A 57,671-nucleotide genomic window follows, 5' to 3' on the forward strand; every position below is an offset into this window, starting at 1 on the left:
TCCCGCTTGCCCGGAAAGTGGATGTGGAAGCAAAGGACGAATTGCTTTCATCTGTTCTGCAACGAACCTTATATCCTATTGCCTTAGGATATAAATTGCTGGATGAAAACGTAATTGCTATCATGAAGGAAGGGAGTTCCGCCGCGCCCCCAACGATTTATGCAGATACCATAAGATCGGTCAGGGGCCAGGTCATTGACGCAGACGGGAAACCCCTCGTGAACGCGACCATTAGTATCCGGCGGACAGGCAAAGGTACGGCTACCGATGAATTCGGAACCTTTACGCTCAATGCCAGCCTGGGGGATACTTTACAGGTTTCGATGGTCGGGCTGATCGGTCAGAACCTCCGGATTACCAGTTTCAAAGTATTGACGATTACCTTGCAGGCCAGCACCGATAAGTTAAATGAAGTAGTGGTGGTAGGGTACGGCAAACAGAAGAAAATCACGGTAACAGGCTCGGTTGCCTCCGTGAATATGATGGATATGCGGACACCCGTTGCCAATCTTTCCAATGCGCTGGCAGGGAAGGTGGCCGGGGTAATTTCCGTACAGTCAAGCGGAGAGCCTGGTTATGATAATTCGATGTTTACCATCAGAGGGGTAGGGACCTTTACCGGAAATTCATCTCCCCTTATAATAGTAGACGGCGTTCAACGTGATGATGTCAACAGTACTTATGGCGGTGCTTTCAATAATATCGATCCGGAAGATATTGCCAGCATTTCCCTGTTAAAGGATGCATCTTCAACCGCCATGTACGGAGCCAAAGGCGCAAACGGAGTATTGATCATTACCACGAAAAGAGGGGTTGCCGGCAAAGCGAAGATCTCGTTAAAATCGGAAACCGGGATGACCGGGTTTACGAAAACCCCTAAAATGCTGGATGGGATCAGTTATATGAAACTGCTGAACGAAGCGGAAGTCAATATGGGTAACCCGGCCAAATATTCGGATGAGCTAATACAGAAAACAGCCAGCGGACTGGACCCTTATTTATATCCAAACGTAGATTGGATGAATACCGTATATAGAAAAAATTCTTCCCTGACCAATGCCAATCTGAACGTCAGCGGAGGCAGCGAATCCGTTCGCTATTTTCTATCGGCCTCTTTTTACAATCAGGACGGGCCTTATAAAGTGTCTAATCTGAATGGTTATAATCCAAACCTGAATTATAAGCGTTATGATTTCCGGAGCAATGTAGATGTTAATATAACCAAAACCACCCTGTTGCAATTGAACCTTGGGGCCATGTTGGTCAATGCCCGGTACCCGGGAATCTCCGCTGCGCATATCTGGTATCTGTCCTATGCCACCACCCCGGTGGGCTTCCCTATTCGTTATCCCGATGGGAAATGGTCCGGTCCGGTAAATAACGGAGGTAATAATCCCCTGAACGAAGTACAGAATAATGGCTATAGTACTGAGTTCAAGCCTTCCGTCCAATCCGTATTCACGCTCACCCAGAAACTGGACTTCCTGACCAAAGGACTGGAAGCCTATGGTCGTTTCTCTTTTGACAGTTATGGGGAGTTCGATAATAAAAGGATCGGTCTTAATGATCTTTGGCATGCCTCGGGGAGAGATGAAAATGGTCAGTTGGTTTTTGGAAACCCCGTAAGGGTAGGTCAGCAATTCCTGGATTACAGCCGGGACGCAACCGGCGAACGGATTATGTACCTGGAAGGAAATATTAACTATAATAAGAGTCTGGGGGAACACCATATTGGTGTTATGGCTCTGTATAATATGCGCAACCGGCTGGTAAGTACGGCCCAGGATGCCATACGTTCGATTCCTTTCAGGAACCAGGCCATGGCAGGCAGATTAACCTATTCCTACAATGATAAATACCTGGCCGAAGTAAATGCGGGATATACCGGCTCTGAAAATTTTGAAAAAGGAAAAAAATTCGGTTTTTTTCCAGCAGTTTCCGCAGGATGGGTGATATCGAGGGAAGGTTTTTTTGACGGCCTGGCTAATACCGTAACGCTGTTGAAAATAAGAGGGTCATACGGCGTGGTGGGAAACGATCAGATCGGAGATCCAACCCAGGTTAACCGGTTCCCTTATCTGACACAGATCGGTGGAGGAAACTCAACCGGCTTTGGATTGAGCGGGTACTATTATGGGGGTCAGACGGAAAATGTGATCGGCGTACAGAACCTTACCTGGGAAAAATCCCATAAAACCGATCTGGGCCTTGAAATAGGGATCGTAAACAAGTTCAGCCTGATCGTGGATTATTTTAATGATAAAAGAAAGAATATCCTTATTCAAAGAAGTACTGTTTCGTCCATTGCCGGTTACAGCGGCTCTAAAATATTTGCCAACCTGGGAGAAATGAATAATTACGGTTTGGATGCCAGCGTCGAATACAATGACCGGTTCGGTAAGACGGGATTGCGATTATATGGTAATGTTACCTATAGCCGGAATAAGATCGTGTTCCAGGATGAACCGAATAGAAAGTATGCTTACCAGCGGGGCACAGGGCATCGTTACGGGGATTTTACAGCCTATGTATCAGATGGTCTGTTCACTGATCAAAATGACATCGATAACAGTCCTGTACAGAAATTTGAATTGTACATGCATCCTGGGGATGTTAAATACAAGAATCTGAATCCGAAAGATGATAATGTTATAGACACCTATGACTGGAATTATACCGGCAAGTCCTGGTTTCCCAGTTGGCTTTACGGTGCAGGTTTCACGGTTGATTATCATCATTTCGATCTGTCGATGTTCTTTCAGGGCACGCTCGATGCAGGGATTATGGCCAATGGGTCCTGGTTTGACGGTAGCGGCTGGGGAGCAGGCGGAGTTGGGGTAATTCCTTTCTCCGGCATCGGACAGTACCCCAATAATACCCTGGCCAACGTGGCGGACAGATGGACTGCCGCCAACCCCAGGGAGGATGCTTATTATCCCCGATTGACCTTAGGCAGTCTTTCCGACAATAATTATCAAAGCAGTACCCGTTGGCTAAAGAACGGAGCTTATCTGAGATTTAAACAAGCCTCTCTGGGATATACGCTTAGTTCTGAAACGTTAAAGAAGGCGGGCCTGTCCACGCTATATTTTTACTTGTCCGGTCAAAATCTGCTGACCTTCAGCAAGTTTAAACTTTGGGATCCGGAATTAGGATCTAACGGGGCGAAGTATCCGATCACCAGAATGGTAACCTGTGGTATCAGGGCTCAATTTTAGTATCCCTAAATTAAATTATTATGATTCGTTTTATCAAACATATTCTTTCTTTCAGCTGTCCGGTTTTATGTGCTGCCATACTTAGCACGGGCTGCACCAAATACCTGGACAAAAAACCAGACAACCTCCTTACCTCAGATATGCTGTGGCAGACAAAGGCCAATGCGGAATCCTACCTGTACCAGGTTTACGGGTATGTTCAGGCTTATCAGGACGATTATACCGTACTGGGTGCCAGCGATGAAACCTCCTGCAGTGTCCAGGGGGTAAATGTCCGGAAAATGGTGGCCGGCAACTGGAATCCCCAGAGCGGGTACTGGGATAATTTTGGATCTTATTATTCCGGGATCCGGCAATCCATAGTCTTTGAAAATAATGTCGACAAGGTGCCCTCCAATCTGATGAGCGATACCCTTAAAAAACAATATAAATCAGAGGTTATCTTTTTAAGGGCCTGGTTCTACTGGAAGCTGCTTCGTCAATATGGTCCGGTTGTGAAATTGACCAATACCTTAAGCCTGAACGATGATTACAACAAATATCCCCGTGCCCCGCTGGATACCTGCGTGGATCATATTAACCAGTTGCTGGATCAGGCTGCCCAAGGACTTCCTGCCGTATGGGCGTCCTCCTCTAATTACGGAAGACCTACCAAGTCTTCCTGTCTGGCTGTAAAATCGCAGCTTGCGCTTCTTGTTGCCAGCCCACTTTGGAATGGTAATCCCCGGTTTGCCGGTTTCAAAAATAAAGATGGCATTTCGCTGGCTCCAATCCAATATGATGCGGGTAAATGGAAGAAAGCCGCTGACGCCGCCAAAGCGGTGATAGATCTTCATGTAAATAAGCTCTTTACCAATCTGGATGAAGGGGATGCCAGTTTTGATCCGTACCTCTCCTGCAGGGATGTATTCCTGACCAACTGGAATGAGGAGATCCTGTTCTCCACCAATATGGCAGGGACCTGGCAATGGGGTTTTGAAAAAAGAGCCGCTCCTGCTCCAGGGGGTTACAATATGCAAAATGCCACCCAAAATGTGGTGGATGCCTTTTATATGCGCAATGGCCGGACTATCGATGATCCCGTATCGGGCTATACGGAGACTGGTTTTGCCCAATTAGATGATCCGGCTGGTTACGGACAGGGGAAGGATGGAGTCAACAGAGGTTATATTACGGGGAATGCCAGCATGTATGTAGGTCGTGAACCACGTTTCTATGTGGATATCCAATATAATGGAAAACCGGTTTTACCGGCGCCTAATTCGGACGACCGGGATTTTTTCTCCTCGGATAACAACAAGGACGGCAGGGGAAGGGCTGAATTCTATTATGGCGGCAAATCCGGAGTGGGCTCCAATAATAATGGGGATATAACCGGTTATGATGTATTGAAGAATATCAGTCCTGCCTCCAATATCCGGTATGATCAGGCCGCTTACCGGCCATTTATACACATCCGCTACGCAGAAATTCTCCTCAATTACGCTGAAGCCTTAAATGAATCCGATCCGGGGAATCCCGATATCCTGAACTACCTGAATATGGTAAGGCAAAGGGCCGGCATTCCCAATCTGGAAACAGTTTACCCGTCTGCGGTCAGCGATCAGAATGAAATGCGGAAATATATACTACGGGAAAGACAGGTTGAATTATGTTTTGAAAGCGACCGGTATTTTACCCTGATCAGGAGGCAGATGATGGGGAATCCGGAAGTAACGGCTATCTACCGGATGAATACCATCGCCAATGATAATAACCTCGGTTTTGCCTTTACCGGATATTCCACGAAGATCCTTTTGCAGAACCGGTATTGGGATGATAAAATGTATTTGTTCCCCATTTCTCAAGGCGAGATCGACAGGGATAATGCGCTGGTTCAAAATCCTGGATGGTAATGTCATGATCGCGGGATGGTGAAATCCTTTCCGGGAATGGCAGGAAAAATATTTTTTAATACTAATCAAACGTTATGATAAAGAAAATAATTACCAGCATCCTGACCGGCTGTCTTTTTGTGACCGGTTTCTGGAGCTGTAAGAAGAATAATGAATTTACACATTCTGCCGGAGCCCCTATGACCATCGACAATTTTACGCCAACCGAAGGCGGGGGCACCACCGAAATGCTGATCACGGGCAGTAATTTCTCTGCCGATTCCGCAAAAATAAAAGTTACGATCAATGGTCTGCCGCTTGCGATTGTTGCTGTCAATGGCAACCAGGTCATGGCCGTGGTGCCCAAAAGATGCGGGTCCGGCCATGTGGTCGTCAGTATCGGAAATGACAGCGTGGTAAGCACCGGAATATTTAATTATAAATTTTTACGAAAGGTATCCACCCTGGCCGGCAGCGGAAAGGCAGGATTCCAGAATGCGCAGGGGACAGATGCTCAATTCGACTTCAGCAGCCAGGCCTGGTACAGAAGTCTTGGTTTAGCGGTAGATGATAACCTGAATGTTTATTTGGCTGATCCGGGCAATCATTGTATCCGAAAAATAGATAGTCTGGGGAATGTGACTACGCTGGCTGGTAATCCGAACAGCAGCGGTTATGCAGATGGTCAGGGTACTGCCGCAAAATTCAGCATTCCCTACGATGTGACGGTAGATGCGGAGGGCAATGTCTGGTCCGCCGATCCTGGAAATTGGGATATCCGGAAAATATCACCCGACGGAACGGCGACGACCTGGGCTTGGGCCACTCAGGACCCCTGGGCTGTGGCATTCGATAAAACAACCGGTTTCGTGTATTATACAGGCGCCAACAGTCCCGGCAGTATTTATCAGCTTACCGCTCAATGGACAAGCACAGAGGTAGTTTCCGGTCTTAATTACCCGGCCGGTATTGGTTTTGACAGGAGCGGGAATTTATATGCAGCCATCAATGGGGATCAGGTAGTCGAACAATTTAAGGCGGGAACCTGGGAAGGAAACATCATTGCCGGAACACCGGGCGCTGCCGGATATCTGAACGGATCCGGTACTACCGCGAAATTTTCATATCCCTGGGGTTTGGCCGTGGATGCACCGGGCAATGTATATGTAGCAGGGAACGGAACATGGGACAGCGGAACTTCTAATGCAGACCAATCCATACGCATAATAGAAGCGGGAACATGGGAGGTCAGCACTTTTGCCGGCAGCGGTTCGGCCGGATATGTGGATGCCGTTGGAGAGGCCGCATCTTTTAGCGGGCCGACCGGGGTTGCGGTGGATAAGAACGGCACAGTCTATGTGCTGGACAAAAATAATAACCGGATAAGAAAAATCATATCTGAATAAAACAGGATCAGTTTTATGGAAAAAAATCGCACCAGGATATTATTTTTCTTTTTTTTCGTACTGGCCTGCAGCAAAAACAGTAGTGCCCCGCCTACCACCGGGAACGGTAATCCGGCAACCGCCACCCATACGTATTATGTGGCTCCCGGTGGCAGTGATACCAATGCAGGAACGCTGAACGCTCCCTTCAGAAGTATCAATACTGCCTTAACAAATGCCGTTCCCGGTGATACGATATTTGCCCGCAATGGAACCTACGGAGAAAAAATTGTTTTCCCGAAATCCGGAAGACTGAATAAAATTATTTCCCTGAAGGCATATCCCGGGGAAATTCCTGTCATCGATGGCTCAGGTCTTTCTATTTCAGGTACAGAGGCCCTGGTCAGCATCAGGAATGTCAGTTATATCTTATTCGAGGGATTCGATGTTTGTAATTATATAAGTACCACTCCCTGGGTAAGCATAAATGGTATCAGGGTTGAACAAGGGGCGGGGAATATTCAGATCCGACGGAACAGGATCTATAATATTCAACATAATGTGAAAGCCTCGGATGGAAGGAGCGGTCATGCCATTGAGATAATCGGTAATACGGCTGCCGTCATGACGAATATCCTGGTGGAGGAAAATGAAATACATGATTGCCATACCGGATATAGCGAGAATCTTACGATTAACGGCTATGTAGACGGATTTGAGGTAAGGAAGAACAAAATTTATAATGGGGAGAATATCGGCATCGATGCGGCAGGAGGCTACGGGGCCAACCCGAACCCTGTCTTTAATTATGCCAGAAATGGAATCATCAGCGATAATGAAATTTATAATATCGACATGACCACCAGCCCTGTGGGAAGGGTGGATGGGGCAGGCGTGGGCCACGGGGCCATCGGTATTTACCTGGACGGCTCACGGCATATTACCGTAGAAAGGAATAATGTGCATGACTGTGACAGAGGAATCGGTATCGTCAGTGAAACCAATAATTTTCCTGCCATTAAAAATATCGTCCGGAATAATTTTGTTGCCGGGAGCTGGGGTAATGGAATCTATCTGGGCAGTTATGCCAACTATACCGGGAACGGAACAGATAGCTGCAGTGTGGTGAACAATACTCTTTTTTATAATGATAAGGGGTTAAGTAATACCGGCTACCTGGAAGGAGCAATAAGGCTGATGGAATTGTGTACACATACGGTGATTAAAAATAATATTGTTTACGTCAGACCTGAAAGAGGGTTGTTCCTTAACAAACAATCCGCATCGGGTTCCAATATCGAGATCGATCATAATCTGTATTATTCCACCGGCGTTCAGCAATGGATATGGAATGGGACAGCTTATACTGACCTTAAGACCTGGCAGGATGCTGGGGGAAATGACGCCGTTTCGACAGTAGGTACCGATCCTCAATTTGTGAGTACGGTAACGCCGGACCTGCATATTCAGGCTGCATCGCCGGCAAAGAATTCGGGATTGGTCATTGGGGCGGACATAAACGGAAGCACGGATATCGATGGTAACCCGCGGATCGTCAACGACAAGATCAGCAAAGGGGCACAGCAATAAGCTTAAATAGCATGCAAACACTTCACATAAACAGACTGACAGCGGGTAAAGGATTTTTACTTTTTTTACTTTTAGTATTTTTTTTATTCGGGAACGTAAAGGCCCAATCTTCGACCATCAAAGCCGCCCCGAATAGCTGCCGGATCGGTTTTGCAAATATCGATGCCAGGGACCGGCAAAAGAACTATCCGGGAACAGGAGCCGGACAGAAGGCCGGGCCGGAACCGGAGGCATCTTATCCTGAATGGTTTGTCATCGCCTGGAAAGGGGAGAAGGTGCATACCCGATTGCTGATCCGCAGCGAAGGACGGTTGACCGGTATCCGTATAAAAGCCGGGGTCCTGAAAAATAAAAAAGGGGATCGTATTGCCGCTTCCCTTATTACTACGGGTTTCATCGAATACGTAATGACGGACGGGTTGAACAGCGCCGGTAGCGGTTGCGGGATCCCCCCATCGTCAACATTTGATTCTTCCTGGGTGGAAGACAGGATCGACAGCAACCCGGTTAAGGATCTGGTTGCCAATACCAGCCAGCCGGTCTGGCTCAGTATTGCCGTTCCCGGAGATCTGCCTTCCGGTCTTTATAAAGGAAACCTGCAGGTATATAAAGAGGGTAAACCTGTTTCAGAAACGATCTCCTATACGGTTCAGGTAACCGGACAGGTATTGCCGGAACCCCGTAACTGGAAATTTCATCTGGACCTTTGGCAGAACCCCTATTCCATTGCAAGGGTCCATGGTGTAAAGCCCTGGTCGAAAGCCCATTTCGACGCCATGCGGCCTTATATAAAAATGCTGGCAGAGGCTGGCCAGAAAGCCGTCACTGTCAGTATGATCCATGACCCCTGGCGTGGACAGACCAGGGATATTTACAGTTCCATGATCAAATGGACCAAAAAAAAGAAGGGAACATGGGCGTATGATTACAGCATCTTCGATCAATGGGTGGAATTCATGCAGACAGGGGGTATAGGAAAATTGATCAATTGTTATAGTATGGAACCGTGGAATCATACCTTTTATTTTTATGATGAAACGTCAGGAAAGGACAGCTTCGTGATTGCCAAACCTGGTAGTCCCGCCTACGATGCTCACTGGCGGCCTATGCTGCTTGATTTTAAAAAACATCTGCTTCAAAAGGGCTGGTTTGCCAAGACGGCCATTGCTATGGACGAGCGGCCTTTGGAAGATATGCAACAGATCATTTCGCTGATCCGTAGCATCGATCCCAACTGGAAGATCTCCCTGGCCGGGTCATATCATAAAATGATCGAGAAAGATATTTATGATTACAGTATCGGGTCTTCGGATTCCTTTGATTTGTCAACAATGAACAGACGCATCCGGGAAGGAAAGCCAACCACTTATTATACCTGCTGCACGGAAGGATACCCAAATACGTTTACCTTTTCTCCTCCAGCTGAATCGGCCTGGCTGGGCTGGTATGCAGCCGCTAAAAAGTACAATGGTTATTTACGCTGGGCCTATAATTGCTGGCCGGAAGAGCCGCTGAGGGATTCCCGTTTTCGAAGCTGGTCGGCAGGGGATACCTATCTGGTTTATCCCGGCGCCCTTAGTTCTGTCCGGATGGAAAGGATGATTGAAGGGATTCAGGATTATGAAAAAATAAATATTCTGAAGGAAGGGTTTATCCGTAATAAACAAACGGTGGAATTAAACAGACTGGAGCAGGTCCTTGAGGGTTTTGAGCTCAGCGCATTAAAAACCCGCGCGGCCGGTGACATGTTGAGAAAGGGCAAAGCGGTGATCGATTCCCTGCAATTAATCCTGCCCTGATATGCCTGTGAAACGACCTACCCTACAAAAGATGGCCCGCCAGCTAGGGGTTTCCGTTTCAACGGTATCCAGGGCCCTCCAGGACCATGGCAGCATCGGTCTGGGAACCAAACTCAAGGTCAGGCAACTGGCAGAAAAATTGAATTACGAACGGAACGAAACGGCAATTTTCTTTAAACAACAAAAAAAATTTACTATCGGGGTCATACTGCCGGAGCTCTCCGAATCGTTTTTTTCAACGGCCATGAATGGCATAGAGGAAACTGCCAATAGCAACGGGTATATGGTTTTGGTGGCCCAATCCCATGATATGGAGGAAAGGGAAAAAAAGGCAGTTCTGACCATGAAGGACCACCGGATAGATGGCCTGATCATCTCCCTGTCCAAGAACACATCCTCCTATGAACATTTTGAGCCGTTAAAAAAGCATTCCATCCCTGTTGTTTTTTTTGACAGGATCCCGGATAGAGCAGCCATGCCGGATCTTGCTTCGATTCATTATATTTCATGCGATATGCAGTCCGGCACCTTGCAGGCCATTGATTTTTTATTTGGAAAAGGCCATCGTGTCATCGGAATGATCAATGGCCCCCCAAAATTATTTGCCAGCGGAGAAAGGTCGGACGGATATAAATCTGCGATGGAAAAAAACGATATCGGATTCGACCGGGAACTGATCGTTGCTACGGATCTTACCGGCGAAAGTACCCGGGAAGCCATGCGCAAATTACTGTCCTTGGAAAAAAGACCCACCGCCATCCTGGTCTTTAATGATTATGTGGCTTTGGATGCCATACAATATGCCCGGCAGCAGAAACTTCGGATCAATAAAGACATCTCCTTCGTGAGTTATTCCAATCTTCCCATCAATAATTATATGGCCTATCCACCGCTTGCTTCAGTGGAGCAATACCCATACCAGCAAGGGAAAAAGGCTACAGAGACCTTGCTGGAGATACTGAGGAACGCTAAAGATGGAAAGGATACAGCGGCAAACTACCATATCCAGTTAGCATCGAAGTTGATCGTTCATCGCCTGTAACGCCATCCCCAAATCTATAGGATTAAAAAAATATATCTATAAATAGTAATATTTTATTAATATATAAGTTATTACACTTACTGAATTCTTAGTTTTTTATGTATGGGTAAATAAGAAAAGTTTCATTTTGGGAAAATAAGGCCGGATTTGGGAATGGATTTAATGACCCTTATTGCGTAAGTTGTTGGTAATCATATCAAGTTAATTTTGGAATAATAATGGAATTATAAGTTTTCATAAGGTCATTCAAAGGCCTCCAAATCCAATATTTTTTTTTGAATTTATTAGAATTCAAAATTTCATGAAAAACCCTTTTTGAACCCAATAGTCTATGAAACAATTTCTACTCTTTCTAGGGCTGCTAATCCTTGTGCAAACCCTGAGATCCCAAACATCTTATACCTGGAATGGTACCTTATCGACAGCCTGGAACACTCCTGGAAACTGGACACCAAATGGTATTCCCGGAGCCGCGGATAATGTCACGATTGTAACGGGCGGCAATAATTGTCTGTTAAATGCCAATGCAGGGATCACCAACTTCAAACTCACCACCGGTACGCTTGATTTGGGGGGATTTATCCTAACCGTTGGCGGAACAACTGCAACTTTTACCACTGGTACCGTACAAAATGGTACGCTGACGGTTTCCGGTGCGTCAACTACCGCCTTTGGGAATGGGCCGGTTGTGATGAATTGTATCGTATCCATAAATTCGGCTGCAGTAACCTTGAAAAATACAACTTTTCAAAATACCACTACCATAACAAAGACCGGGGCCACTAATGACGGCAGTCCCGGCGGAAATATATTTAACGGACCGGTTACGATGAATAATTTGGGGGCAGGTTATTTGCTGATGGGAAATGGAAGCCCGGATCAGTTCAACGCAACCGCAACCTTTAACAATACGGGAAGCAATAGCCTTTATGTCGCCTATAACAGTTCAAACAATATTTTTAACGGAGTTACTACTTTCAATAATTCTCCTGTTGCAGGAACAGGGATCCTGATCAGTTCCTATTCGTCCGGGACCCTCTTTAACGATAATATTGTGGTGACATCTACCAATGGCCAGGGGGTTCTTTTTTGCAATGGTAATGCTACAGCAACCGCCACCTTAGCCGCGACAAAAACAATTACGATCGGGGCAGGTGGTTTTTCCGCCGGCACCTTACAGTTCAGGCAGTTCACGCAGACGGGCGCAACTGCCCAAAACCTTGCTTTAACAGGTACGGGTAATCTTACTTTCGGTCCTACTTCTACCTTCGCAGGAGATGTGACTGTCAGTACGCCAACTATATATTTAAATTCAACTACATTCAATGGAGCGTCTTCTTTTACCAAAACCGGAACAACGGGAGACTGGAGTCCGGGAGGAAATGTATTTAACGGTGTCTGCAACATGACCAATAGCGGGGGCAGTTATTTTTTGCTGGGCAGTACCAACCCCGATATATGGAATAATGATGTGACGTTTACCGATAATGGATCAGAACGGTTATTGCCTTGCTGGTCAAGTACCGGTAACCAGTTTAACGGGAACATTTATGTCAATACTTCCGGCAGTGCAACAGGAATACAGTTTTGTGGAGGAAATGCTACGGCCACAGCTACACTGGCAGCTACAAAAACCATCCAGGCCGGTGCAACGGGTCTGACGGCCGGCTATTTATATTTGAAACAATTTACACAGGCGGGCAATGCACCCATCAATATAACAGCGACAGGTACTTCCGTTTTGTACCTGGGACCTTTCAGTAATTTCGGAGGAGTGTTCTCCGCCACCGCACCTGATATATGGGCCCAGGGTGCTACTTATAGCAGCCCTGTTACGTTTACCAAAACGGGTGGGTCAAACAATCACAATAACCAGAATCAGAATATCTTCCAATCGACCTGTTCCATAAACCAACAAAGCAATACGGGGTATTTTATGTTGGGCTATAATTCCAATGATCTTTTTAATGACGATATAATATTAACATCGACCGCCAGCGGCGGAATTTATTTAGGCTGGACTTCAGGGACAGGGACACCGGCCCAGGCTGCTGGGAAGACTATTTTTGTAGGCGCTGCAGGTTTTAGTGCCGGGTTCTTAAGTTTTAATACCTTTACCCAATCCGGGAACGCACCCATTAATCTAACCTTTTCCGGGGCAAATACCTATGTCCGGTTTGCACGTGGTTCGGTTATTGGAGGTGATTTGACCACCAATACACCGGATATTTATTTTAACGGCTGCACATTTAATGGAAATGTCGATGCTACAAAAACAGGCGCCGGAAATGATGCAAGTTCAGGAGGTAACGTTTTTCAGGGAAGTACAAGTATCAGTAACCCAAGTACAGGTTATATCATATTGGGGAACGGAACCTCCGATACCTGGAACAATGATGTGACCTTCAACAGCAGCGGGTCATCATATATCGCGCCCGGATGGAATTCTGCCGGAAATTCATTCAATGGAAATATCACTGTTTCCAGCACTGGTTCATCGACCGGTATTCAATTCTGTTCGAATGCTGCGGCTTCGGCTTCTTTGGCGGCAGGTTATACCATCCAGACAGGACTCGCTGGTTTTTCGTCGGGAACTTTATTGCTAAGGCAATTTACCCAGGCCGGAAGTACTGCCATAAACCTAAATTTAACGGGCGCTACTACGCTTATTCAAGTTGGACCTGCTTCTGGTTTTGGAGGTAGTTTCACCGCGGTTTCCCCGCGCATTTTATTGAATGGCGCCGTTTTTTCAGATATCGTAAGTGTAACGAAAACCGGTGCAACAGGAGAGTGGTCTTCAGGCGGCAATACGTTCAATTCCACGCTTACCATAAACCAGCAAGGTGGAGGGTATTTTGGTTTTGCCAATGGAGCTCCTGATATTTATAATGGAGATGTGTATGCCAACAATAACTCGACAGACAGGATCATTTTTGGTAATAATCCGGTCGGAAACCAGTTTAACGGGAATATCATCCTTACTCAAATTGGCTCTTCTTCCGGAATAGCTTTTGGATGGAGTGCCAGTACCAACGAGACGATGGCCGCCGGAAAGACGATCTCTATCGGGGCGGCAGGTTATAGCGTAGGATATTTACAGATCATGCGGTTTACCCAGTTGGGTAATACTCCCATGAATTTACCCTTGACAGGAAGCGCCTCCCTGACATTCGGCCCCTCATCGGCTATTGGAGGGGATCTTACTTCAACGAGCGGTTCTTTGTATTTTAACGGATGTACATTTAACGGAACGGTAAATGCCACAAAAACAGGGGTTACCAATGACGGCAGTTCAGGGAACAATATCTTTAACGACGCGGTCATCATGACGAATGCAGGTTCGGGATATCTGCTGTTTGGTAACGGTAATGCCGATCAGTTCAATGCCGCAGCGACATTTAATAATACAGGAAACGCTAATCTGCATGTCGCCTATAATAGCGCCAACAATATTTTCGGAGGTATTACCACCTTCAATAACACGCCGGCAGGCAATAATGGGATCTATGTCAGTCAATATTCGACAGGGACCTCTTTTAATGATAATATAGTAGTGGCTTCCACCAATGGGCAGGGAGTTCAGTTTTGCGGATCGAATACTACCTCCACGGCCACTTTGGCTGCCTCTAAAACCATTAGTATAGGATCCGGCGGTTTTTCTACCGGTATATTATTATTAAAACAGTTTACACAGGTGGGAGCGACAGCCCAGAATTTAACCTTAACCGGGACCGCTAATCTTACCTTTGGCCCCAATACTTCGTTCGGAGGAGATCTGGCTGCCGCGAGCCCAACTATATTTTTAAATACGTCTACGTTTAACGGAACCTCTGCTTTTACCAAAACCGGAGCAACCGGTGATTATAGCCCGGGAGGGAATACATTCAATGGTGTTTGCACTATAACCAATAGCGGGAACAGTTATTTTCTTTTGGGTAATTCCAGCCCGGATACCTGGAATAGTGATGTGACCTTTACCGATAATGGATTGGAGCGCTTGCTGCCATGTTGGGCAAGTGCAGGCAACCAGTTTAACGGGAACATTTATGTGAATACCTCCGGAAGCGCGCAGGGGATTCAGTTTTGCGGAGGAAATACAACGGCAACCGCAACCCTTGCTGCCACAAAATCCATTCAGACAGGAAGTACGGGATTAAAAGCGGGTTACCTGATCCTGAAGCAATTCACGCAGGCAGGCAACGCTCCGATAAATCTTACACTTAGCAGTACGGCTACCTATTTACAGTACGGACCGGCTTCCTCCCTTGGAGGTGACGTGACTTCTACCAGTCCCGGCTTATATTTCCAGGGTTGTACCTTTAACGGATCCGCTACCTGTCTGAAAAACGGGGCAAGCAATGATGCCAGCATCGGTAATAATGTTTTTAACGGCGTGGCTACCATGACCGATGCAGGTTCCGGATATTTGCTGTTTGGAAACGGTAATGCAGATCAGTTCAATACAACGGCTACCTTTAACAATACGGGCAGCAATGCGATTTATGTAGCCTATAATAGTCCAAACAATTATTTTGGAGGGGTTGCCACCTTTAATAATACTCCAACTGCCAACACGCAGATCTATGTGAGCCCTAATTCGACCGGAACGGTCTTTGCCAATAACATTATCGTGAATTCCACCAGCGGGCAAGGTATATTATTCTGCAGCGGAAACGGGTCAGCCACAGCTACTTTGGCAGCGGGTAGGACGATCAGTGTCGGTGCAGGTGGTTTTTCTTCGGGTACGCTTTTGCTCAGACAGTTCACCCAGACAGGAGGAACAGCCCAAAATATAACCCTCACCGGAACGGGTAATTTAACCTTCGGCCCCCTTTCCAACTTTGGAGGAAATGTTACCAGTTTCAGTCCTGCTTTGTTTTTTAATGGTTGTATCTTCAGCGCATCTGTAAACAGTACCAAAACAGGTACCACCAACGATCAAAGCGCAGGAAATAATACCTTCAACGGGGCTGGTACGTTTACCAATACCGGAACAGGCTATTTATTAATGACCGTAACGACTCCGGATATTTATAACGGTAATGCGGCATTTGTTCAGGCTAATACCGGTTTGGTCTATCCCAATTATAACGGAAACAGCAATTATAACGGGAACCTTACGGTCACTTCTCCATCCGGGACTGCTATTACTTTTGGTTCAGGAACAGGCACGGCAACCTTATCCGGTTCTGCCGGTCAAACGATCAACGCATCAGGAGGTACGCCTGCCCCGGTATTTACCAGGTTAATAATAGCCAATACCGGAAGCGGAGTAACCCTGAATAATACCTCGATCAATGTTTCCAGGAATCTTACGTTGTCATCAGGATTGCTCAATACCTCGACAACTTATATTTTAACAATGCTCAACGGATCTTCCACTGCTGCGGGAAACGCTTTGTCCACCAGTTATGTGAATGGGCCCATGCGCTACCAGAAATCCAGCTCCGGCGCTTCCATCTTAAATTTCCCCATTGGAAACGCACCCGATTGCCGGCCGGTTATCCTTACCATAAATCATAGCTCCGGAAATCTATATACTTACCAGGCCCAATTATTTAATGCAAGCGCGGCCGCACTTGGGTATACGCTGCCTCCTACGGTCGATGTCGTTTCCAGTGTGCATTATTATACGATCAATCGTGTTAATGCCGCTTCAGCCAGTCAGCCAACACTTGAACTTAGCGGTAATCAAACGATCGAAGTGTTTTTCGGAGCCAATGATGATGTCATTAACGGAGGTTCGCTCACCGTTGTAAAAAATACCTATACCAACCTTACAAAATGGATAGATATCGGAGGGATTGGTGGACCGGCGTCAACAGGAGCATATCTGACCGGAAGTATAACCTCGACATCCGCACCCACGGCATTTAATTCGTTTTCCACTTTTGCCCTGGGAAATAAAATAGGAGGCGCGAATGTATTGCCAGTAGGACTGATTGATTTTAGCGCTAAAATGGCTGATAAGGGTGTCGATCTTACCTGGGAAACCTCCACGGAGAATAATAATGATTATTTTGCCATAGAAAAAAGTAAAGACGGTCTTACTTTCGATTTTTTACAAAAAGTTCCTTCCAAGGGAGTGAATGGGAATAGCGATCTTCCGTTGACCTATGCAGCACTGGATCCAAATCCTTATGCCGGAGTCAGTTTTTACCGTTTAAAACAAACAGATCTTGATGGAAAGTCCAGCTATTCGAACGTCGTATCGGTCAGTGTTGACAAAAAGGAAATAGTTTCTATCTATCCGAATCCCACTACAGGTACGCTTTATGTCAGCGGACTTGACAGAAACAGTAAAAATCTATCCATTGAATGGTTCGATGCGGGAGGAAGACGTCTGCTACAGGAAACGGTGTCGGCACAAAATGGTATGGCGACCCTGCATACCCGATTTAACAACGGAATCTACTTTTTAAGAATCTTATTTGCCGATGGAACGATCAAATTGCAAAATGTAATCATCATGAAGTAAAACATCCTGCTGGCGGTAATAATTTTACGGGATAAACGTTTTGCGGAGATAACTCCTGATCTGTATGAAAAACCGAAATTTAATCCGGTACCTGTTCTTTCCTTATTGTTTGGCTATTGGGCTTCCGACCTTTTCCCAGGATCAATACAAAGGTATTACTGAGAAAGGCGTTTCGGCGGGACATAAGCCCCGGATAACAACAAAAGCCATGATCTCGTTGAGCGCGGGAATGACCAGCAGCCTTGGAAACGGTTTGGCGGATAGCGCGCTGATCGGGTCCGGATGGAATATTAATGGCAGCGTATATTTTCCGTTTATAAATAAGTCAGGAGACGATTCAGGGACCGGGTCCCTGAATCGTCTTTCTTTTGGAATCCTTACCCGGCTGAATTATACCGGGTTGAAGGCAGGAAAGGCGATGCAGAAAGTGGAAAATAACTACCGGTTGAGCGGGGGAATAATCGCTCCTCAGTTCCAGTCAACTCCATCGGCTTACAGCATGGATATTTCAGCAGGCCCTAAAATGGTCCTTGAACTAAATAAATTTTATTTTTCTCCGAATATGCTGCTGGGTTACCAGCGTATACACCGGTCCGCCTATTCGATCAACGGGAATGTGGCCAATCCGGGCGCTCCTTCCGAGAATAAAGATTTATCGTTTTTATCTTCTGCAAAGATCAATTCTTCGGGATTGGTCGTAAAACCAGGACTCGATCTCGAATACAGGGTAGCTTCGCATTTTAGCCTTGGGCTCCAATCCCAGCTCGCCTTTGGGCCTACCCTGTCCGGTACGTATTCCTTTTTACAGCCGGCTAACGGGCAAAATGATAAAAATACCTACAGTTACGATCAATATATCAAGAGTACTCAAGGCAGCCGTACGACCAGGACCTCCTATAAAACCTTTTCCCTGAACCTGGGAATTACTTATGTGTTTGAAGGTAATCAAAACCAAAGCCGCAGGGCTGCTCATAAAATTGCCAAAAAAGAAAGACCCAAACAAAATGCTTCAGCCCTTGAAACAAACAATATAATCTCTCCCGTTGCCAGTCTTCCTTTTACCGGGCGTTCGATCCTGCTGGACCCGGCCCTGGTAAATTACCTGAACGGTTCAGACGCCGGCAAGCCTGAGGAGCTGAGCCTCATGGAAAAAAGACCTTCTGCGAAGGATAATCTATATATCTTTTATCCTGATTTTATTTCAATTACTTCCGAGGATCAGGTGGTAAAGGACATCCTGGGTACGGATAGTTCATCCGTTGCCTATGCATTTTTTAAAAGCGGTTCAGGTACTGTCTTTGCGATCCCACATCCGGTCTATTTCCGGTTCCAGGTTCCGGGTACGCAGGCTTCCATTGGCTGTGATAATTGCAATTCAAAGGCCAGCAGGGGTGTATGCCATTATCCCGGTGGAAACAGCAAATGGTGTGATGATCTGGCGATTGTAACCAATCCACAAGGCGGCACCGGAATAAAACCTGAAATTTCCGCAATGCTTGTTCCTGTAAGCAACGGAGTAGGCGGGCATTTTATGTCCCTTTCCTATAATACCCTTTTAAAAGATAAGGTAACGACCGTTACCCTTACCTGCCATGTACGGTCCATGAAAGGATTAAAGGATAAACTGGAATATCTCAGCCTGTTCGATCACCTTTGATTTGATCACCTCTGATCTGACTCACGGCTGATCTTGTCACACCTGATCTGTCATATCTGATCTTGCCATACCTCATTTGGTTACCGGTAAGGTATAATTATTGCGCAAGTTCCGGGTTTTGCACCGGGCTGTTCTGTGCTAGTTTTGTCTGCATAAACAAAAGGAAATGCAAACAAAACTGAAAAAAATAGATTGGGGGAAGGCAGGCCGGGATCTTCATGAACAGGGATATACCATCGTGGAAAATGTTTTGACCGGAATGGAATGCGAAGACCTGATCCAGTCTTATCATTCGGAGAAGTTATTTCGTAAAACGATCACCATGGAACGGTATCGTTTTGGCCTCGGTGAATACAAATATTACCATTATCCCCTTCCTGATCTGATTACCGACATCCGCCAAACTGTTTATCCCTATCTCGCCCCCATTGCCAATCATTGGATGAGCGTACTGGGGATCGACAGACAATTCCCTGCAGACCACCAGACCTTCCGGAAACAATGTCATGATAAAGGTCAGGTCCACCCAACCATCCTCCTGTTAAAATATGGACAGGGCGGTTTTAATACCCTTCACCAGGATCTTTACGGAGATATTTACTTTCCCATGCAATTGGTTTTATTTCTCAATCAACCGGAAGAAGACTATACAGGAGGGGAATTTGTGCTTACGGAACAAATACCGAGGGCTCAATCCAAGGCGAAGGTCCTGCAGCCCAAACGTGGTGATATGCTTATCTTCACCACCAGTTTCCGGCCGGTTAAAGGAAGTAAAGGGTATTACCGGGTTAATATGAAACATGGAGTAAGCCCTTTGCATTTTGGTTCACGCCATACCCTGGGCATCATTTTTCACGATGCATTAAGTTAGAGATTATGCTGCATACAACCGATTCCGGGGCCAATGAAGAACCAGGGAAAAGGGAAATACGTTCCCTTATCCGACAGGGAAAGATCAGGTTCGGCGGAAATAACAGGCTCAGGATCTATGGTACACTTTCCTGTTCATCGGGCAAACGGATGAAGCCGGATAACCGGGTCTTTTTTGAAACGGAGCAGGAGGCCCGGGAGAAAGGTTTCCGGCCTTGCGGACATTGTATTAAGGTACAGTACAGGGAATGGAAAGAACAAAATGACAAATTTACCGGTGATTTATTTAAGCTTGCCTAATATTTATCTCTGTACAAGCTTTTGGCATGGTTCTGGTGCGCAGTAACCCTGTGTAGAATTATTTCCATACCCGGAACTTTTCAATCCTGCCCTTTCATAACTTTAATTGGCCTTTGTAAATGTAACCCCTTAGCTCTGCCTGTTTTTCTTTTCCTTGTTACCAGTACCAATGAATCTTTTAACACCCCTGCGCTCATTCCGCGGAATGTCTGTGCCTGTCATACTCTGCCAAAGAGATAAGCATGGTCCTTTCACCCTTTTATAATGCGCATAATCAAGACTAATGAAAAGCCAATTTTTACTTTTGCTCCTGTTATTGGGCAATTTCGTTTATTCCCAAACAACGAAACTAACCGTTAAAAAAGTAATGATCAGCGAATACCGGGCCTGGTATATTGCCAGTGACGGCAATATTTATTGTTGGAACGATGGATCGGCCAAAGCACAGCAATATCCGATCGGTGGAAGAAAGGCCATTGATGGGGCAGGGGCTTTCAATGTATTCCGGGTATTGGACGATCAGGGTTATATCTGGACCAATATCCTGGGTTTCACCACCAATACGATACGATATAATACAGATACCACAGGCGCTCCCTTTAATGGGAATATTGCAGTATACGCTTATGCAAACACAACGGTGTCCATCCGGTCGGACAACAGCGTCTGGCTTTTTGGAGATGATACCCTTCATCTGTTCCATAAAACCAGGGGAGTGAATATGCGGGCAACCAAACTATCTCCGGCCGGCATGAAGTTTAAAAAACTGGTCTTCGGCAACCGGCTGGTTGGCCTGACAACAACCGGAGAAGTGTGGGAATGGACTTATGGCGATAAACAACCTGTTAAAAAAAACATACCTGCTCCTGCCACTGATATTTTTGCATCGCATTTAGATTATGCCGGCTGTATTATTCCGGCAACGGCAGGTAGTCAAATGGGCTATCCTTATGTCTGGGGGATTGCTAACCGCGCATGGGGAGGAACCAAGCCATATCCCCAACCTACCTCCGTAAAAACGCTGTGGGGCGTGACTGTACCCATCAAAGAGATTTCGGCCAACTGGAATACCACTCATTATATAGACAGCCTGGGCAGACTATTTGGTTTTGGATTCAATTCTCAGGGGGAAGTTGGAAATGGAGAGGAATTCGTCAATAGGTATACTTATCCGGGATTTCCAGCTTATGCCTGGAGTTTTACTGATTTCGAAAATCCAACCGGTGTGCCGGCAAAACAGATCGGAACCGGGACTAAATGGGCCAAACTATTCTCCAATAACTTTTTTGCATTTTATAAATATGCCCTGGATGTAAATGATTCCCTGTATTCATGGGGCAGGAATAAAGCTATGGTCCTGGGCAACGCATATATCAACCTCCAGGAGGCCACTCACCCGAATGCCATGGATGTGACTATACCAACCATGGTTCATCCTCTTTCTGCCCTCTACCAGGCTTATAATTTCTCCGGGCCTTCTATCAGCGCCGGTCCTGCTCAATCCATCTCCGGTTCAACGGTCACGCTTACCGGAACAGCAGCCGCACCGCAGCTTATCAAGGCCACATCCGTTGCCGCAAATAAAGTGGATAAACTGGGATATAATATTGCAGCCTACCAATGGACCAAGGTAAGCGGTCCCGGAGGCACTATCTCCTCCCCGAATGCGGCTACCACTACTGTTACCGGTCTGACTAAGGGAACCTATGTATTTAACCTGGTCGCCACCGATAATAACAAGGGCACCCAAAGCGCTAAAGTGACCGTAAAGGTGAATGGGGGAGAAGCCGCCGGTAAACCACCTGTTCCGAACGCCGGCCCCACGCAGACTATTACCCTCCCTGTGAGTAGTGTTGCGCTTGCCGGAAGCGGAACCGATCCTGACGGGACAATAGCCTCCTATGCATGGACAAAGACAAGCGGACCGGCAACCTTTGCCATCAGTAATGCAGCCATTAAAAACCCCGTTGTCAGTAAACTGGTGGCGGGAGCCTACGTTTTCCGCCTGACCGTGGTCGATAATTCCGGTCTCTCCGCTTATGCAGAAGTGACCGTGAAAGTTAACAGTACCACAGTGACCGGGAAACCTCCCGTAGTTAGCGCCGGCGCTAACCAGACGACAACCCTGCCGATCAATGATGTTTTGCTTTATGGAAGTGCTACCGATCCCGACGGAACCATTGTTTCTTATGCATGGACAAAGATCAGCGGTCCGGTGGCGTACTCAATAAACAGCACCGCTATCAAAAGTCCTTTTGTCAGCAATATGGTTGCAGGAACCTATGTTTTCCGGCTCACCGCAAGGGATAATTCCGGTATGTCCGCTTCTGCAGATGTTTCCATCCTGGTAAAATCTTCTAAAACTCCATTGCCGCCGGCTGTGCCTGCGTCAGGAAATACCAAGGCAATACCTGGTAAAATTGAAGCGGAAGCCTGGGATGCCATGAGCGGAGTGGAAACTCAGAAGACCTCCGACGCAGGCGGAGGACTGGCTGTTGGATGGATCAACAATGGAGATTGGATGGATTACAAGGTGACGGTTGCATCCGCCGGGACTTATACCGTGAGTTTCCGGTTGTCATCGCCTTATATCGGAGCATCCTTACAACTAAAGCTGGCCAATGGGACTATGCTGGCCACGCTTAATGCCCCTGTATTCGGGAAAAGCTTCAAAGACTGGGAGACGGTCAGCACTACGGTCGTCCTTCCGGCCGGAAAACAAACTATACGGTTAAGTTCCGTGAGCAATACCATGTGGAATATCAATTGGATGAGTTTTACCAGTGGTTTTACCAAGGCGCAGTTGATAACCGGATCGGATCAACCCATCTTAGCGGGAGATACAAAATCTGAGCTGGCCAATTCCTCTTCCGCCTTTACTATTTATCCCAATCCTTTCAGGGATAATTTAATACTCGATATGAACAACCCTTATTCGGGTACCCTGCTCGTCCAGATCGTAAATCAATCCGGCAGCATCGTAAATGCTTACAATATTGTAAAAGATCAATCCTATCTGCATACCAGTCTCCAGGTTGGAAATTTACCTCCGGGGATCTATTTTATCCGGGTACAAACCGGGAATTACAGCGAAGTGAAGAAACTGCTGAAATTATAAAAAAAGGCGGCGACCTGGAAATTGATTTTCGAAAAAGGTAAACTTGAATAATGTTCACTTTGCCAAAGGAAGGGTAAATAAGGGATTAAGATGCGGCTGGGTCTGTTTTTTCAGACTTTTCTGAAGATATGCAGATGGATTATGTTCCATCGCATTTTTGGGTAGCCATTGCCACCATATCCCCAGATCTTTTTTTATTATATTCTTATAGAAAGCAGGCAATTCCGCGGTTTCTCCTTCAAAATATTGCCGGAATCCCCTGTCACTGATCAGTTGGTTACGTACCTTCCTGAAAAAACGGATACGGCCATATCCTTCTGCCGATACCGCCCGCATTACATTCATCCATCTGGAAGTAGGGTCGGGGGTTGCCATAAAACGCCGGTAAATAGCTTTACGGGAAAAGGTATATTCGGTAAGATCGATCACTTTATCATAAAAGTCCACCCATTCGTAGTTTTTGGGTTTGAGATTCATCGCCAGGTGGTTGTTGAGAAAATGAAAAGGAAAGGGAAGAATGCGCCCTGCCTTCTGATATTCCAGATTTAAGGGAGCCGCCTCTCCGAATGCGGTAAGCAGGGAATATCCCGGAAAAGCGGCGGGCGATTTATCCACGAAACGTTTGGTCAGCTCAAAAGGCTCCTCCCCTGCATCGCTGTCCAGGCCCAGTACAAAGTTTGTTTGCACATAAGGAACATAGCGGAATAACATATTTATATGTTCGGAGATCTGGTTCACTTTTTCTATACCTGCCTTATGAGTGGTCCTGGATTTATTACCCAGATCATACCAGGATTCAATTCCAGGCAGGAGGGCGCCAAAACCATTCTTTTGCATCACTTTTAAATGCTCTTCTGTAAGAATGGACAAGCTGCTTTCTCCGATAAACCGGAAACTATTGGGAGGTGCCGCCGAAGCGATCGCCTCCATATTATCGTCGAATTTTATTCCGAAATTCGGATCATGCCAACCTACCAGCGGTTTTTTAAATTTTGTCAGCAGAAAACGAAGGTCATCTTTCACTGTTCCGAAATCCAACGACTGATAGGGGACAACCGAATCTATGCAAAAGGGACAGGTATAGGGGCAACCCATACTCCCGAGCATCGGTACCATTTTAATAAAGGGAGCCTTGGCGAGGGTAGGTTCTATGAATTTCCATCTTTCCCTTACTCCAGGCAGGGCAACCGGCTGTTTGCCCGCTGAAATATGTCTGCCCTCAGGCCCCTGTGCCGTACAATTATTCAGTATTTCTGAAATGATCGATTTATTGGTAAACCCCAGCACATAATCAAAATATTTTACGGAATCGTCGGGATAACAACGTGCATGGGGGCCGCCCAGGACGGTTACCGCCCCCTTACTCCTGAAGTAATTACTGAGGGAATAGGCCAGCAATGCGGCATGTGTAAAGGAACTGATGAAAACCAGGTCGACTTCCTGCGGCAGCTCTTTTTGGAGATCTTCCCGGCCGGTATAACAAATCATTTTCACCTCGTGCCCATCTTCCTCACACCAGGTAGCAACTACCTGGGGCATTATACTGGCCAGGTTGGCATACATGATCTTCGCCCAAAGTGTTTGCGTTGGCCCTTTGGAAACAAGGTCAATTACGCCGATCCTTAATTTTTTCATATTAATATGGTATTCCTAAAGGTGAGCCGATAGCTGAAGATCAATGTTATACAATTTACGCCAAATCTTGTATAATTCACACATTAGCGGGGTGGAAAATCCGCCCGGCCGTATTACCTTAGCATTATCGATGTGATTAAATGAAACTGTATATAAAATATATGGTCAGTATCCGGTGTAAGTTGCTGGTAAAAGTTCAACTGGAAAAATTGAATATACCCTATTTAACCGTCGAATTGTGTGAGGTCAGCCTCACACAGGCCATCTCTCCGGAACAAAGGATGCTTTTGAACCGCTCCCTGAAAAGGGCGGGATTGGAATTGCTGGATGATAAAAAAGCTGTCCTGGTTGAAAAGATCAAAAATGTGATCATTGAAATGATCCATTATGCAGACGAACCACCCCTGACCAAGTACTCTGTATTCTTAAGCGGGAAATTGGAGTATGATTATACTTACCTGGCCAATCTTTTTTCAGAGGTCCGCGGAACTACGATCGAGCATTTTATCATTATCCATAAAATTGAAAGGGTAAAAGAATTGCTGGTATATGATGATCTGAATCTTACGGAGGTCGCCCGAAAATTGCATTACAGCAGTGTGGGTCATTTATCGGGCCAGTTTAAAAAAATCACCGGTATGACTCCTTCCGTCTTTAAAAAACTAAAAGAAAAAAGACGCAATAACCTGGATAATTTATAAATTAACTTATGATCCATTATGCCCGGTTAAACCTTTGTTATGATCATCAGGCCGTTCAGCAGGAGGTTCGAAGCCTTCCTCTTCCTGAGCAATGGACGATGCATTTTAATTCAACAGATTATACCGGCTCCTGGACCGTGATCTCTCTTCGGTCTCCCGATGGAAAGGAAACCAGCATTATCCCGGCATCCAATGAAGTTTTGAGTTATGCCGATACTCCCCTGATGATCGCTTGTCCGGCTATAAAAGCTTTGTTATCCCAATTCCTCTGCCCGGTGATGTCTGTTCGGTTATTGAATCTGGAGAAAGGCGCCGTCATCAAGCCCCATAGAGACCATGAACTTGCCTTTGAAAAAGGAGAGGCCCGTCTGCATTTTCCAATCTTTACCAATGACCAGGTATTTTTTTATTCCAATTCGGCCTTATTAAAAATGAAGGAAGGGGAGTGCTGGTATATAAATGTGAATTTGCTCCATAGTGTAGCCAACAAAGGCTCTTCGGACCGAATACATCTGGTAGTGGATTGTTCAGTGAACGACTGGCTGAAAGAACTGTTCGGAAATGCTGCTTTTACCGAAAAAATTATGGATGAAGAAAAAGAGCCAGGACATCTTTTAGCGGTGATCACGGAATTGCGGCTTCAGGGCACCCAAACCTCCTTAGCACTGGCCAAACAATTGGAGGACCGGCAATAGATCAGAAACTGCTAATAGATCAAAAACTGCGAAAAACAGGCAATTATGGATAAGAGCCCGCTGCCATTAAACTGGATTCCCTATAAACTGGAAAGCCTGAAAGACCGGACCTTACAATGTCATTGGCTGCCTGCCGGGAATCTTGGCTTCACAGATCCCTTTTTCGACGAAACCATTTTGAAGGCGAAATTCCTACATGCCGGGCATAAACAAAAAAGTGTGAGCGACTGTCCTATTCTGTCCGAATGGGCAGGGGATATGGAGACGGTTGCGCCGTCCGCCTTTATTTTCCACGTGTCCAGGTGCGGTTCAACCCTGGTGTCGCAAATGCTTACGCAGCTTAAGTCAGCTATTGTCCTGGCTGAAGTTCCATTTTTTGATGATATCCTTCGCCTCCCTCCTGAAGTCCAGGAGGCCAATGGGTGGCCCGTTCTTTCTCTGCTTTCTGCAGCCATTCGCCTTTACGGCCGAAAAAGAACCGGAAAGGAAAAATACCTGTTTGTTAAAACGGATAGCTGGCATTTGTTTTATTATGATCTGTTACGGAAACTCTACCCGGACACCCCTTTTATTTTATTATTCAGGACGCCGGCAGAAGTAATCCGCTCACATGAAAAAAGAAGAGGTATCCAGGCCGTTCCCGGAATGATCGACCCGGCGTTATTCGGTCTGGAGCCGCATAATTTTGGTGAATCGGATCTGAATACGTATATGGCCAATGTCCTTGAAAAATACTACGAACAATTAATGACGATAGCCCAGGCCGATAAGAACATTTTATTGGTAAACTATAAGGAAGGGCCGGAAAGTCTGACTAATAAAATAGTAAGTTTTTGCGGAATACCGGTCGGTGAAAGCGAAAAAGCGGACATGGAGAAAAGAAGTTTGTTCCATGCAAAGATGGCCACTTCGGTTTTTTCGGAAGAAAAGGTAGATGAAAAAGGACCGGTTTATCAAAAGGCTGCATTGGAGCGTTATTATCAGGTGGAGGAATTATGGGAAGTACTGGAAAGAGAAAGGTCGGAAGGTCGTTCCAAAGAATCAGTATAGAACAGGTTGGTTAATGATCTTGGTTAATAATCTTGGTTAATAATCTTTTGCATGAATAGTAAAAGTTTTTGTGCCGATTCTTCCAGGGTTTCTCTCTCCGTGCGGATAATAAGATCCGCATCAAAGGGAGCCTCATATGGATCATTGACACCGGTAAGATTATAGATCTTATCAGGGGCTCCATCCTGCATAAATGCCCTGCGGTATAACCCCTTCGTGTCTCTGATCAGCAATTCCTGTAAAGGACAATCGATCCATACCGTTCTGGCCTTGTATTTATTTTTTAATTCCTGACGGGCAATTTGGTAAGGATTGATGGCTGCAATGACCGAAATATTTTTTGTGCCGGCAAGTTCATGGGCCACCTTTCCCAGCCGGCGGATATTCTCGCATCGGTCTTTTTTTGAGAACCCCAGGTCGCTGCAAAGAGTATTCCGGTAAACATCGCCATCCACTATTTCAAAAGAAATACCGGGGTAAGGCCATATGATTTTTGTTGCCTGAACGATTGAGGTTTTGCCGGCACCGGAAAGGCCGGTCATTTGAATGATCATTTCCGTCTGATTTATATATAACAATCGGTTTGTTCAGCGAACAAAGGTTGGGGTAAGGGTGTTAACCCATAAAGATAGGGAGAAATAAGATAGGGGGAAATCCGCAAGCCTTAGCAGGCTGCTATTTCGTATCTTACCAACCAGGAAAAACAAAAACAGACGTCTATGCAAATAAGCCCTTATGCAGGAAAACCGGCACCTCAGGAAATATTGTGCAATATCCCTAAACTTATTTCAGCCTATTATACCGGCAAACCGGATATAGCCATAGCAGAACAAAAAGTTGCGTTCGGAACATCCGGTCACCGGGGTTCTTCCCTTCTGAATTCTTTTAATGAAACGCATATTCTGGCTATAACACAGGCCATTTGTCTGTATCGAAAACAACAGGGTACAGATGGCCCCCTGTTTATCGGAATGGATACTCATGCCTTATCCCTGCCGGCATTCGCCACGGCCCTGGAGGTTCTGGCAGCCAATGCCATCGAGGTGATGATCTCCGAAGGGGATGAGTACACGCCGACACCTGCCGTTTCACATGCCATTCTTAACTACAACAAGGGCAGGGAATCCGGTTTTGCGGATGGTATTATTATCACCCCTTCCCATAACCCTCCCCAGGATGGCGGGTTTAAATACAATCCACCTACGGGAGGTCCTGCTCCCACGGAGGCAACCCGGTGGATCGAAGCAAAGGCAAATGATTTTCTTTTTAAGGCTCTTCAGGGAGTGAACAGGATATCCTTCGATAAAGCGCTTAAAGTCTCTACTACTCATCGGTATGATTTTTTAAACAAGTATGTGGGAGATCTTGGCAGCGTGATCGATATGGAAATTATCCGGAATGCCGGGATCCGTATTGGCATAGATCCGCTGGGTGGAGCAGGGGTCCATTATTGGGAGCCTATAGCAGAACGTTATGGTCTGGATATTACTGTGGTCAATAAAACGGTGGATCCTACTTTTCGTTTTATGACGGTGGACTGGGATGGACAGATCCGAATGGATCCGTCTTCTCCTTATGCCATGCAAGGGCTGGTAGCCTTAAAGGATAAGTTTTCGATTGCCATGGCCTGCGATACGGACTATGACCGTCATGGGATCGTGACCCAAAAAGCCGGATTGTTACCTCCCAACCATTATTTAACAACTATGATCTTTCATCTTTTTCAACACAGGCCTGATTGGTCTGCCGGTAAAATGATCGGTAAGACGGTAGTCAGCAGCCAAATGATCGATAAAGTTGCCGCCCGGATAGGGCGGAAAGTGTTTGAGGTGCCCGTCGGGTTCAAATGGTTCGTTGACGGATTGTTTGGGGGCTCATTGGGTTTTGGCGGTGAAGAAAGCGCAGGGGCTTCCTTTGCGCGGATCAGTGGCGAAGTCTGGACCACGGATAAGGATGGGATGATCGCAGCACTGCTGGCTGCTGAGATCACCGCAACAGGTAAGGGAGATCCGGGAGAGATCTACTCCCAACTCAGTAAGGAATCCGGCGAGTCATTTTATGAACGTATAGAAGCAAAGGCAACGCCTGCTCAAAAAGATTTACTGGGAAAATTGTCACCGGAACAGGTAACCCGAAAGGAACTGGCCGGTGAAAAGATAACCTCGGTGATCACCAAGGCTCCCGGTAACGGTGAGTCGATCGGCGGCTTAAAAGTGAGTACTGAGAATGGGTGGTTTGCTGCGCGGCCTTCCGGAACAGAGGATATTTACAAGATCTATGCTGAAAGTTTTCGTGGGCAGGATCATTTAGGCCGGATCCAGGAGGAAGCACAGAACCTGGTGGATGAGACCCTGAAGAAGGTATAGGATCAGGGATCAGGGTTTATAATTAAGGATCAGGGTTTAGGGTTAAGTATTTCCAAATGGTTGACCAAATTGTACTCCAAAAAACCTTTAGCAATTTTACACACACTGCCGCTTACCCATACATCTGCTGTATTATCCGGGAAGCTTTTTAATTCTACATAAAGAAGACTATTCCGGGAAAGGTTTTTACCTTGAAAGAATTGAATGACCTGATCTGGTTTTTCAAAGCCATGTTTGACCAGAAATGCACCGGCTGGGCCAGCCAGGCTACCTGTAGCTATGTCTTCCAAAGAACCGTCATTATTGCCTGTTCTTATACTGCGGGTTTCGAAATCCAACAGACCGATAAATTTGGCATTGAATCGATGTAAGTGTTCTTCGAGACCGGGTGCGCCTATGTTTGCTTTAAAACGATTGTTTAAAAAAGGGATAATCAGGTAAGGTAAACCTGTCGATACCACCGTCGGAAAGAGGCCGGGAACCAGGTCTTCCGGTGTTGCATTCAGATAACTCAAAAGGGAGCCTGTTTCTTCCGCATTCAGCACCCTGCCAAATATTGCTTTTCCCTGGTTCATGGTAACTTCAAACCCATAATCTTTTTTTTCTGAATAAACTTTTACTGTTTTTTCATTTAAGGCGAAAGTCCATTCAATCCTGGCTTCCGGATTTTCCTGGAGATCGTGTAAGGTGGCTGCTGCCCCCAGGATCGGATGCCCCGCAAAGTTCAATTCTTCTGCACAGGTAAAAATGCGTGCCTTCATGGTCCGGTCATTGATCTTTGTATGGTCATTGATCTTTTGCAGGAATATGGTTTCAAACTGCCGCATTTCCTGCGTAAGACGCTGCATGGTGGAGTTGCTGAAATTCTCTGCTTCTGTAAATACGATCAGACCATTGCCGGATAAAGGAACCGGAGAAAAAACATCTACGTGATAATATGGGATATTTTTCATGATAATAAATTAAAAGAGATGGAAAATTATTTTAACCCCGTAACTAAACGGGCTATTGCGCTAATTTCTATGTTTGCCTTCAAAGGAAGTTCTTTTACTGCGATGCATACACGGGCCGGAAAGACGGAAGAAAAGAATTGAGTATATACTTCATTCGTTTCAGCATAGTTCTCCATATCGGTAAGATAAATAACAACCATAACCAGGTGATGGTAATCCAGGCTATTCCTTTTCAACACATTACCTATGTTTTCCATGACCTGTTCAGCCTCAGACCTAAATGAGTTCTTTATCAATGCCCCGCTTACAGGATCTGATCCAATCTGTCCTGAGATATACAATTGGTTTTCTGTTCTTACCGCTTCGGTAAAAGGCAAACGCGCTGATCCGGTTGTTTCGATTGGTTGCATATTTTAGCTTTTTATTTTTATCTTTTTATTTTTCTCTGAAAAGGATAATTCAAAATTGGTTAATTTTGATCAATTGTAACAGATACAGATTTTGAATATATTACTGTAACAGAATTTAACCGGGTGATTATGAGCGAACTTCTATATATGGACCTGGCAAAAAAAATTGCCTCCCTGATCAATAAAGGCACCTATTCTGTTGGTGAAAAATTGCCTTCTTTAAGGACTATTCACAAAGAACAGGGGCTGAGTGTCGGAACGGTATTGCAGGCATTTAATCATTTGGTGGATACCGGCCTGATCACCGCTCAGGAGAAATCGGGTTACTTTGTGAGCTATCAACCAAACAGCCATCCGGCATTACCCCAAACCGTACCCCTCTCCTTGTCGGAACATAAGGTGTATATCGATAACCTGTTGCAGAAACTTAGAAAGGAAAAACCGGGGAAAAATTTTATTTCTTTTGCGAATGCCCTGCCCGATCACCGGTTGTTACCCTTTAACAGTATAAAGCGGGCTATTCAGCATGTTTCCCGGGACACCAGCGGCGATTACCTGCATATGGAAGACCACCGGGGCAATCCGGGGTTAAGGAATTCGCTCGCCAAACGCTCCTTTTCCTGGGGAGGATCATTACATGCAGATGACCTGATCATAACCAACGGGGCAACCGAAGCACTGAATCTCTGTTTAAAAGCAGTAACCGTTCCCGGCGATACCGTTTTGGTTCAGGAACCCTGCTATTATGGTGTTATGCAATCCCTGGAATGGTTGAATTTGAAAGTAGTGGCCATACCTTGTCATTCAGAAACCGGTATTGAAATACAGGATCTTGAGGATGCCTGCCAAAAACGGAAAATAAAGGCTTGTATCCTGGTAAGTAATTTTAATAACCCTACCGGGGCCTGTCTGAGCAGCGATAAAAAGAAAAAGATCGCTGCATTTGCCAATAAAAATAAAATTGCCATTATTGAAGACGATATATATGGCGACCTCTTCTTTGACCAGGTCCGTCCGGATACCATTAAAACGTATGATAAGAATGGATGGGTGCTTTTATGTAATTCTTTTAGTAAGTCTTTGTTCCCGGGTTTCCGGATCGGATGGTGTGCCCCCGGTAAGTTTGGCTATGAAGTGGCACGGTATAAATCAATGAATAATGGAGCTACGGCTAATTTTCCCCAAAGAGTATTGCAGGAACTGCTGGTCTCAGGCGCCTATGATCGTCATCTTCACCAGTTCAGGAAAGAGCTGCACAAAAATCTCCTTCGGATGAGTTGGCTGATCCAACAGTATTTTCCGCCGGAGACAAAGATTACCCGGCCTAAGGGCGGTATTGTGATCTGGATCGAGTTACCGGAAAAGGTCAATGCAGCTAAGCTTCAGGATGCCGCCTTTGATCAGGGGATCGGAATTGCCCCAGGAGAACTTTTTTCTGCTAAAGGGGGGTATAAGAATTATATACGCCTTAGTTTCTGCTCTTTATGGACGCCTCAATTTGAGAAAGCGCTTGGGAAGCTTGGTGCATTATGCCATTAAGGGATTGTTCTTATCTCGAACGCAATTTTTTTATTCCTGAATAAACTGAACGGCTCCTGTTTTTATCTTTGGCTGCCTGTCTGTTATAGGTTTTATCAACCGGTTTTGCGGACCTGCCTTTGGTTATCTTTATAGCCGCTCCTTTTTTCACAGGCATTTCTTTTTGTGATGCAGGTAGCAAGTCCTCTGAAAGATAAAGGTTGCCTTTTGTCCTGGTAATGGCCACATACAATAAATTTATTTCTTCCGTTAATCTGGCCATGCTGGTAGTCTCTTTAGATCCCGCCAGTTCGATGATCTTTTCTTCGGTTATAAAATCGTCCGCCAGGGTAACTTCGTCATATTCCATTCCTTTGCACCGGTGAACAGTTGAAAAGATCATATCGGCTTTATACTTGTCGTCATTATCCAGATGGCACTCTTTTAGTTTTTTTATATAGCCGGGGATTTTTTTGCCATAATCCTTTACCAATTCAACAAGCATGCGTAGCTGTGCATCTCCCGTGTTCTCAATATATTCTTCCAGTTCAGTCATGTTTTTCATGGAGGCGATCATTTTGTCACGAATCCACTCTTTTTCCCCCGAATAAAGATTAAGAACATCATAGATTGATGCTCCTTCCCCGGCATACGTATAATTCTCAATCCTTCCTTCGAAATAAACGGACCCTATCTCTTTTTTTTCAATAAGCAATTCGATAGCTTTTACCAAAAGTCCTGCATTCGTTCTGGCAATTACAGCCCTTGTTTTTATTTTGCCCGTTTTGCCCGCACCTGTGATCTTAATAACCGACGGTATGTTCAAATGACGTTTCCAGCTAATGATATCTTTTGCCAATCCGGCGATATCCTGGTTAAATCTAAAACTTGTGCCCAGATTATAAGCGGGATAGTCAACTTTTTCCAGGGAGTTTACGGCATAGCGCCATCCATATATCTGCTGATTCGTGTCTCCGACTATTACCTTGCTGGCTTTCTGGGAAAGAAAGATATCCAGCATGGCCTCGGATGCATCCTGCCCTTCATCAAAAAGTATGGTGTCGAAGGCAAGAACAGGTTTGCCGAGTTGAAATTTCTTCAGATAAAAATCGTGTATAATGGGTATTTCACCTTTATTCATTTTGTCCAGGAAGACCCTGGTTTGCCAGGCTATTTCATCTTTGAAATTAAGCGCGAAGAGCTTGGCATCGGGATCATTGATAACATCCTCATAGTTCAGATCCAGAACTTTTGTTTTATTGCTGTTGCAGAAGTAGGAAAGAAAGGCAAGGATATGCGTCGCGAGAATATATTCGGTATGCCTGCCGGGATATTGATCAAGCCTGAGCAATTCAACGACCTCGGGGTTTTTGTAGCCGTCTTTTTTTAGGGTATAATTCGTTCCTTTAACAATGCGGGAGAAAGCCAAAGAATGAGCCGTTTCTATTTTTACGTTCGGGACGCCTTTTTCCTGAAATTTCTTTTCCGCTTCCAGTTTTACTGCTTTATTAAAGGCCAGGTATAGTATTTTTTCGTCTGGTCTTGCCTTTGCATATTCAAGCAGGGTAGTGGTCTTTCCTGAACCGGCTACAGCGTTGATCTTAATATTTCCCGAGCTTCCTATAATGGCGATTTGTTCCCTGGTCAACATGAAGGGCGAATTTACGGTTTTTTTTATCGTATAATTTGGACCATAGGAAAGAGCCTTTTAAGAAATTATACCACTCAGTCTCTTCATTTTCTCCTAATTTAGCTGTACAAGAGCGCTTTTCCCGGCATTAACTCCTGTTATACCATTACACCGAATCCCCCTTATCTTCAAGAACACATATTCTATTTAGTTACTGATAATTACATTGTTACAGTTGGAGAAATTATATTACGACCCTGCCCTGCTGGTACAAATCGCCAACGGGGATGAACGTGCATTTAAACTAGTCTTTGAATCTACCTATCCAACCGTATATAAAGCAGCTTTATTGGTGACCGCTTCTACTCACCTGGCGGAAGAAGTCGTGCAGGACGTATTTATAAAGGTTTGGATTAAACGGAACGACCTCCCCGCTATTTCGGACTTTAAGTCCTATTTGTTTATCATGGCCAGGAACCAGGCTTATAAGGCATTAAGGAGGCAGCTTCGATGGCAGGATCTTAATAAAAAGGTCTCTGATGATGTAGAAATACAACTGGACAGCCTGGGGGAAGGATGGGAAGCAGATAATATCCTTGAGGTCTATGAAAAGGCGGTAAATCAACTTCCTGCCCAGCAACAAAAGGTATTTCGTCTGAGCAAACAACAGCATCTCACCAGGGAACAGGTTGCCCTGGCCATGAATATCAGCCCGGAAACGGTTAAGAAATACCTTGCCATGGCGATTCTGAATATAAGGGCTTATTGTGTTATTCATGCTCCCGAGTTATTGCCAAGCTTCTTAATTCTATCTGTTATTCATTCCATTTAAAATTATTCCACTTTTTTTTTGTTCCTGATACCCCCATTTTGGGCTGACAAGGCTCTTTAACTTACCACCATGAACATAGATCGTCTCAACCATTTATTTTGGCAGCGCTATTCTGGGAAAATTACCCCGGAGGAAGAGCGGGAGTTCTCAGTTTTTGCTAAAAATCCTGAAAACCAGCCTTTACTGGAAAGTTGCATTGACCTGTTCCTGGAACGATCTCCTGATCTACCGGTACTTAGTCAGGAAAAAGTAGAAGGTATATTGTCAAGGATCCATGGCAGGTATGAGCCACAGGTCCAACCCGTTCGCCGTATTGGTTATCTCCGCAAGTGGGGGTGGGCAGCGGCCGTGTTATTGGTAACAGGCGTGGGAACTTTTTTGTGGAGCAGGTATACAAAAGTGAACCCATCTTTTGCCAATGGCAAGGAACGTATACAAACGGATATAGCGCCTGGGGGTGACAAAGCCATACTGACCTTGGCGGACGGGACCAGAATAGTACTGGACAGTACTGCCAATACGAATATTGCACAACAAGGAAAGACAAGGATTAGTAAACCTGGCAGCGGAATATTAACGTACAATACGGAAAAGAATGCTTCGCAGCATGTTCCTTCGGGGGAAGCACTCTATAACATGGTCAATACCCCAAGAGGTGGTCAATTCCGGGTCGTATTGCCTGATGGAACGAAAGTTTGGCTCAATGCTGCCTCCTCGATAAGATTCCCTACTGCTTTTACAGGCAGCAGCAGGATTGTAGAAGTGACCGGGGAGGCATATTTGGAAGTGTCGAAGAATATTCATCAACCGTTCAGGGTAATAACTGACGGGATAGAAATCGATGTGTTAGGCACCAGTTTTAATATTAATGCGTATACGGATGAAAGTTCCATCAATACCACCTTGGTGGAAGGAAGCATTTCCGTTGCTTCGGTTATGCTCAGGTCCGGTCAGCAGGCACAGATCACCAGGGCTGGTGGGCAGAAGATGTTACAGCGGCCTGCCCTGGTCAATAATATAGACCTGGACAGAGTGGTAGCGTGGAAGAATGGGCGGTTTAACTTTAATGGTGCAGACATTTACGCCGTCATGCGACAGCTTTCCAGGTGGTACGACCTGGACATAAAATTTGAAGGCGGAGCCCCCAAATTGAAACTGAAAGGTGAAATGGGGCGAGATCTCCATTTAAATGAGATGCTCGATCTGTTAAGCGAGATGGGAATCAAATTCAGGATTGATGGAAGGACATTAATAGTAGGCAAATAGGTTATCCAAACAAAAAGCCAGCAATGCGGAAACATTACTGGCAGGATGTCCGGGTAATCAAAGAACAAAAAAGTCGTAGGAGACTGTTTATTCATTCACCCAAACAATGCAAATGTATGCAAAAAACTGCTTTTTGCGGACGTTCGGCTCGTGGGAGCAACCGCCGCATAACCAAAACCCTTTTGATCATGAAGTTGACAATGGTATTACTAACCGCAGCCTTGATGAATGTCAGCGCCAAAGGAATCTCACAAAATGTAAGTTATTCCGGTAAAGATGTCCCCATTGAAAGGGTATTTGCCGAGGTCAAAAAACAAACAGGTTTTGTCTTTGTTTACGATGAATCAGTGTTGGAGCACGCAAAAACCGTATCCATCCAGGCAACAAACCTGCCCTTAACCGACTTTCTTACCCTTTTGTTAAAGGGGTTTCCCATAAAGTTTACGCTCCGCCGTACGACGATCCTGTTATCCCGTAAGCAGGGCTCCGATCTTACTTCTGGACGGATAGCTGATAATACCGAAGAAATTATTACCCCTCAACCAGTGAAAGGTCACCTGTCCGATGAAGCGGGCAATCCTGTGGCCGGAGTTACGGTTACCAAAAAGAGCATGGTGAATGCAACCGCTACGGCCTCCGATGTCGGGGGTAATTTTATTATCCCTGTTTCTCAGGGAGACTTTCTTCTTTTTACCTCGGTGGAATATGAATCGAGGGAGTTGAAAATTACCAAGCACCTTATCAGCGATGGCATTCATATACAGCTTTCAAAAAAAATAACGGCGCTCAATGACGTTATTATCAATAAAGGGTACTACAGTGAAAAACAAATGGAGAACACGGGCAATGTCGGACGGGTAGATGCAAAGGTCATCGGGCAGCAGCCAGTGGGAAATCTACTGGAGGCGCTGCAGGGGAGGGTTCCCGGATTGCTGGTTACCAGCAATAGCGGGGCGCCGGGATCCGACATGTCCATACAAATCAGGGGGATTAACTCAGTGGCAGCCGGGACGGCCCTGTTGTATATCATAGACGGCGTCATTGTTCCTTCCTCAAGCGTCAGCACCGTCTCCACACCGAATGGCCTTGTCAATCCCCTCAATGCGATCAATCCTTCGGATATTGAATCGGTGGAAGTCCTTAAAGATGCCGATGCCACAGCTATCTACGGTTCACGGGGTGCCAACGGCGTAATATTGATAACCACCAAAAAAGGGATACCGGGAAAAACAAAATTCGATCTCGATATCTATAAAGGCGTTGGTAAGGCTGCCAATTCTTTGAAATTGTTGAACACCCCGCAATATCTTCAATTACGGAGAAAAGCCTTTGCGGCCGATGGTGTGACACCTGATATCAATAATGCGCCAGATCTGCTGATCTGGGATACCACTGCCAACGCTAACTGGCAAAAATTGTTGATCGGAAATACGGCCTCCATTACCAATATACAGGCCACTATTTCAGGAGGTGATGAGCGAACGCATTTTTTATTGGGGGCAGGCTTCCGGGATGAGGGCACTATCATGCTGGGTAATGGCTCCGACAGGAGGCTGAATGCACATCTTAATGTCGGACATACCTCCTTAAACAAACGTTTGGCAATCAATACGAATATGATATATGGCAATGACCTGATTCATTCCATAGCGAACGACCCTTTCCGGGCGATTCTTACCGCACCCAATATGCCCGTATATGACAGCACAGGCAAACCTTATTGGCTCAATGGTGGTATTGCCCTGGGCAACCCCATTGCCATGCAATATGCCAAAACCAAAACAACGACCGGGCAGTTCATAGGCAATACTGATTTCAGTTATGCCTTACCTGCCAACCTGCAGGTGAGAGTGTCGGTTGGTTATACGGCCATGCAGCAAAACCAGATAGTCCCTCAGCCGGGAATTTCCCTCCCTCCATACTCTCTAAGCAGTGCAGGGTATGTAAATGCTACCGAATTTGGTGAAAGCAGTACAAATAGCCTGATACTGGAACCTCAATTGAATTACAAGGGTAAGATCGGGGATGGAAAACTGGAAGCTCTTATTGGGGCGAGTCTGCAAAACAATAATTCTGCCACCACTTATTTCTACGCAACGAACTTTGCCTCCGATGCCTTGATGGAGAGTCTGGGTGCAGCGACCAATATCACTACCCGGACTTCTACCACCTCACAATACCATTATGAATCCGTTCTTAGCCGTCTCAATTATAACTGGAAGGGAAAATATATTGTGAATGCCACCACCCGCAGGGATGGCTCCTCCAGATTCGGGCCTGGCAGGCAATTTGGCAATTTCTGGTCCCTGGGAGCTGCCTGGCTTTTTTACAAGGAAAAAACTATGGAAAACCTTTTTCCCTGGTTAAGTTTTGGCAAGTTGCGCGGTAGTTATGGCCTCACCGGCAATGATCAGATCGGCGATTACCAGTACCTGCAGTCCTATAGCGCATCTTCGATCCCTTATCTCGGTTCAGCCGTGCTGTACCCTTCCCGCCTGGGTAACGAGAACTATAGTTGGGAATCGAACAAAAAGCTAGAGGCCGCCGTTGAACTGGGGGCGATTCATAACAGGATCAATTTTTCTATTGCCTGGTTCCGGAACCGCTCGGGTAATCAATTGGTCAGTTATCCCCTCGCCAGTCAATCCGGCTTTACGAGCTACCAGGCCAATCTGCCGGCTTTGGTACAGAACCGCGGTTGGGAATTCCAATTACAAACCACCAATATTCACCAGACCAACTTTACGTGGACGAGCAGTTTTAATTTAACGGCTGCACGAAATAAGCTCTTAAAATTTCCAGGTCTATCCGGTTCCTCCTATGCTGACCGATTTGAGATCGGTCAACCCATCAGCCTGCTCAAGCTTTATCACTATACCGGCATAAATAGCCAGACGGGCGTTCCGGAATTTGAGGATGTAGATCATGACGGACAAATAGGTTTTGGAAAGGACAGAGTAACTGCAGGTACCCGGGATCCGAAGTTCTATGGCGGACTGGGCAATCATTTCGGTTACAAAAATCTTAGCCTGGATCTGTTCTTCCAGTTTCAGAAAGGAATTGGTTATGGTTACCTGTATACTTTTTCGCAGCCTCCGGGTTCCATCACCAATGTCAAAAAAGAATTTGCGGAGGGTGCCTGGTCCAAACCGGGAGACCATGCCTCGCGCCCCGGTTTGACCACCTCTACATCGGATATCTATTTTGCCTATTCGAATTATTACAACCAATCCGATGCCGTGTTATGCGATGCCTCCTATATCCGGCTGAAGACCCTGGCATTTTCCTATAGTTTGCCTTTCCCACTCACCACCAAATGGAAGATGGAGGCCTTGCGAATATTTATTCAGGCACAAAACCTGTTGACCTTTACACATTATAATGGTCTTGACCCTGAAACGCAGACTGCCACTCCCGTACTTAAAATTATCACGGCAGGCATACATCTAACCTTATAAATTATATATATGAATAATAGTATAATAAAGTCATTTATAGGATTTGCAGTAATCATTACCTTTTTTTCCTGCAAAAAATACCTTGTCATAGATCAACCGGTTGATCAGTTGACCCGGACAACCGTATTTAACGATCCAAAAACGATCGCTGCCGCCGTAAACGGTTTGTATGGCCAGTCCTTTTCATCGTCTTTTTTCAACTATGCCACTGAGTTTTACCCCGGCATGTTTGCCGATGAATTTTATTTTAACTATCCATTTTATGATGTATTCAAGAACAATGCCTATACGGAGCAGTCTATGCTATTGCCCGCTTTATGGTCTAACGGATATTCGGTGATCTATCAATCTAATGACCTTATTGGTTCTTTGGCCGGGACTAAGGTCATTTCCGCAGATCTAAGAGCCAGTTATATAGGAGAAGCTAAATTCTTCCGGGGCTTTGCCCATTTTATGCTTTCCAATCTTTATGGAGATGTGCCGCTGATCCTTTCTATCGATGCCATCACTACTGCGCTGCAACCCCGTACTTCGAAAGATTCCGTGACACAGCAGGTAATCTCCGATCTGAAAGATGCGGAATCTGCACTTAATTCCTCTGCCAATCCTATCACCAAAGTGACATCAGCTGCCGCAACGGCAATGCTGGCACGCGTTTATTTATATAGAAAGGATTGGGGAAATGCGGAGGCCAGGGCCACTCAAGTCATTGGATCTCCTAAGTTCACCCTGGAACAGGATATCAGCAGGGTTTTTTTACGCACCAGTCCGGAGTCTATCTTTAAGATCAGCGAGGATGCCGCTTCGTCTTTTTATGTAGATTATACCCTGATAGGAGGATTTTATATCCCTTATGGACAGACTCCAAGTACGATAGTCGATTCAAACTTAGTAAATGCATTTGAACCCGGAGATCTCCGCAAACAGAACTGGATAAAGTCTTTCACCGGGACAGCGCCGTATTTTCCTTACAAATACAAACAGAATTATACGCCGCCTACTCCGGATCTGGCAGAAGATTATGTTATACTCCGGTTAGCAGAGCAATACCTGATCAGGGCAGAAGCCCGCGCCCGGCAGAACAATATTCAGGATGCGGTGGACGACCTGAATGTTATAAGAACCAGGGCAGGGCTGGGGCCTGTTCCCTATTCGATCAGCCAGGCCGATCTGTTGCTTGCCACAGAACAGGAGCGCAGAATCGAACTCTTCGCTGAATGGGGGCATCGCTGGTTCGATCTCGGACGAACCGGAAGAGCCGATGCGGTACTTGGAGCTAAAAAACCCGGTTGGAAACATACTTCCATCTTACTGCCTATTCCGGCCCAGGAACTACAAAATAATCCCTGGTTAGTTCAAAACGAAGGGTATGGTCAATAAGAACAATGGAATTAATCATTAGTACAACTATCTAAAAATATTTAAGCAATAATTTTTATGCACCTTAAATTTTTATTCCAATCATTGATTGGGCTGCTACTGCTTTGTCATTCGCTGACCGTCCATGCGCTTGAAGGAAAATTGACCTTGAGCCCACGCATGGCCCAGGCAGGCAAAACTATCCGGTTTTCTTATCTGCTTTCGGATAAAGACAGGCCGACCAAGGATCTTTCAGCTGCCTTATTCTATTATTCCCCTAATGAAATCAATACTAACCTGGTCCTGGATATTTCCCTGCAGGATCAGGGTGCGGGGTTATACAAAGGTGCTTTTGTGCTGCCCAAAGATGCTATTGCCTTTGCCTTGGTGTTCCGGTCCGGCGAATCCTTCGATAATAATCAGGGGAACGGATATATTTATCCCACCTATAGTGCCGGCCTTCCCGTAAAGGGGAGTAACGCAGGACTTGCCCTTTTTTATGCATATGGTACCTTACTGGGTTTAAAGGAACAATCCGACAAAGCCATCTCTTTGTTTCAACAGTCTAAAAACCAATATCCGGTGGAAACTTTGCCTTTCGAACATCATTATTACCGGCTGCTTGTTTTGAAAAATAAGGATGCTGCATTCCCGGTTCTGGAGCGTCGGGCAAAGGGACTGTTAAACAGGGCGACTCCATCCCTGACGGATTACCAGTTAGCGATGACTTTGTATCAGCTAAACAATGATTTTCATACTACCGATTCTATATTACTGGCAGGGAGTAAGAAATATCCGGGTTCCGATCTGGCGATCCGGCAATGGGACAAGGAATTCAATCAATATGATTCCATTCCAAATATGGTTCGGATCTTCACTGCCTTTCCCCAAAAATTTAATGTAGGCGATCTTTCAGGTAAACCCGCAGAAACCTATGCCTTCTGGTCTTCTTTTATTGCCTACCGCTTTCTTCTTCGAAAGGATTACACCAATGCTATTTATTATACGGAAGGGATCAATACACCCCGTCTATTGCCTTACCGAATCACTTTTTTGGATATGATCGCCGCTGCCATGCTGGACAGTCATTCGGTCGATACCCTGCTGACCGACAGCCTCGCGCTGGCAGCCCTGGAAAGTCTGAAAACTGGCAGGGATAACCCTGCCCTGCATAAATTCCGGAATGAATCTTCCGTGGACTTCCTCAAACGTTTTGAGGAAGGGACGGCAGCACCTGCCATGGATCTTTATGCACGGGTTTTGGCTTTTAAAGGGAACTATAAGGAAGCCCTGTTATACCAGGAAAAAGTAATGGCCATCCAGCGATGGAGCAACCCTGTATTTAATGAACATTATATAGAATACCTGGTGAAATGCGGGCAATTTAAAATCGCTCTGGAAAAATCGACGAAGATCTTTGCCACGGGAAATTCAAATCCCCGCATCCGCACTTACATGCAGCAGGCCTACCAACACGAAAATGGTTCGGACAGCGGGTTCATTCAATTGCTGTCAGCCGTGGAAGACCCCATCAAAAACCGCCTCCGTGACAGCCTTGCCCAACAACAGCTTGCTGTCGAATCCTTTCCCTTAACGCTTCCGGATATGCAGGGCAGGCAGATCTCCCTGGAATCTTTACGGGGTAAGGTTGTTATTATCGATTTCTGGTCTACCTGGTGCACGCCTTGCAAAGCTGCTTTTCCGACCCTGCAACGTGCGGTAGACCTGTATAAAAAGGATACCGGAGTCGTCTTTTTATTCGTGGATACCTGGGAAGTTGTACCTCAGGAAAACCGTTTGAAACTCATCAATAATCTTATGTCATCGAAGAATTATACCCTTCCTGTACTCCTTGATCAATGTAAGGATCTGGAGAGTCGTAGTTATCTCGTTTCATCCCTGTATGATATTAAAGGCCTGCCTACCAAACTGGTGATAAATACCCGGGGGCAGATTCAGTTTCGAAATATAGGTTTTGACGGTAATGAGGATAAGTTGATGAATGAAATTAATGAGATGATCAGGATGGCGAGGAATTGAGCTTGTCAGCCTGCCAATAAGGGTTGCTCCAGTTTCCATTTTTCAACCAATTCTGCGTTGAATTTATCGTTTTCTTTTGAGTTAGGTTCTCCTTTCCCGGTAGTGATAAGACTTTGTAAACTACTGCTTATATAATTGGCCCATGATGTTGTACAGATCTCATAACATTCATAGTGAGGAACCAAACCTTCATGCGTAAAACTGATCTCCGTTTGATTGTGTTTTGGTGTAATGGTAAAGACTAATTTGGTTCCCTTCCATTCGCTTTTGTCCTTTGTGAATTTGAAATAATTGTCTTGCACCAGCCAAATCGCTTTTCGACCCGGAACCAGTTCGATCAATTTCATTTTACAGAAATGAATGTCTTTATAATGATAGATAAATTCACCGTTAAGATTGTCCGTATCTCCTTCAATTTCTTCTGACCACCATCCGCGAATGTTGGTAATGGCTTTGAAGGCTTCTTCCGGGCTTTTGTCTATCAATAGGGTAATGTTAAAATCCGATGTTTTCATTTTTTTATATTTTAAACCATGATCAATTTTATATTTTCATCTGTGATCAATTAAACCAGGGGAGTATAGAATTCTTCCATCCGGGTATGTGCGGTCCAGAAGTTAGGTGGGGTATCTCCGTTCAGGGTGGCTATTAAAATATCCAGATGTGTATGCCATCCACCGGCCATGCTGATCCGCGTCTCCTTTTTGCCGGACAGCTTGCTGTGCGTCAGGATCAGTTGTACCGTATTTCCGGCTTCCTTTAATTCGATGGAAACTTCTGACTGATCCTGCCAGGTAAATGACAAGAAGGTAGGAGGGATTACCTTGAGTACTTTTCCCGTAAAACCACTTCCGGGTTCTATATCCTTGTATTTTTCAGGTGGTGAACCGGCTATCGGGCTGAGATCCTGGTGGAAAAAGTGCAAATCGACTTTACCTCCTTCAAACAGTTCCATTTCTCCTTTAGCTAACCATTTACCTCGTTTGTCCGATTCGGTGAGATAAGACCATACTTTTTCAATTGATCCGTTCAGGCTGCGTTCGAAACGGATTGTGTCCGGTGCGATAATCATTCCTTGTTTTTCCATTTGTGTTGTTTTTATTGATCTTCATTAATTAATTTCTCCAGGGTATCCAATTTGCCCTGCCAAAATACCCGGTATTGATCGGCCCATTGCGTTACTTCTTCCAGCGCATGTAAATGGGCGGTGCAATGCCTTTCCCTGCCTTGTTTGACTACATCTACCAAACCGCATTCTGACAGGATACGCATATGCTTTGAAATGGCAGGCTGGCTTATTTTGAAATTTTCCGCCACCGCATTTAATGTCAGCGTTTGCCCGGCAAGTAATCCTATAATGGCCCGCCTGGTGGGGTCGGCTATTGCCTGAAATACATCTCTGCGTGCTAACATACTTGAATATTTAGTGATACATAACCGAATGGTTAAGTAAATGTATATATAACCATTCGGTTTACAAAATAAATTTTTGAGAGTGAATTGGGGTTCCCCGGGTTCACTTGTTACAAATGAGGGAATTCGTGGTAGACAATTGACTAAATTGCCCTGGGATCTTAAATAAAAAAGATGATTTTCATTACCCAGCTAATTTACATTTTGGAAGGACAGGAAAATGTTTTCGATCAATTTGAAGCCATTGCTATTCCGGCAATTGCAAAATACAATGGGCGACTTTTATTTCGGGTGCGACCTGACGAAAATACATATATAGAAAGTAATATAGAGAACCCGTATGAGATCCACTTCGTGGAATTTCAAACGGACAATGATTTTGCCAGTTTTATGCAGGACGAAGAACGAAAACGATTCCTGCATTTGAAAGAACAATCTATTAAATCTATTTTTCTGGTAAAAGGTGAAAAACTATGAGTGTCATTTGGCTAGTAAAATAAAGCTACAACTGCCTTCTTGTCTTATTATTTAGCCTACCCTGCCTTATTTGTCAGCGTCTAAATTCAGTGAAACGGCCGTTAGCATTGACAATCAATGAGATTCAACTATGTTTTCCGGATAAGGTTTTACCCATAAAACCAGGAAGGTTTTTTGCTTCTATACTGCAGGTTTATTTGAATTTTTAAACAAAAAAGGAAAATAAAAATGTCAGAAACATGGAACAAAAAAAAGACAACAACTGTCAATGCGGAGAATGGACAGGATTTTAAAAAAGGATGATGTAATTTTTTCGGGGAATTTCCCCGTGAAGGGTGATATTTGTAAACCAATAAAAGACAATTTATGAAGATTGAAAAAGCAATTCTTGCCGCTGGCTGCTTTTGGGGCGTAGAGGAACTTATACGTAGTATGCCCGGTGTTATTTCTACAGTTGTAGGCTACACCGGTGGAGATGTCACCAATGCGACATACAGGAATCATGGAACGCATGCGGAAGCCATCGAGATTCGCTTCGATGCGGATAAACTACCATATCGTACGTTGTTGGAATATTTCTTCCAGCTCCATGATCCCACGACAAGGAACAGGCAGGGCAATGATATCGGGACATCATACCGTTCAGCCATTTTTTACCTTGATGAAGAACAAAAAGAAGTAGCTGTTGCCTTGATTGCCGAAATGACGGACTCACATATCTGGCCAGGACCGATTGTGACCGAGGTGGTGCCTGCCAGGGAATTCTGGGTGGCGGAAGAAGAACATCAGAATTATCTGCAGAAACATCCATACGGCTATACCTGTCATTATGTTCGGCCGGAATGGGCGCTAAAGACCGAATCACCTTCTTAAAGAGCAGGCCCTGCACGGATAGCCAACGGCGGTCCGGCAGGTGCCAGGAGTACTTTTTTAAAGGCCGCCCGCTATATGCAGGTAGCCTTTAAAAATTCAGTTTTAATTTTCATTGTCCACTCTTCAATACTTTCAGGGCTTGTTCTGTCTGCTTTGTCAAAAAAGAAATGCTGATTGATCTCAAGACCGCAGTAGGTAAAAATACCTTTGTCGGAAGTAAGTGAAAGTGCCTTGTCCATACCGATACTTTCATATTCAGCCTTTGATTTTCCATAGGTATTGATGATTACTGTTTGTTTGCCTGTTAGTAACCCTTTCTGAACACCCTGATCGTAGCGATAGGCAAAACCATAACTCATAACCCGGTCAATATACCCTTTCATCATAGCTGGCATTCCTGTCCACCAAATAGGGTATATAAAAGTGATTTGTTCTGCCCAATAAATAAATCCCTGCTCCTGTTTAACATCGGCAGCGACTTGTCCCATTCGTTGCCCTTTTATATCCTGTAAAGACAATATTGGGTCAAAATTGAGTTGATATAAATCCCTAACCACCATTTCCTGGTTTTTTGCTTGCAAGGTTTCCACGACAGTTTGTAATAAGTGATTGTTTAAACTACCTTCATGGGGGTGGGCATAAATAATTAAATGTTTCATCTTGTTCTACTTTTAGTTTGATTTACTGATGTAAAAGTAGAATGGGGCTGCGAGGTAAAATTGTAAGAAAACGAAATGAGTGTTTATTCGGATTTGGGGTTGCAGATATCCTGCTGAAATTTCAGGTATTGAGTAGGGGAAATGTTCATAAAATGCCTGAAGTCATGTATAAGTTGGCTTTGGTCGTAGTAGTTGCAATATTCAATAATGTCAAACCATTCCACTTTTTTGGCTTTAGCTATTTCTTCTTCAACGAATTTTATTGCTTTTAAAAATCTTTGGTAACGATTGATTTCTTTTGCACTGTAACCGAATTGCTCCTTTTGTTTCAGTTGGATATTTCTTTCGCTTTGATTCGTTTTTTCAGCTATGCTCTTAATTGGATTACGAGTTTCGTCTTTAAAATTGCTTAGCAAAGATGTTGTATTGTCCTGGTTTCGTAAGTAGGGCTTACAGAATTCGAGTATATGGCTTACTCGTTCATTTGTTGAATTTATATTTTTAAGTTGATGCCATAAATTTGTAAAACAATTTTCAGCCAATAGCACATCCGGATTGATGGGTAAATGCTCAGCAATAATTGCCGTTCCAAAAAAACGGTAAAATGCATCGTCTTTAAAGTTTGCTACTAGAATGCCCGTGTTTACAGGTAAAGTATATTCAAATGCCTGTTTGATAGGGCCCAAAACCAGGCATTTTTCTACTTCGATTTTGGTGTTTTGTTTTGTGGTAAGAGAAGCGTTATTGCCAAAACAAAATATCAGGATAGTCTGATAAGCAGGCAATAAAATTTTTGTCAAAGATTGCGTTGATTTGTTTTCGGCAATGTAAAAATGAGAAAACACGGTTTCGAATTCTGTTGGAACAGCGATTCTTAAACTGGTATAACCTTGTTCATTTTCTGTCATATTGCCTGCGGTTGATTGATTTTTGCCAGGCTCAGATTAGGGCTAAAATGCTAAATTATGAAACCTTTTTACAGCGGTATTTGGCATACTTCGGCTTTTGATATTTCAGATGGTAAGTTACAAAAATAGAGGCTATGATATATGAAGAAGGGGGGTAGGTTAATATATTTAAAATCAATGATTTGCGGTTCATGTCTACATTAATCCTGGTGTTTCATACGGGCTTCCAGGTTTCTTATCGTTCTTTGTTTGAAGAAATATTCATTAAAGAAATAGGTAGGTAAAAAACTAAATATCCAGATAATAGCGCCTGTTTCCATTGAGATGTGATGCATTCCCAGAAGAATGTCCGTTAGGAGGAATGCAGCGCCCATTAAGTTGAAATACGTGGTTTGCCGGGTTTTCAAGGCGTAGCCCTTTTTCCTGTAATCCCACATAATTAACCCTCCCAACCTAGGAATGCAAAGAAAGAAAAGGGCTATCTTTTCAAGCAGTAAAATATCCGTATGAATATCTCCAGTGATTATCCTTGACCTTCGGGTATGTTTTTTTTCAATTGCTATAACTTCTTCCTTAGGAATCTGTCGTTTTCTTAGTTCCTGGTAGGCAGCTCTAACGATTTTTTCAGTATATAATCGCTTATTATTCACCACCAACAGTAATTGCTCATTTGACAGGTTTTCACACTGGTTTTGAATATCCTCAATATTCATATGCGGAGTTTGGGGTTTTCTTTATTGTAGCGATAAATATATAGCGAAAATAGCAATGATCCTATATAAGTTTATTGGGGATTCCGCCAGTTTAGCTGATCCAAAAAGCATTAGGATAGCAATCAGATCTGTAAATGATGGCATTTCCGGTTGGAAAAAAGAAAGTGATTTTAATTTTTCTGAAAAAGCGAGGATTGAAAACAGGTTTGACGATGAAATTGTAAAAAAACTTGAGAAATATACTAACTCCCTTTCATTGAAAGAAAAATAAAGTTTTAGATAACCGGAAACGGCCAGCCGCTGTATCGAAAACGGACAGCGGAGGAGTTGCAGCATACCACAAAAAGTTGATTTTCACGTCACTATAAAACGGCATTGCGCTTGTTGAATTTTAAGATATGTTCAAGAATTATCTCAAAACAGCAATTCGCCAGTTTACGCGCAACCGGCTTTTCAGCAGCTTGAACATAATTGGTCTCGCCATTGGGCTTTGTGGCAGTATCTTTATTTTTCTGTGGTTACAGGATGAACAGAGTTTCGATCGCGACAACCCACAGTCGGAAGATATCTATCGGCTGGTCGTTACACTTGGCGGTATTCATGCCGCAACGACACCCATCAACATGGGACCGTATTTGCAGCGTAACCTGCCGCAGGTCAAACAATCCGTTCGGTTTTTAGTCTCGGACCCGGTAATGCTATCCTATGGCGAGAAGCGTTTTGTCGAAAAAAAGATCTGGTATGCCGACAGCAATTTTCAACAGCTGTTCAATTTGCCGTTGATCAAAGGAGATCCGGCGCATATCTTTGATGGCGAGAACGAGGTGTTGCTTACGGAAAGTACGGCCAAACGATACTTCGGCGACAAAGATCCGATGGGCCAACGGCTAAAGCTGCAGGCCCGGCAGGACTTACTGGTGACGGGTGTGTTGAAAGATCTGCCTAAGAACAGCCATATGCAATTCGATATGCTGCTGCCTATGTCCAATATAGGAGAAAGCCCCAAATGGGATAATTTTAGTATTTATACTTATCTGCGGCTCGATCATGCGGCGACGAGCAACCCCGGTGCATTGGCCAAACTGGATCAGACGCTCGACGCCATCTATAAAGAGAACGGGTCACCGATGTTGACCCCGGCATTTACGCTTCAGCATATCACGGATATCCATTTGGGCGAGCATTATCTGTTGGATGTCGCGGGCCAGGGCAGCCTGCAATATGTCCGCATCTTTTCGCTGGTCGCCATTTTTATCCTCTTGATTGCCTGTATCAATTTCATGAACCTGAGCACGGCCCTGAGCTCCCGGAGGGCCAAAGAGGTCGGTCTGCGCAAGACCGTGGGCGCTTCCCGGATGCAACTGATCGGGCAATTTCTTGGCGAGGCGGTATTCCTCGCATTGATCGCGTTGGGGCTGGGCGTAATATTGGTGTGGTTGCTGTTGCCGCTGTTCGACCAGCTCACAGGCAAATCCTTTACCATCGAGGTGCTGGGCGGCAGCCGTATCGTGGTGTTGTTGGGAATCGCCATTTTTGCCGGGCTTTTGTCGGGTAGTTATCCGGCGCTGGCCTTATCGGCTTTTCAGCCGGTAAAGGTGCTCAAAGGAATGAAGTTGTTTCAACATGGCCGCGCCTATTTTAGAAATGGCCTGGTGGTCCTGCAGTTCACGATCGCCATCGCGCTGATGGTGGGCACACTGGTGGTCAACCGCCAGTTACGGTTCATCCGGGACCGGGATATGGGTTTTGACAAGAGCAATCTGCTTTATGTGGATGTGCCGCATCTGGACGATAATAACGGGATGCGAAAAGAGGCCAGACAGATCGAGGTCTCGATGGCCAGCGCACCGGGAGTCGTGGCGCATAGTATTGTAGGCGATCTGCCGACCTATCTGACCTCGGGCGATGGCGGGGTCGACTGGCCAGGTAAAGGCCCGAAAGAACAAGCGATATTTTCCCTGATAGGCGCAGATGAAAATACCCTGAATGTGTTTGGGATGCATTTGCTGACGGGCCGGAATTTTTCAAAGGCATATGGCAGCGATGACAGTGCGATACTGATGAATGAAGCCGCCATTCGGGTCATGCATATGGATCTGTCTACGGCAGTGGGCAAGACGATCCGTTTCAACAACAGGAAGAGGACGATCATCGGAGTGGTGAAAGATTTTAGTTTTAAACCCATTCAGTTTACAGTCGAGCCTTTGTTGATGCCGTATAATTTCACCCGCGGGAATATGTACGTCGTTATAAAGACCGCGCCGGGAAACACAGACAAGACTATCGCGGCCTTGAAGAAGGCATACGAAACGACATATCCGCAATATCTTTTCAATTATGGTTTTGTAGACATGGACCTGGATGCCTTATATTCTTCGGAGCAGCGAATGGGGAAACTCTTCAATGTCTTTTCCGTCATGGCGATTTTTATCTCCTGTCTGGGGCTCTTTGGGCTTAGCGCCTATACCACGCAACGCCGCATCAAGGAGATCGGGGTGCGGAAGGTACTGGGGGCAAGTGTTCAGGGGATCGTAAGTCTGCTGGCGCGGGAATTTCTGATCCCCGTGGGTGTGGCTACGCTCATCGCCTTTCCGGTGGCCGGTTGGGCCATGGATAAATGGCTGCATGGGTTTGCCTATCGCATCGGTTTGGAATGGTGGTTCTTTGCCGTGGCGGGAACGCTGGCGTTGCTGGTGGCGCTTTGCACGGTGAGCTACGAGGCGATTCGGGCGGCCACTGCGAACCCGGTGAAATCGCTACATTCGGAATAGAGCATATTCAAAGTGGGAAGGGGTGTCACCTAACCCCTGCAGCCGTTCCTCATACCATTCCCAGGATATTGCTATTTCTTTTTGTGCCCGACTGGATATAATACTGGAATAGCTCAACCTACTTGCCATATCGCTTTTTTCGCAGTTTGTCGATTGAAGTTTTCAGCTGTTCAATCGTGAAGCCCTTGTCTGTACCAGTTTCTAAGGCTTCATGCCGATGGTCCAGTTCATCGACAAAAGCCTTATCCTTCCACCATTCATTGGATTCTTCTACTTCGTTTTCTAAAAGATTATAAATCCATGAAGTTTTTTTATCATTCGCTACGCAGATATAATCGTATAATTTATGTCTGATAGTGGCACTGTTGTTCGCGTTCATAATCAATTTGCTTAAGGTACAAAATTAGCTTTTCTCATTAAAAACAGAAATCAAATAAATGCATTGTAATCCGTTGGATATCATTCTTGTAAATTGATTTAAAAGGTTTCTGTCATGATTTTGGGCAAAAGAGTATTATCCTATTCGAAGTATTAATGGAAAAATCTCGTATGATCGGCTTCGTGACCCCGTCAGGATTACCTCCGGGCTTCGCCCTTCGGTGATCCTTTTCGCATTGGCCTTACCCAAAGCCCTGCGTCCCGACGAAGTCGGGACGGGTTTTTACATTTATCCGCATCGACGAACAAGTTCGCCATGCTCCTAAATGCAAAAACCCTCGCTATCGCGAGGGCTTTGTGACCCCGTCAGGATTCAAACCTGAAACCTACTGATCCGTAGTCAGTTACTCTATTCAGTTGAGCTACGGGGCCGTTAAGGGGCTGCAAATATAGAAAAAATTTTGAAACGGAAAAAAAGGAAAATGAGATTCTGAATTTTTCCGCATCTGATTGTTAATCATAGATCTTCATCGCCGTCCGCTCGACCAGGGTCTTGGGTAGGAGCCAGGCCATTGCCGCCCCCAATTTATTGACAAAACCCGTAATTACTTCGGCCCTGCCGGCGAGCATGGCCTTTACGGCTATGGAGGCTACGGCTGAAGGTGTCATATTCAATTTCCGGGCCGCTTTAAGACCTTTTTCGCCGATCTGGGCGCGGGAAGGGAAATCGGTATCCGTGGAACCCGGGCTGACACAGGTGACCGAAACGGGCCCTCCATGTAATTCCTGGTGCAGTCCCCGGCTGAATGCCAGCACGAAGGACTTTGTTGCCGCATACAGGCTAAGCTTGGGAACGGCCTGGTAAGCAGCTGAACTGGCAATATTCATGATATAGCCCTTGGGACCCTTGCTTAATTCCGGAAGGAACAGTCGCGTAAGGCTAACCAGGGTGGTCATATTCAATTGCATCATATTTAAATGGTCGCTTAAGGGATATTTTTCGAAAGGACCGCTTAAGCCGTAACCTGCATTGTTCACCAATACCCTGACGGAATATTGTTTGTCCTTACACCAATCGAATACCCGCTGCCCGGCATCGGCGGCAGACAGGTCCAGGGCCAGGAAATCGGCTTTTATTCGGTAACGGCTGGTGATCTCCCCGGTGACCTGCTGTAACAAATCCCCGGACCGGGCTACCAACAGTATATTAAACCCCCTGGCACCCAGCTCTTCCGCGATGGCTTTGCCAATCCCTTTACTGGCTCCCGTGATCAAGGCATAATCCATAGAATAAATATGATTGGTTTGACGGTAATGAAACAGGCCAACCTGGGTTGACCTGCTATATAGATTTATACTACCAGTAATATTAATTCTGCACTTTGGAAGCAAAACGATGGTAGAATGGAGTCTTGCTCTTATCATGTTTGGGCATATACTTCCCGGTAATAATAGGAATATACATTACCCGGCGACGGCTGGCCTCCCCATATAAAGGGGATTGCTGGGCACGGTGCCAGATACGACCATCATGCACGGTAAGATCTCCCGCCTTGACATCGAATCCGATCTCCCTGCGGTCAGGGTTGTTATCAATAAAGTATTTTTTGCCAAATAACAATTTGAGGATGTTCTGCTTGTGGGTACCCGGTAAAACCCTCAACCCTCCATTCTCGAATGGAGTGTCGTCAAGGTGAATGCCTACGTTCAGCATTGGCATGATCTTCTGACCCAGGAACAGATCCCTCGGGCTATCGGTATGCCATCCCATCTGGGTAAAATTGCTCTCCGGCATACGTACATAATGATTCAGGATCAATCCATCCTTTTCATTTTCACCAATACGGCCTTCAAAAGGATAGAGGAGGCCGATAAGCGCTTTTACGCGGGGATCCTGCAGGAACTCATGGAATACATCACTGTTCAAGGACAGGAAACACATCCGCTGGATCATTTTATTGCCATCTTCGTCTTTTCCGAACTTTAGCGGAATTCCATTCACCTTTTCACGGCCTTCATCCAACCACATCTTTTCAATCCGGTTAAGCTCCTGTATAAATAATTGAACAGTCTCCGATTTGAGAAAGTCCTTAAATATGATCACGCCATACTTATCGAAAAAATTAAATTGTTCTTCTGTCAGTTTATCTCCTAGGATGAAATCGGGGCATTCAAATTTTTTCATAATACTAGCTTTATTATAAGAAAGGGAAGGGGAGTCCTTTCCGCTTCAGAGCCTTTAAAATTATAAGATGAATTTAAATTTAACAAATTGTGAATTTTTCATTAATTGTCAAATGTAAGAAAATTAGATTTTTCCCTGTTCATTTGACAGATTATTATCGCTAAACTTAAATAAATATAACAATACCACTAAGCAAACGCTGCTTTAAAAAAGCACTTTTTATCCACTTTTCCCTAAAAATTTGTTTTAAAAGTGCTTTTTATCCCCATTTTCTCAAAGGGAACCGCAAAGATAAGGGATAACAGCTCATTTTGAACAGTTTTGACAGCTCGTGACAGATTAGTGACTGTTCCAAAAACCATTAATTATAGATTGATTATCAATCTTATGTGAACAAAATTTTTAAACCAGGGGGCTTTTATCTGCGATTGGGGATATTTTGTGAAAATGCCGGACTACAGTATGAAAGGCTATCCAACGGGCTAACCAGGCAAAGAATAAGGCCCCTAATACGTCCAGGGTATAATGAACATGCTGAACCATCAACAAAAACCCTACAGCTGCAGTAACGAAAAGAGCAAATTGTTTTTCCCTCCGTTCTGTTAGAAAAAGATAGATCAGGAAAACGCTGGAGGTATGTCCCGAAAAGAAAAGGTCCTTGGTTACAAAATTATTCTTCCCGTAAAAAAAATTACTGATTGGATCCTGCAGCCCTACCAACCCAACCGGGGGATTCAGGGGAACCAGGGTGATCATCAGCATCCGCAGCAACAGAAGAATGGCGTAGGCCCACAAAAACGCCAGGAAGGTAGCGGGATTCCGGATAAGCCTGTATAAGACCAGGAGAGAAAGCGCCCAGATAATGATAAAAATGACCAACGACACATTATAGGGTGGCAACCACCTCATAAAAGGATCGTTCAGGTTAAAACCATTTCTTTTCTCGATGAATTGAAAAAAATAAGGGAAGGCCGAAAGGATAAGAGCCACCAAAAACGCGCCTGTTATCATTTTTCTGCGAAAGCCTGCAGATTGCCAGGCTTCCTTCCATTCTTCCCTGATTGCGAGCAGTATTTTCTGTGGCATACGTAATCGAAAAAGGCAAATTTAAGCAGTTTATTTATAATTACTTAACTGGGTAGGGGTAAAGCCTTACAAAAAGATGCCCCGGAATAAATCCCGGGGCGGTATTTTTAAGTAAGCCTTTTATGTTTTAAAGGCATTTTTTAAAGCCATTACTTTTAATAATGCCATCTTACGAAGGCCTCCATAGCGGCGAATTTGGTCAGGCCCAATTGAGCATATAGTCCGGCTGTATTGCCATTCCTGTCCTCGGCTCTTTGCCAGAATTCACGACTATCGCTACCCTGGAAGGGTACCATATCCTTTTGAGATTGGTGAATGAAAATGCCGAATCTTTTTTTCATGACCTGGTCAGGGCTCATCGGTATGGCCATTTCAATTTCGCTGATATCCCATTCCTGCCAGGCTCCTTTGTACAACCATACCCAACAATCCTTGATCCAGGGCTCACCCGCTGCTTTTAACCGGCGCATCGATTCAAATATAACGTCCAGGCAGACCTTATGGGTTCCATGAGGGTCTGCCAGATCCCCTGCGGCAAAGATCTGATGGGGCTTGAGCTTGCGGAGCAAGTCCATCGTAAGTTGTACATCTTCTTCTCCCATGGGCTTTTTTTCGATCGTACCGGTCTCGTAGAAAGGAAGATTCATAAAATGAATATTCGTATCCGGGATGCCTACATAGTGGCAGGTTGCTTTTGCCTCGCACCGGCGGATCAGTCCTTTAATGCTGCGGATCTCGGCTGTATCTATCTGGCTGTTTTTCTTGGTCTGCAGGAACTGGGTGGCATTTTGCAGGATCTGGGAAGATTTCTGGCTGTCAATACCGGCCAGAACTTCAAATCCAACCGCAAAATCCAGGAAACGGGTGACGAATTCGTCCGTTACTGCAATGTTACCGGAAGTCTGATAGGCAACATGCACATCATGACCCTGGTCGTGAAGCCGCATGAACGTTCCCCCCATGGAAATGATATCGTCATCCGGATGGGGTGAAAAGATCAAGCTGCGTTTAGGGTAGGGCTCAGAACGTTCAGGGTGGGCAGGAATATGAACATTGGGTTTACCGCCGGGCCAGCCGGTGATGCTATCCCGTAGTAAATAGAACACCTGCAGATTGATCTCATAGACATCTCCCTTTTCTACGAGCAGGTCACTTAGCCCGTTATCATTATAATCACTGCTGGTCAGGCTTAAAATTGGTTTTCCCAGTTTAAGGGCCATATTAACCACAGCCTTCCGGATGATCTGTGGGGTCCATTCACAATCGCCCGTCAGCCAGGGGTACTTGAACCTGGTCAGTTCAGATGCGGCAACAGCATCTGTTACGAAGGTTACATCATTATGCTGCTGAAGCAGGGAAGCAGGTATTTGTTCGGTTACATTTCCTTCTACTGCCTTCTGAATGACCGGGGCTTTGATCTGTCCCCAGGCCATAAGGATGATCCGTTTGGCCTTCATAATCGTACTGATGCCCATGGTGATGGCCAGACGGGGAACCTTGGAAATGTTCTGGAATTCTCCGGCATTGGCAATGCGCGTAGAGTTTTCCAGGGGAACCAGCCTGGTCTTGGAGAAAAGGCTCGATCCCGGTTCATTGAAACCTATATGTCCGTTATTTCCGATGCCGAGGATCTGCAGGTCAACTCCTCCGGCCTCCTCGATCATCTTCTCGTATCCGATGCAATGTTCCTTTATACTTTCTTTTTTCCATTCGCCATTCGGAATATGGCAGTTTTTCGGATCAATATCCACTTTGTCGAACAATTGTTCTTTCATGAATCGATTATAGCTCTGTAAGGCATCATTATCGATCGGATAATATTCATCCAGGTTAAAGGTGACCACATTCTTAAAGCTTAGCCCTTCTTCCCGGTGAAGCCGCACTAATTCAGCATAAAGCGATTTGGGAGAAGAGCCGGTTGCCAGACCCAATACCGCTTTTTCACCCTTCGCCTCTTTTTCACGGATCAGGGTCGCAATTTCTTTTCCAATAAATCGGGAACCTTCATTTAAAGTACTGAAAATTTTCAGGGGGATCTTTTCGAACGAGTCTACCATGCTCATAGTTCAGAATGTTTTTGATGTAGTGTAAAGAAGGTGTTTCAAAAAAGTTGAAACACTAAGAATTGACGCGAAATTAATCCCTATTTCCCATATGGAGCACATCGGGAGCAATCGTTTGCGTTTGCGTGATATCTCTTTGTTTCCGCTTTTAAAAGTGTTTATAAAGTGTTGCCGGGAGAAAAAAAGGCTGGAATCCCTTTGTACATGCGGAAGAAAACAAGGGTTTCCTTTCAGATAACTATCCTCTTCATAAAAAGAAAAGAAATAGCTCAAGGGAACCGGCCAGCATATTTTTTAAAGATTTAATGGCCTGATAAAGTAGGTTTCGGGCAACCTGGTAGTTAATATTCATGATCTCGCTGACTTCTTCGTAGCTGAGATTCTGATAATATTTCAGGTATATGATCTCCTTTTGCCGGTTGGACAACTTCCCCAGGGCTTTAAGCACCAGTTGTTTTCTGGCATCCGTTTCCTGTTGCTCGATAAGGAAGTGTTCATGACTCCATTCGAAATTCGCCTCTCCGTTATCCAGAAGGGGCATAAATTTGCCTTTTTTTCGAAAAACCTTTAACAGCTTGTATTTGAGGGATTTAAGAAGATATGCCTTGACTGAAAGTACAGGAACCTGGGATTTGGCCTGCCACAGCTCGATAAACAACTCCTGAATACTATCCTCCAGCAGCTCATTATCTTTGGTAAACTTGCAGCCAAAACGGAATAAGGTCTCGTAATGCTCCCTGAAAAGGGTAGCAAAAGCCTCCTTGTCTCCCTTGCGGAAAGATTCCCATAGCATTATGTCCTGGTTGGCAGTATTCAATGGCTTTTAATCGTAACTTAATCTTATAACTTAATCTTGTGACTTGATCTTTGACTTGATCTTTGACTTGATCTGGCGACTTAA

At 45.1% G+C, this 57,671-nt stretch carries 42 protein-coding genes and 1 tRNA gene; 25 read left to right on the plus strand and 18 right to left on the minus strand.

The window, feature by feature from the left end:
* The 11 genes from ACX0G9_RS23415 to ACX0G9_RS23465 form a co-directional block, all read left to right on the plus strand.
* A partial coding sequence (locus tag ACX0G9_RS23415) for a SusC/RagA family TonB-linked outer membrane protein (protein ID WP_459067396.1) occupies positions 1 to 3,218 on the plus strand: 3,218 nt, incomplete at its 5' end.
* 20 nt (positions 3,219 to 3,238) lie between these two features.
* Complete coding sequence (locus ACX0G9_RS23420) at positions 3,239 to 5,113, plus strand: RagB/SusD family nutrient uptake outer membrane protein (protein WP_459067397.1); 1,875 nt, start codon at positions 3,239 to 3,241, stop codon at positions 5,111 to 5,113.
* Positions 5,114 to 5,187: 74 nt separating this feature from the next.
* Entirely contained in the window at positions 5,188 to 6,498 is a 1,311-nt protein-coding gene (locus ACX0G9_RS23425) for an IPT/TIG domain-containing protein (protein ID WP_459067398.1), read from the plus strand.
* A gap of 15 nt (positions 6,499 to 6,513) precedes the next feature.
* Positions 6,514 to 8,067, plus strand: a complete 1,554-nt coding sequence (locus ACX0G9_RS23430) for a DUF1565 domain-containing protein (RefSeq protein ID WP_459067399.1) — start codon at positions 6,514 to 6,516, stop codon at positions 8,065 to 8,067.
* A gap of 11 nt (positions 8,068 to 8,078) precedes the next feature.
* The gene (locus ACX0G9_RS23435) at positions 8,079 to 9,866 is read left to right on the plus strand and encodes a DUF4091 domain-containing protein (RefSeq protein ID WP_459067400.1); all 1,788 of its coding nucleotides are present in this window, start codon (positions 8,079 to 8,081) and stop codon (positions 9,864 to 9,866) included.
* Position 9,867: 1 nt separating this feature from the next.
* Positions 9,868 to 10,908, plus strand: coding sequence for a LacI family DNA-binding transcriptional regulator (locus tag ACX0G9_RS23440; protein ID WP_459067401.1), 1,041 nt, complete (start codon positions 9,868 to 9,870; stop codon positions 10,906 to 10,908).
* A 331-nt stretch (positions 10,909 to 11,239) separates the two neighbouring features.
* Positions 11,240 to 17,386: a T9SS type A sorting domain-containing protein gene (locus ACX0G9_RS23445; RefSeq protein ID WP_459067402.1), complete on the plus strand. Its 6,147-nt coding sequence runs from the start codon at positions 11,240 to 11,242 to the stop codon at positions 17,384 to 17,386.
* A 64-nt stretch (positions 17,387 to 17,450) separates the two neighbouring features.
* On the plus strand, positions 17,451 to 19,043 hold the full coding sequence (locus tag ACX0G9_RS23450) for a hypothetical protein (protein WP_459067403.1): 1,593 nt from the start codon (positions 17,451 to 17,453) through the stop codon (positions 19,041 to 19,043).
* A gap of 166 nt (positions 19,044 to 19,209) precedes the next feature.
* Positions 19,210 to 19,914 carry a 2OG-Fe(II) oxygenase gene (locus tag ACX0G9_RS23455; protein WP_459067404.1) on the plus strand — a complete coding sequence of 235 codons (705 nt, stop codon included), beginning with the start codon at positions 19,210 to 19,212 and terminating at the stop codon, positions 19,912 to 19,914.
* A 5-nt stretch (positions 19,915 to 19,919) separates the two neighbouring features.
* Positions 19,920 to 20,213, plus strand: coding sequence for an Ada metal-binding domain-containing protein (locus ACX0G9_RS23460; protein WP_459067405.1), 294 nt, complete (start codon positions 19,920 to 19,922; stop codon positions 20,211 to 20,213).
* 283 nt (positions 20,214 to 20,496) lie between these two features.
* Positions 20,497 to 23,331: a PKD domain-containing protein gene (locus tag ACX0G9_RS23465; protein ID WP_459067406.1), complete on the plus strand. Its 2,835-nt coding sequence runs from the start codon at positions 20,497 to 20,499 to the stop codon at positions 23,329 to 23,331.
* A gap of 54 nt (positions 23,332 to 23,385) precedes the next feature.
* On the opposite strand, the gene ACX0G9_RS23470 is transcribed toward ACX0G9_RS23465, so the two are convergent.
* Complete coding sequence (locus tag ACX0G9_RS23470) at positions 23,386 to 24,966, minus strand: B12-binding domain-containing radical SAM protein (protein WP_459067407.1); 1,581 nt, start codon at positions 24,964 to 24,966, stop codon at positions 23,386 to 23,388.
* Positions 24,967 to 25,106: 140 nt separating this feature from the next.
* Here ACX0G9_RS23470 and ACX0G9_RS23475 point away from each other — a divergent pair, with 140 nt between their 5' ends.
* Genes ACX0G9_RS23475 through ACX0G9_RS23485 form a run of 3 tightly spaced genes read left to right on the plus strand, consistent with a single transcriptional unit; the run spans position 25,107 to position 27,412 of the window.
* Positions 25,107 to 25,667, plus strand: coding sequence for a helix-turn-helix domain-containing protein (locus tag ACX0G9_RS23475; protein WP_459067408.1), 561 nt, complete (start codon positions 25,107 to 25,109; stop codon positions 25,665 to 25,667).
* An 8-nt stretch (positions 25,668 to 25,675) separates the two neighbouring features.
* Entirely contained in the window at positions 25,676 to 26,362 is a 687-nt protein-coding gene (locus tag ACX0G9_RS23480) for an aspartyl/asparaginyl beta-hydroxylase domain-containing protein (protein WP_459067409.1), read from the plus strand.
* 45 nt (positions 26,363 to 26,407) lie between these two features.
* Complete coding sequence (locus tag ACX0G9_RS23485) at positions 26,408 to 27,412, plus strand: sulfotransferase (RefSeq protein ID WP_459067410.1); 1,005 nt, start codon at positions 26,408 to 26,410, stop codon at positions 27,410 to 27,412.
* Between the two features lie 23 nt (positions 27,413 to 27,435).
* Here ACX0G9_RS23485 and cysC read toward each other — a convergent pair whose 3' ends face one another.
* Positions 27,436 to 27,990, minus strand: coding sequence for an adenylyl-sulfate kinase (gene cysC, locus ACX0G9_RS23490; protein WP_459067411.1), 555 nt, complete (start codon positions 27,988 to 27,990; stop codon positions 27,436 to 27,438).
* 141 nt (positions 27,991 to 28,131) lie between these two features.
* Here cysC and pgm point away from each other — a divergent pair, with 141 nt between their 5' ends.
* On the plus strand, positions 28,132 to 29,778 hold the full coding sequence (pgm, locus tag ACX0G9_RS23495) for a phosphoglucomutase (alpha-D-glucose-1,6-bisphosphate-dependent) (protein ID WP_459067412.1): 1,647 nt from the start codon (positions 28,132 to 28,134) through the stop codon (positions 29,776 to 29,778).
* Between the two features lie 29 nt (positions 29,779 to 29,807).
* On the opposite strand, the gene ACX0G9_RS23500 is transcribed toward pgm, so the two are convergent.
* On the minus strand, positions 29,808 to 30,731 hold the full coding sequence (locus tag ACX0G9_RS23500; RefSeq protein WP_459067413.1) for a PhzF family phenazine biosynthesis protein: 924 nt from the start codon (positions 30,729 to 30,731) through the stop codon (positions 29,808 to 29,810).
* Positions 30,732 to 30,757: 26 nt separating this feature from the next.
* A complete protein-coding gene (locus tag ACX0G9_RS23505; protein WP_459067414.1) occupies positions 30,758 to 31,141 on the minus strand; it encodes a Rid family detoxifying hydrolase in 384 nt (127 codons plus the stop codon).
* Between the two features lie 129 nt (positions 31,142 to 31,270).
* Here ACX0G9_RS23505 and ACX0G9_RS23510 point away from each other — a divergent pair, with 129 nt between their 5' ends.
* Entirely contained in the window at positions 31,271 to 32,680 is a 1,410-nt protein-coding gene (locus tag ACX0G9_RS23510; RefSeq protein WP_459067415.1) for an aminotransferase-like domain-containing protein, read from the plus strand.
* Between the two features lie 10 nt (positions 32,681 to 32,690).
* Here the strand turns inward: ACX0G9_RS23510 and ACX0G9_RS23515 are convergent, their stop codons facing one another.
* On the minus strand, positions 32,691 to 34,310 hold the full coding sequence (locus ACX0G9_RS23515; RefSeq protein ID WP_459067416.1) for a UvrD-helicase domain-containing protein: 1,620 nt from the start codon (positions 34,308 to 34,310) through the stop codon (positions 32,691 to 32,693).
* Positions 34,311 to 34,524: 214 nt separating this feature from the next.
* Here ACX0G9_RS23515 and ACX0G9_RS23520 point away from each other — a divergent pair, with 214 nt between their 5' ends.
* The 5 genes from ACX0G9_RS23520 to ACX0G9_RS23540 all read left to right on the plus strand — a co-directional run bounded on the left by ACX0G9_RS23520 (position 34,525) and on the right by ACX0G9_RS23540 (position 43,244).
* Positions 34,525 to 35,121 carry an RNA polymerase sigma factor gene (locus ACX0G9_RS23520; protein WP_459067417.1) on the plus strand — a complete coding sequence of 199 codons (597 nt, stop codon included), beginning with the start codon at positions 34,525 to 34,527 and terminating at the stop codon, positions 35,119 to 35,121.
* Positions 35,122 to 35,190: 69 nt separating this feature from the next.
* Entirely contained in the window at positions 35,191 to 36,387 is a 1,197-nt protein-coding gene (locus ACX0G9_RS23525; RefSeq protein ID WP_459067418.1) for a FecR family protein, read from the plus strand.
* A gap of 188 nt (positions 36,388 to 36,575) precedes the next feature.
* Positions 36,576 to 39,845, plus strand: a complete 3,270-nt coding sequence (locus tag ACX0G9_RS23530) for a SusC/RagA family TonB-linked outer membrane protein (RefSeq protein WP_459067419.1) — start codon at positions 36,576 to 36,578, stop codon at positions 39,843 to 39,845.
* 9 nt (positions 39,846 to 39,854) lie between these two features.
* Positions 39,855 to 41,225, plus strand: a complete 1,371-nt coding sequence (locus tag ACX0G9_RS23535) for a RagB/SusD family nutrient uptake outer membrane protein (RefSeq protein ID WP_459067420.1) — start codon at positions 39,855 to 39,857, stop codon at positions 41,223 to 41,225.
* A 57-nt stretch (positions 41,226 to 41,282) separates the two neighbouring features.
* Positions 41,283 to 43,244, plus strand: a complete 1,962-nt coding sequence (locus tag ACX0G9_RS23540) for a TlpA family protein disulfide reductase (RefSeq protein WP_459067421.1) — start codon at positions 41,283 to 41,285, stop codon at positions 43,242 to 43,244.
* Positions 43,245 to 43,249: 5 nt separating this feature from the next.
* Here the strand turns inward: ACX0G9_RS23540 and ACX0G9_RS23545 are convergent, their stop codons facing one another.
* Genes ACX0G9_RS23545 through ACX0G9_RS23555 form a run of 3 tightly spaced genes read right to left on the minus strand, consistent with a single transcriptional unit; the run spans position 43,250 to position 44,657 of the window.
* Positions 43,250 to 43,759 (minus strand): SRPBCC family protein, encoded by a 510-nt coding sequence (locus ACX0G9_RS23545; protein ID WP_459067422.1) that lies wholly within the window; start codon positions 43,757 to 43,759, stop codon positions 43,250 to 43,252.
* A gap of 50 nt (positions 43,760 to 43,809) precedes the next feature.
* Positions 43,810 to 44,331: an SRPBCC family protein gene (locus tag ACX0G9_RS23550; protein WP_459067423.1), complete on the minus strand. Its 522-nt coding sequence runs from the start codon at positions 44,329 to 44,331 to the stop codon at positions 43,810 to 43,812.
* Positions 44,332 to 44,342: 11 nt separating this feature from the next.
* A complete protein-coding gene (locus ACX0G9_RS23555; protein ID WP_459067424.1) occupies positions 44,343 to 44,657 on the minus strand; it encodes an ArsR/SmtB family transcription factor in 315 nt (104 codons plus the stop codon).
* A gap of 174 nt (positions 44,658 to 44,831) precedes the next feature.
* Between ACX0G9_RS23555 and ACX0G9_RS23560 the strand changes: the two genes are divergently transcribed.
* Both ACX0G9_RS23560 and msrA read left to right on the plus strand, forming a co-directional pair.
* Entirely contained in the window at positions 44,832 to 45,134 is a 303-nt protein-coding gene (locus tag ACX0G9_RS23560) for a DUF1330 domain-containing protein (RefSeq protein WP_459067425.1), read from the plus strand.
* Between the two features lie 366 nt (positions 45,135 to 45,500).
* Entirely contained in the window at positions 45,501 to 46,007 is a 507-nt protein-coding gene (msrA, locus tag ACX0G9_RS23565; RefSeq protein ID WP_459067426.1) for a peptide-methionine (S)-S-oxide reductase MsrA, read from the plus strand.
* Between the two features lie 71 nt (positions 46,008 to 46,078).
* On the opposite strand, the gene ACX0G9_RS23570 is transcribed toward msrA, so the two are convergent.
* The 3 genes from ACX0G9_RS23570 to ACX0G9_RS23580 all read right to left on the minus strand — a co-directional run bounded on the left by ACX0G9_RS23570 (position 46,079) and on the right by ACX0G9_RS23580 (position 48,287).
* The gene (locus ACX0G9_RS23570) at positions 46,079 to 46,666 is read right to left on the minus strand and encodes an NAD(P)H-dependent oxidoreductase (RefSeq protein WP_459067427.1); all 588 of its coding nucleotides are present in this window, start codon (positions 46,664 to 46,666) and stop codon (positions 46,079 to 46,081) included.
* A gap of 83 nt (positions 46,667 to 46,749) precedes the next feature.
* Positions 46,750 to 47,574: a helix-turn-helix domain-containing protein gene (locus ACX0G9_RS23575; protein WP_459067428.1), complete on the minus strand. Its 825-nt coding sequence runs from the start codon at positions 47,572 to 47,574 to the stop codon at positions 46,750 to 46,752.
* Between the two features lie 200 nt (positions 47,575 to 47,774).
* Entirely contained in the window at positions 47,775 to 48,287 is a 513-nt protein-coding gene (locus ACX0G9_RS23580; protein ID WP_459067429.1) for a hypothetical protein, read from the minus strand.
* A 55-nt stretch (positions 48,288 to 48,342) separates the two neighbouring features.
* Here ACX0G9_RS23580 and ACX0G9_RS23585 point away from each other — a divergent pair, with 55 nt between their 5' ends.
* Together ACX0G9_RS23585 and ACX0G9_RS23590 are read left to right on the plus strand one after the other, a co-directional pair.
* Entirely contained in the window at positions 48,343 to 48,558 is a 216-nt protein-coding gene (locus tag ACX0G9_RS23585) for a hypothetical protein (protein WP_459067430.1), read from the plus strand.
* Between the two features lie 127 nt (positions 48,559 to 48,685).
* Entirely contained in the window at positions 48,686 to 51,058 is a 2,373-nt protein-coding gene (locus ACX0G9_RS23590; protein WP_459067431.1) for an ABC transporter permease, read from the plus strand.
* Positions 51,059 to 51,176: 118 nt separating this feature from the next.
* Here ACX0G9_RS23590 and ACX0G9_RS23595 read toward each other — a convergent pair whose 3' ends face one another.
* The 7 genes from ACX0G9_RS23595 to ACX0G9_RS23625 form a co-directional block, all read right to left on the minus strand.
* On the minus strand, positions 51,177 to 51,437 hold the full coding sequence (locus tag ACX0G9_RS23595; RefSeq protein WP_459067432.1) for a hypothetical protein: 261 nt from the start codon (positions 51,435 to 51,437) through the stop codon (positions 51,177 to 51,179).
* Between the two features lie 357 nt (positions 51,438 to 51,794).
* Positions 51,795 to 51,868: transfer RNA gene (locus tag ACX0G9_RS23600), tRNA-Arg, on the minus strand.
* Positions 51,869 to 51,949: 81 nt separating this feature from the next.
* Complete coding sequence (locus tag ACX0G9_RS23605; RefSeq protein ID WP_459067433.1) at positions 51,950 to 52,723, minus strand: SDR family NAD(P)-dependent oxidoreductase; 774 nt, start codon at positions 52,721 to 52,723, stop codon at positions 51,950 to 51,952.
* Between the two features lie 82 nt (positions 52,724 to 52,805).
* Entirely contained in the window at positions 52,806 to 53,621 is an 816-nt protein-coding gene (locus ACX0G9_RS23610; RefSeq protein ID WP_459067434.1) for a phytanoyl-CoA dioxygenase family protein, read from the minus strand.
* A 402-nt stretch (positions 53,622 to 54,023) separates the two neighbouring features.
* Positions 54,024 to 54,707, minus strand: coding sequence for a phosphatase PAP2-related protein (locus tag ACX0G9_RS23615; RefSeq protein ID WP_459067435.1), 684 nt, complete (start codon positions 54,705 to 54,707; stop codon positions 54,024 to 54,026).
* A gap of 155 nt (positions 54,708 to 54,862) precedes the next feature.
* Positions 54,863 to 56,770, minus strand: coding sequence for a glucosamine-6-phosphate deaminase (gene nagB, locus ACX0G9_RS23620; protein WP_459067436.1), 1,908 nt, complete (start codon positions 56,768 to 56,770; stop codon positions 54,863 to 54,865).
* A gap of 247 nt (positions 56,771 to 57,017) precedes the next feature.
* On the minus strand, positions 57,018 to 57,563 hold the full coding sequence (locus ACX0G9_RS23625) for an RNA polymerase sigma factor (RefSeq protein ID WP_459067437.1): 546 nt from the start codon (positions 57,561 to 57,563) through the stop codon (positions 57,018 to 57,020).
* Positions 57,564 to 57,671 lie beyond the last annotated feature (108 nt).

It is taken from the genome of Flavitalea flava (genome assembly GCF_054461575.1).

Excerpts from the sequence above, each read along its gene's own strand:
- ACX0G9_RS23420 (WP_459067397.1), top strand. The coding sequence starts at position 3,239 with ATGATTCGTTTTATCAAACATATTCTTTCTTTCAGCTGTCCGGTTTTA.
- ACX0G9_RS23425 (WP_459067398.1), top strand. The coding sequence starts at position 5,188 with ATGATAAAGAAAATAATTACCAGCATCCTGACCGGCTGTCTTTTTGTG.
- ACX0G9_RS23430 (WP_459067399.1), top strand. The coding sequence starts at position 6,514 with ATGGAAAAAAATCGCACCAGGATATTATTTTTCTTTTTTTTCGTACTG.
- ACX0G9_RS23435 (WP_459067400.1), top strand. The coding sequence starts at position 8,079 with ATGCAAACACTTCACATAAACAGACTGACAGCGGGTAAAGGATTTTTA.
- ACX0G9_RS23440 (WP_459067401.1), top strand. The coding sequence starts at position 9,868 with ATGCCTGTGAAACGACCTACCCTACAAAAGATGGCCCGCCAGCTAGGG.
- ACX0G9_RS23445 (WP_459067402.1), top strand. The coding sequence starts at position 11,240 with ATGAAACAATTTCTACTCTTTCTAGGGCTGCTAATCCTTGTGCAAACC.
- ACX0G9_RS23450 (WP_459067403.1), top strand. The coding sequence starts at position 17,451 with ATGAAAAACCGAAATTTAATCCGGTACCTGTTCTTTCCTTATTGTTTG.
- ACX0G9_RS23455 (WP_459067404.1), top strand. The coding sequence starts at position 19,210 with ATGCAAACAAAACTGAAAAAAATAGATTGGGGGAAGGCAGGCCGGGAT.
- ACX0G9_RS23460 (WP_459067405.1), top strand. The coding sequence starts at position 19,920 with ATGCTGCATACAACCGATTCCGGGGCCAATGAAGAACCAGGGAAAAGG.
- ACX0G9_RS23465 (WP_459067406.1), top strand. The coding sequence starts at position 20,497 with ATGAAAAGCCAATTTTTACTTTTGCTCCTGTTATTGGGCAATTTCGTT.
- ACX0G9_RS23470 (WP_459067407.1), bottom strand. The coding sequence starts at position 24,966 with ATGAAAAAATTAAGGATCGGCGTAATTGACCTTGTTTCCAAAGGGCCA.
- ACX0G9_RS23475 (WP_459067408.1), top strand. The coding sequence starts at position 25,107 with ATGAAACTGTATATAAAATATATGGTCAGTATCCGGTGTAAGTTGCTG.
- ACX0G9_RS23480 (WP_459067409.1), top strand. The coding sequence starts at position 25,676 with ATGATCCATTATGCCCGGTTAAACCTTTGTTATGATCATCAGGCCGTT.
- ACX0G9_RS23485 (WP_459067410.1), top strand. The coding sequence starts at position 26,408 with ATGGATAAGAGCCCGCTGCCATTAAACTGGATTCCCTATAAACTGGAA.
- pgm (WP_459067412.1), top strand. The coding sequence starts at position 28,132 with ATGCAAATAAGCCCTTATGCAGGAAAACCGGCACCTCAGGAAATATTG.
- ACX0G9_RS23500 (WP_459067413.1), bottom strand. The coding sequence starts at position 30,731 with ATGAAAAATATCCCATATTATCACGTAGATGTTTTTTCTCCGGTTCCT.
- ACX0G9_RS23505 (WP_459067414.1), bottom strand. The coding sequence starts at position 31,141 with ATGCAACCAATCGAAACAACCGGATCAGCGCGTTTGCCTTTTACCGAA.
- ACX0G9_RS23510 (WP_459067415.1), top strand. The coding sequence starts at position 31,271 with ATGAGCGAACTTCTATATATGGACCTGGCAAAAAAAATTGCCTCCCTG.
- ACX0G9_RS23515 (WP_459067416.1), bottom strand. The coding sequence starts at position 34,310 with ATGTTGACCAGGGAACAAATCGCCATTATAGGAAGCTCGGGAAATATT.
- ACX0G9_RS23525 (WP_459067418.1), top strand. The coding sequence starts at position 35,191 with ATGAACATAGATCGTCTCAACCATTTATTTTGGCAGCGCTATTCTGGG.
- ACX0G9_RS23530 (WP_459067419.1), top strand. The coding sequence starts at position 36,576 with ATGAAGTTGACAATGGTATTACTAACCGCAGCCTTGATGAATGTCAGC.
- ACX0G9_RS23535 (WP_459067420.1), top strand. The coding sequence starts at position 39,855 with ATGAATAATAGTATAATAAAGTCATTTATAGGATTTGCAGTAATCATT.
- ACX0G9_RS23540 (WP_459067421.1), top strand. The coding sequence starts at position 41,283 with ATGCACCTTAAATTTTTATTCCAATCATTGATTGGGCTGCTACTGCTT.
- ACX0G9_RS23545 (WP_459067422.1), bottom strand. The coding sequence starts at position 43,759 with ATGAAAACATCGGATTTTAACATTACCCTATTGATAGACAAAAGCCCG.
- ACX0G9_RS23550 (WP_459067423.1), bottom strand. The coding sequence starts at position 44,331 with ATGGAAAAACAAGGAATGATTATCGCACCGGACACAATCCGTTTCGAA.
- ACX0G9_RS23555 (WP_459067424.1), bottom strand. The coding sequence starts at position 44,657 with ATGTTAGCACGCAGAGATGTATTTCAGGCAATAGCCGACCCCACCAGG.
- ACX0G9_RS23560 (WP_459067425.1), top strand. The coding sequence starts at position 44,832 with ATGATTTTCATTACCCAGCTAATTTACATTTTGGAAGGACAGGAAAAT.
- msrA (WP_459067426.1), top strand. The coding sequence starts at position 45,501 with ATGAAGATTGAAAAAGCAATTCTTGCCGCTGGCTGCTTTTGGGGCGTA.
- ACX0G9_RS23570 (WP_459067427.1), bottom strand. The coding sequence starts at position 46,666 with ATGAAACATTTAATTATTTATGCCCACCCCCATGAAGGTAGTTTAAAC.
- ACX0G9_RS23575 (WP_459067428.1), bottom strand. The coding sequence starts at position 47,574 with ATGACAGAAAATGAACAAGGTTATACCAGTTTAAGAATCGCTGTTCCA.
- ACX0G9_RS23580 (WP_459067429.1), bottom strand. The coding sequence starts at position 48,287 with ATGAATATTGAGGATATTCAAAACCAGTGTGAAAACCTGTCAAATGAG.
- ACX0G9_RS23585 (WP_459067430.1), top strand. The coding sequence starts at position 48,343 with ATGATCCTATATAAGTTTATTGGGGATTCCGCCAGTTTAGCTGATCCA.
- ACX0G9_RS23590 (WP_459067431.1), top strand. The coding sequence starts at position 48,686 with ATGTTCAAGAATTATCTCAAAACAGCAATTCGCCAGTTTACGCGCAAC.
- ACX0G9_RS23595 (WP_459067432.1), bottom strand. The coding sequence starts at position 51,437 with ATGAACGCGAACAACAGTGCCACTATCAGACATAAATTATACGATTAT.
- ACX0G9_RS23605 (WP_459067433.1), bottom strand. The coding sequence starts at position 52,723 with ATGGATTATGCCTTGATCACGGGAGCCAGTAAAGGGATTGGCAAAGCC.
- ACX0G9_RS23610 (WP_459067434.1), bottom strand. The coding sequence starts at position 53,621 with ATGAAAAAATTTGAATGCCCCGATTTCATCCTAGGAGATAAACTGACA.
- ACX0G9_RS23615 (WP_459067435.1), bottom strand. The coding sequence starts at position 54,707 with ATGCCACAGAAAATACTGCTCGCAATCAGGGAAGAATGGAAGGAAGCC.
- nagB (WP_459067436.1), bottom strand. The coding sequence starts at position 56,770 with ATGAGCATGGTAGACTCGTTCGAAAAGATCCCCCTGAAAATTTTCAGT.
- ACX0G9_RS23625 (WP_459067437.1), bottom strand. The coding sequence starts at position 57,563 with ATGCTATGGGAATCTTTCCGCAAGGGAGACAAGGAGGCTTTTGCTACC.